Below are 55509 nucleotides of genomic sequence, written 5' to 3'. Positions count from 1 at the left end.
TCGTGACTCAACTCATCCATGGTGGCCGTGCCGCGCTTGGCCAGCGGATGCTGAGGGGCGCAAAACACCACCAGTTCGTCCTCGACCCAGCTTTGTACTTCGATGTCCGGGTGGCTGCAGTCGCCTTCGATTAGACCCAGATCAATTTCATAGTGGGCCACTTGTTGCACGATATTGGCAGTGTTCTGCACGTGCAGTTTCACCTGGCTTTCCGGATGGCGCTGCATGAAGCTGCCGATCAGCAGGGTGGCCAGGTAATTGCCGATGGTCAGGGTCGCGCCCACGGCCAGCGAGCCGAAACCGGACTTGCCGTTGAGCAGATCTTCGATTTCCTTGGCCTGGTCCAGCAGGGCGACAGCTTGCGGCAACAGTTGTTTGCCGAGCGCGTTGAGGCTCAGGCGTTTGCCGGCGCGGTCGAACAACTGGCAGCTGCACTGGCGCTCCAGCTCGGTGATCGAGGTGCTCGCCGCCGATTGCGAGAGGTTGAGCAGGCCCGCGGCACGGGATACGCTTTCCTGCTGGGCGACGGCGACGAATACTTGAAGTTGACGGAGAGTAAATCGCATATCGATATAACCGATAACCCTTATCTTAATAATCCATTTAACAGATATTGTCTCTGCCTTTAGAATGCGATGCAATTGCGCAGAGCTGGCTTTCTTTGCAGAGCACGCCGAACACGCGCAGACAAATCTCCAGGAGTCCCACGTACATGAGCAACATGAACCACGAGCGTGTCCTCAGTGTTCACCACTGGAACGACACTCTGTTCAGCTTCAAGTGCACCCGTGATCCGGGCCTGCGCTTCGAGAACGGTCAGTTCGTGATGATCGGCCTGCAACAGCCCAACGGCCGCCCGCTTATGCGCGCTTACTCGATTGCCAGCCCGAACTGGGAAGAGCATCTCGAGTTCTTCAGCATCAAGGTGCCTGATGGTCCGCTGACTTCGCAGTTGCAGCATCTGAAGGAAGGCGACGAGATCATCATCAGCAAGAAGCCTACCGGCACGCTGGTACTGGATGACTTGAAGCCTGGCAAACATTTGTACCTGCTCAGCACCGGTACCGGTCTGGCGCCGTTCATGAGTGTTATCCAGGACCCGGAAACCTACGAGCGTTTCGAGAAAGTGATCCTGTGCCACGGCGTGCGTTACGTCAACGAAGTCGCTTACCGCGAGTTCATCACCGAGCACCTGCCGCAGAACGAATTCTTCGGCGAAGCACTGCGTGACAAGTTGATCTACTACCCGACCGTGACCCGCGAGCCGTTCGAGAACGAAGGTCGCCTGACCGACCTGATGCGCAGCGGCAAGCTGTTCAGCGACATCGGCCTGCCACCGATCAACCCGCAGGACGACCGCGCCATGCTGTGCGGCAGCCCGAGCATGCTCGACGAGACCAGCGAAGTGCTGAACAGCTTCGGCCTGAAGGTTTCGCCGCGGATGCGCGAGCCGGGTGATTACCTGATCGAGCGAGCGTTCGTCGAGAAGTGACCGTAGGTCACTTGTAGGAGCGAGCCTGCTCGCGATGGAGGTCAACGATAACGCGGGAAGCTTGATACCCAGCGGCGTCCTCAGGTTTTTCGCGAGCAGGCTCGCTCCTACAGTAGATTTGCAGCGCATCTGAAAAGCCCGCATGACTTGGGAAGGTCATGCGGGCTTATTCGTTTCCGGCGTTCAGCCCTTTGCAGGAATGACTTCCAGGACGCGGATCAGCTCCGGTGTCGGATAGTGCCAGCGCACATCCAGATCCCAGAACTGCGCGCCGTATTCCCGCGCGGGTGCCGGCGTTTGATAGGCCGGGCGCGGATCTTGCGCCAGGCATTGCTCGATCAGCTCAACCAAAGGCTCTTCCAGGCGCTGAGCATGCTCGTGAGCCTGTTTCAGCGCTGTATCCGTCCACTGTATGGGGATCAGCTGCGGCGCGGCGCTGGCGATGCTGTTGGTGGCTGTGTCGATGATGTCGGCGTAGGGCACGTAGGGTTTGATATCGAGAATCGGCGTGCCATCCAGCAGATCGATGCCCGAGATCCACAAGCGGTTGGCTTCGACCTTGTCCAGTTTCACCACTGACTGCCCGATGCCATTGGGACGGTGGGTGGCGCGGGTAGCGAACACGCCCATGGATTTGTTGCCGCCGAGGCGAGGAGGGCGGACCTTCAAGCGAGGCTTTTCTTCCAGGGCCTGGTGGAACAGGAACAACAGCCATACATGGCTGACCTGCTCCAGGCCCTGTACAGCGTCCCCTTGATCGAACGGTGCCACCAGTTCCAGCACGCCACGGGCGGCCGGGGCCAGTTGCGGCTGGCGCGGAATGGCGAACTTCTCCTTGAAGCAGGAGCGCACGAAGCCGATGGGGGAAACGCTGTAGGTCATGGTTTGAGGTCGAGGTGGATTTAGATAGGGCATGATGCCGCAAAGATCAAAAGATCGCAGCCTGCGGCAGCTCCTACAGAGGAATTCGTTCGGCGTAGGAGCTGCCGCAGGCTGCGATCTTTTAAAGGCTGAATCCGCCATCCAGGGGAATGATATTCCCGGTCATGTAGACCCCGGCAGTACTCGCCAAACTGATCGCCAGCGCCGCTACCCCTTGATAGGGTAGCTCTCCAGCAGTGCGCCCCAGGTGGTGCTGGCATTGTTCACCAGAATGTCCAGATGAGTGATCTGCTCGCCCAGGCGCCCGCCTCGAGATAGGCCTTGGCGATCATTTTACCGGTGCCGCGGGTGCCACCGGTCATCAGAGCAGTGCGGCCTTGCAGGGAAAAGTAGGGATGCATGGCGAATCCTGAGAGCTGAGGTCTTTACACCCTGGTCGTCAGCCGCGGTCAGCGGAGCCACTATTTTTGCGCGGAATGAGCGGGCATAGCGCCATGCGGGAACTGCGATGTGGCGTTCCGACTAGCCAGCGAAGGATGAGGGAACACCGCGTTCATACAGTCAGTACGCGTTATCGTTTGCGACCTTCGCTGGCAAGCCAGCTCCTACAGGCGAACGCGCAGGGTCAGGCCCTTGAGGAAATTGCGCAGCAACTGGTCGCCGCACGGGCGATAGTTGGTGTGGCCGAACTTGCGGAACAACGCGCTCAGTTCAGGCTTGGACACCGGGAACTCGGCGGCCTTGAGGATCGCGTGCATGTCGTCCTCTTTCAGCTCGAACGCCACCCGCAGCTTTTTCAGGATGATGTTGTTGGTCACCGGCACTTCGATCGGCTGCGGCGGACGGCTTTCGTCCTTGCCACGCTTGAAGATCACCAGACCGTCGAGGAAATGCGCCATGACTTCGTCCGGGCAGCGTACGAAGCCTTCCTCGTCTTCTTCTTTTTTGTCGAGGTAGGTCAGCAGGTCCGGCAGGGTCACGTTCAGGCCGCCGAGCTTGATGATCTCGATGACTTTCTTGTCGCTGATGTCGAGCATGTAGCGCACGCTGCGCAGTACGTCGTTATGAATCATGTGTGCAGTCCTGATAATTCAGCTATGGGCGCCGCCGAAAACAGCAGCGCCGAAAGGTGTGGCGGCGCGGGGAGCCTTAGAACTTCTCTTTGCCGGACAAGTAGCGCCATTGCCCCACGGGCACTTTGCCGATGGACACGCCGCCGATGCGGATGCGGCGGATGGCGACGACTTTCAGGCCGACGGCCTGGCACAGCTGGGCGATGATGCCCGGTTGCGGGTTCTTCATGGCAAAGCGCAGGCGGTTTTCGTTCTGCCAGCTGGCCTTGACCGCCGGCAGCTCCTTGCCCTTGTGGGTCAGGCCGTGGTTCAAACGGTTGAGGCCGTGAGCCACCATCTCGCCTTCAACCTCGACCACATACTCTTGCTCGATCTTGCTGGAGTCAGCGGTGAGCTTGCGCAGGATTTTCCAGTCCTGGGTGAACACCAGCAGACCGCTGGCGTTGGCCTGCAGGTCGGTGCTGGCGGTCAGGCGCAGGAAGTGCCCTCGCAACGGTCGCTTGCCGTAGCGGTGTTCTTCGCTCAAGGTCTCGGCGCCGAGGGTGGCCATGGCGGTGTCTGCGTCCATGCCGGCGGGCACATTGAGCAGCAGGGTCACCGGTTCCGGCGCGGTGGCCTTGGCTTCTGGATCAAGCTCGACTTTCTGGGTGTCGACCTTGAATTGCGGCTCGTCGATGACCTCGCCGTCGACGGTGACCCAGCCGCCCTCGATGAACAGCTCAGCCTCCCGACGGGAGCAGCCGACGAGTTCGATGAGGCGTTTGGAGAGACGAATCGGGTCAGTCATGTCAGGGCCGTAACAAAAAGGGGGGAGGCATTGTACCTGCCTGGCGCCGGTTAATCCCGGTTCCATTTACACCGTAGAGCTTTTTGTAGGCGCTGGCTTGCCAGCGAGCAGTGTGTCTGTGAAAACAATGCTGGATGTGCCGACGTCTTCGCTGCGATGCGGCGACCCGACAAGCCAGCTCCTACAGTTGTTCCGTGTTGTGTCAGCCATGTTGGGAGTGTTGCTGATTTTGGCGCATACGCATGTGCAGCAATGGATACGGCTGGCCCATGCCATCGACTTCCGAGCGACCGATGACCTCGAAGCCCTGCTTGAAGTAAAAGCCCAGGGCTTGCGGGTTCTGTTCGTTGACGTCCAGTTCGTCGGCATTCAGGTGTTCCAGGGCATAGCGCAACAATTTCTTGCCCAGGCCCTGGCCGCGATGGTCGGGGTCGATGAAGAGCATTTCGATCTTGCCGGCCGCGACGCCGGCGAACCCGGTGATGCGTTGGTTCGAATCCTTGGTGCAGATCAGCATCACCGCGTCGAGGTAGCGGGTCAGCACCAGGTTTCTCAGCAGTTTGATGTAGCTGTCCGGCAGAAAGTCGTGGGTAGCGCGTACCGAGGCCTCCCAGACCCGGGTCAATTCTTCGTAGTCGCCGAGTTTCGGCGTGTGGATGACCGAATGCTGACGCATGCCTGTCTGCCCCTGATGCGTGAGTGATGTGAGTCCGTTCAATCTCAAACGATAGCCGTAAAAAAGCCCCGCATCTCGTCAAGAGAGCGGGGCTTTGCGTATTTTTTGCGTTTAGATCTGTTCAGCCCACAGGTCGTATTCGTCGGCGTCGGTCACTTTGCACCAGACCTTGTCGCCCGGCTTGAGGTTGCTGCCGTTGTCGATGAATACGTTACCATCGATTTCCGGAGCATCGAAGAAGCAGCGGCCGACCGCGCCTTGCTCGTCGACTTCATCGACCAGCACTTCGATTTCACGGCCGATGCGCATTTGCAGGCGCGCCGAGCTGATGGCCTGCTGGTGCGCCATGAAGCGCTCCCAGCGGTCCTGCTTGACGTCGTCCGGGACGACTTCCAGGTCCAGGTCATTGGCCGGTGCACCTTCTACCGGCGAGTACTGGAAGCAGCCGACGCGGTCGAGCTGGGCTTCAGTCAGCCAGTTCAGCAGGTACTGGAAGTCTTCTTCGGTTTCGCCCGGGAAGCCAACGATGAAGGTCGAACGGATGATCAGGTCCGGGCAGATTTCGCGCCAGTTCTTGATCCGTGCCAGGGTCTTGTCTTCGAAAGCCGGGCGTTTCATCGACTTCAGCACTTTCGGGCTGGCGTGCTGGAACGGGATGTCCAGGTACGGCAGGATCTTGCCGGCGGCCATCAGCGGGATCAGCTCGTCAACGTGCGGGTACGGGTAAACGTAGTGCAGGCGAACCCAGACGCCGAGGGTGCTCAGGGCTTCGCAGAGTTCGGTCATGCGGGTTTTCACCGGCGCGCCGTTCCAGAAACCGGTGCGGTATTTCACGTCGACGCCATAGGCGCTGGTGTCTTGCGAGATCACCAACAGCTCTTTGACACCGGACTTGACCAGGCGCTGGGCCTCGTCGAGCACGTCACCGACCGGACGGCTGACCAGTTTGCCGCGCATCGACGGGATGATGCAGAAGCTGCAGCTGTGGTTGCAGCCTTCGGAAATTTTCAGGTAGGCGTAGTGGCGCGGGGTCAGCTTGATGCCTTGCGGCGGCACCAGGTCGATCAGCGGGTTGTGGTCCTGGCGTGGCGGCACGACTTCGTGCACCGCGTTGACCACTTGCTCGTACTGCTGCGGACCGGTCACGGCCAGCACGCTCGGATGTACGTTGCGAATGTTGCCTTCTTCGACGCCCATGCAGCCGGTCACGATGACCTTGCCGTTTTCCTTGATGGCTTCGCCGATCACTTCCAGGGACTCGGCCTTGGCCGAATCGATGAAGCCGCAGGTGTTGACCACTACGACGTCGGCGTCCTGGTAGGTGGACACGACGTCATAGCCTTCCATGCGCAGCTGGGTAAGGATGCGCTCGGAGTCGACCAGTGCTTTGGGGCAACCCAGGGATACGAAGCCAACCTTTGGATTGGCCGGCGCAGGAGTGGTGGACATGTCTAACCTCGGTATTTTGTGACGCCGCTTGCCGGGCAGGGCAAAACCGACGGACGGGCGCTTGAACTGCGCCTCTGATCAAAAAGTGCGCAATTCTAGCGATGAGTCGTTCACTTGACCAGCTTTATGCAGGGAAATACGACGAGTGCTGCGCTATGCTTCGCGCCGTTACGCTTTACTGATTTTTTACAGTCAACAAAACGTCTGTAACGTGAAGTAAAACAGCGCATGCTGCACGACAAAGCATAGTGCTTCTTTCAAAGAAGCCCGAGTCTGGGTAGTAGGAGTGGTGGATGGGTCAGGCAAGTAGTCAGACTGCGGGCGCCGAGCATTCGGCGGTGAAGCCGATCGGGATGCTGGTCGCGGCAGTCGGGGTGGTTTATGGCGATATCGGCACCAGTCCGTTGTACACCCTCAAAGAAGTGTTTTCCGGAGGCTATGGCGTGCCGGTCAACCATGACGGGGTGCTGGGGATCCTGGCGCTGATCTTCTGGTCGCTGATCTGGGTTGTGTCGATCAAGTACATGATGTTCGTGCTGCGCGCCGACAACCAGGGCGAAGGCGGGATCATGGCCTTGACCGCACTGGCCCGGCGGGCGGCGGCGGGGCACGCGAAATTGCGCATGTTGCTGGTGGTCTGCGGGCTGATCGGCGCGGCGTTGTTTTATGGCGACAGCATGATTACCCCGGCGATCTCCGTGCTGTCGGCGATTGAAGGCCTGGGGCTGGCCTTCGAAGGCATCGACCATTGGGTCGTGCCGCTGTCGCTGGTAGTGCTGGTCGCGCTGTTTCTGATCCAGCGTCACGGCACGGCACGGATCGGCATTCTGTTCGGGCCGATCATGGTCGCCTGGTTTTTGGTGTTGGGCGCGTTGGGCGTCTACGGCATCCTTCAACACCCGGAAGTATTGCAGGCAATGAATCCGGTGTGGGGCGTGCGCTTCTTCATCGACCACCCGGGCATGGGCGTGACAATTCTCGGCGCTGTAGTACTGGCATTGACCGGTGCCGAAGCGCTGTACGCGGACATGGGCCACTTCGGTCGCAAGCCGATTGCCCGTGCGTGGTTCATCCTGGTGCTGCCGGCGCTGGTGCTGAACTACTTCGGTCAGGGCGCCTTACTGCTCGGCGACCCGGAAGCTGCCCGTAACCCGTTCTACCTGCTGGCACCGAGCTGGGCATTGATCCCGCTGGTCGGCCTGTCGACCCTGGCCACGGTGATTGCCTCGCAAGCGGTGATTTCCGGCGCGTTCTCCTTGACCCGTCAGGCGATCCAGCTCGGTTACATTCCGCGCATGCACATCCGGCACACCTCCAGCGCCGAACAGGGTCAGATCTACATCGGCGCGGTGAACTGGGCGCTGATGGTCGGTGTGGTGCTGCTGGTGCTGGGTTTCGAATCCTCCGGTGCCCTGGCCTCGGCCTACGGTGTGGCGGTGACCGGGACCATGCTGATGACCACCATCCTGGTGTCGGCCGTGATATTGCTGTTGTGGAAATGGCCACCGCTTCTCGCCGTTCCCGTGCTGCTCGGTTTCCTGCTGGTGGACGGCCTGTACTTTGCCGCCAACGTGCCGAAAATCGTCCAGGGCGGGGCTTTCCCGGTGATCGCCGGTATTGTGCTGTTTGTGTTGATGACTACCTGGAAGCGCGGCAAGCAGTTGTTGGTCGAGCGCATCGATGAGGGTGGATTGCCGCTGCCGATCTTCATCAGCAGCATTGCCGTACAACCGCCCCATCGAGTTCAGGGCACCGCCGTGTTCCTGACAGCGCGGGCGGATGCCGTGCCCCACGCGTTGTTGCACAACCTGCTGCATAACCAGGTGTTGCACGAGCAAGTGGTGTTGCTGACGGTGGTGTACGAAGACATCCCTCGGGTGCCACTACAACGGCGCTTCGAGGTCGATTCCTACGGCGAAGGTTTCTTCCGCGTAATCCTGCATTTCGGATTCATCGATGAGCCGGACGTACCGCAGGCGCTGAAACTGTGCCACCTCGATGAACTGAATTTCAGCCCGATGCGTACCACCTACTTCCTCAGCCGCGAGACGGTCATCGCCTCCAAGCTCGAAGGCATGGCCCGTTGGCGCGAAGGGTTGTTTGCGTTTATGTTGCAGAACGCCAACGGCAATTTGCGCTTCTTCAATCTGCCGCTGAACCGGGTGATTGAGCTGGGGACGCAGGTGGAGATGTAAGCGACCCACAAAAAGCCCCCGTTGCCATTGCGGCAGCGGGGGCTTTTTGATGGGGGAGTGCAAAGTCTTAAAGGTGTGATGACCCTTGTGGGAGCGAGCTTGCTCGCGATAGCGGTGCCACATTCAACAGAGATGTCGCCTGATCCACCGCTATCGCGAGCAAGCTCGCTCCCACAGGGGGTGTGTGGTGCCTGCTGGAATGAAAAAGCCCCCGCAACCGTAAGGCTGCGGGGGCTTTTTGCAGGCTGTCAGATCACTCTGTAGCAGCCGTTTCCTTCACCTGCCGCTTCTCGATCACATCCACCAGACGCTTGGCCAGCGCCGGGTAGTTCTCGTCGAAGTGATGGCCGCCAGGCAGCTTGATGGCTTCGCCCACCGCAGTCTTGTCGGTGCAGCCGCTTTCGTCGGTTTCCTCTTCACCGTAGATGCACACCACTTTGGCGGCTGGCAGCTTGGCCATTTCCGGGCCGGTGGCGGCTTCCTTGCCGGCGTTGCCGAGCCAGCCTTCGACTTCGATTTCGAAGCTGCCGGTACGGGCGAAGGCCAGGAGGATGATCGCGTCGACGCGTTGCTGCTCCGACTCGGCCAGACGATTGTAGATCGCTGGCAGGACATCGGCGCCGAACGAGTAACCGGTCAGGATGAAGCGCTTGGTGCCCCATTTCTGCCGGTAGTGTTGCATCAGTTCGGCCAGGTCCAGCGCACTTTGCTCCGGGCTCTTGTGCTGCCAGTAGTAGCGCAGGGTGTCGATACCGACCACCGGGTAGCCGATCTTGGCCATCTCGCCCGCCACGTCGCGGTCGAGATCGCGCCAGCCGCCGTCACCGGACAGGAACAGGGTCACGGTGTCCCTGGCCTGGCCTGCCGGCACTTCGACCACCGGGATCTGCAGGCCGCCAGCGGCCTTGTCACCACCGACGAGGATCTTGCGCAACTCGTTGTTCAGCACTTGTGGCAGGTTGATGTCGTAGTCGCTGATGCTGGTTTCGGCATTGACCTGGTCGCGCACGAAGCCGGCGCTGGTGTCGTCCGGGTTGTCGTTCCATGCCACCAGCCAGTGGCCGTGGGCCGCGCTTTTCGGTAGCAGGTGCGTACAGCCGGGCTTTTCCAGGGCCAGGTCCACCGAGACGGCCTGGGCCTTGTCGTTCTTCTGCTCGGACAACCAGCGCCAGGCCAGCACGGCGCCCGGGCCGATGCCGCTGACCAGGGTCGCCGGGCCTTTCAGTTCTCTCAGGCCCGATTGCAGGGCTCGGCTTTGCAGCAGGCAGTCCTTGGGCAGGATCACCTGGACAATCTGCGCCGCGCCACTGCGGCTGAGGGTCATCAATTGCTTGTCGCTGAGTTTCTGGTCTTCGTTGACAGCCACCAGTACCTGGGCGCGTGGCGTGGTACCGGGGATGACACGGGTCATCGCCGCACCATCGGCCGGGGTCAGCAATTCGAGGGTCGGTTCCGGTGCCGGGCGTTTCAGGTACCAGTAACCGCCACCGAGAACCAGGGCCACAATCACCAGTGTGCCCAATACATACCGCAAGGAGCGTTGAATCATCAGCGTTTCACCAATCCGGTCAAGCCACCCGCGATCAGGGCAGCAGTGTCGGCCAGCGCAACCAGCGGATCGAGTCCGGCGGGCACGGCCATATAACGGGGTTCCCAATCAGGCTGGAACTTGTCTTTGAAGCGGCGCAAGCCCTGGAAGTTGTACAGCTGCTCACCACGGCGGAATACCATCGAGCCCAGGCGCTGGGTCAATGGCGCGCCGCGACGGGGTTGCAACCCCGACAACGGCACCATGCCCAGGCTGAAACGCGCGTACCCATGGTTTTTATAATGTTGAATCAGGCCGACCATCATGAACTCCATGGTCAGCTTCGGGGCATCCGGGTGCGCGCGCATCAGGTCGAGGCTGGCCAGGTCATGGCCGTAGGTCTCGAGCAGGTTGGCGAACGCCACCGGGCGTCCTTCGAAGCGTATCACCGCGATGCGGAAATACTTGAGGTAGTCATCGCTGAAGCGGCCCAGCGAAAAGCCTTTCTCCCGGACGTTCTTGCCGGTCAGCCAGGCGTCGGAAATCACCTTGAGCTCATCCATCGGCGCGTGGCCCGGCTCATGGATTTCCAGGGACAGGCCGTCACGGGTGCCTCGGTTCCAGGTGTAGCGCAGGTCTTTCATCTCTTTGCCCTTGGCTTCGAGATCAAAACGCTTGAGGTCGACCCGGGCTTCTTCGCCGAGCTTGATCGCGGTCAGGCCGATGTCCATGTAGTACGGCAGGTTCTCTGCGCGCACTTGATAGAACACGGGACGGGCATGGTGGATGTCGCACAGATCGCGGAACTGCCAGATCATTTCCGCCCGTTGCTGGCCCGGGCCGATCGGGTCATACAACGCCACCAGGCTGCGGCCACGGCGGGCGTACATCAGGAACGCCTCGTCGTTGGGGTGAAACAGCAGCGCCTTGTCACCGGTCAGGGCCAGGCCGCCATCCGGTTGGGCCGATGCCATGAGGATCTTGCTGGCGCGCTCCAGTTCGTCGGGCGTCGGCAGGTGAATGACCGGACGCGCGGTGCGCAGCAGCCAGGTCAGCGACACCACCACCAGCAGCACTGCGGCACCGAGCAGCGAACGCAGGCCGCGGGGGGCATCGGCGTCGAGGGTGAACTGCCACCAGAGCTGGTGGCTGTACGGAACGTCCTGATAGGCGAACAGCAGCAACCAGATCGACGCACCGAGCACGCACAGGCTGGCCACCAGGTACAGCGGCGAGAACGGTACTTCGGTCAGGCGGCTGGGGCGATAGAACGAGCGGCGGAATACCCCGAGCAGGCTCGCCGTCAGCACCATCAGGCTGGCTTCCTCCCAGTCGAAGCCTTTGAGCAGTGAGAGCAGGGCGCCGACCAGCAACAGAATGGTGGTCAGCATCCACGCGGCCGAGAGCCGGCGACGCAGCCCCTGGGCCAGTAACAGGCAAAGAACGCCGACCAGGCTGGCGCCAAAGTGCGAAGCATCGACCAGTCGATGGGGGATCAGAAACCCGATGTGTTCCAGGCGGGTGTCGATTTCCGGGGTGGCACCGGAAAAGAGCAGGACAACACCGGACAGGAATACCAGCACCGCCAGTATCGGAGCCGCCAGGCCTGAGGCCGCGCGCAACGTCTGGCGTGTCTGGAACAGGCGCTGACCTTCGTTGATCAGCAACAGCAGGCAGGCCACCAGTAAGGGCAGGACCACGTAGATCAAGCGATAGAGCAGCAGGGCGGCCGCCAGTGGCGCAGCACCGAGGGTGTCGGAAAACGCCGCCAGCAAAATGGCTTCGAACACCCCGACACCGCCCGGCACATGGCTGAGCACGCCGGCGGCCAGCGCCAGCAGGTAAACCAAGAGGAAGGCACCAAAGGGCGGTGCTTCTGGCAGCAGCAGATAGAGCACGGTCGCGGCCGCCGCTACGTCCAGGGCAGTGATGACCAATTGCAGGAACGTCAGGCGACGCCCGGGCAGACGCAAGGTGCGGCGGCCGACCTTGACCAGCAGGTTGTCCGGGTAAGGCTGTTCCGGCAGCCGACGACGGTAGATACCAATGGCCAGCACCGAAAACAGTACGAGCACGGCGCTCGCCACCACGCCCAGCAACGTCTCGGAGAGACCCAGGGCGGTGGATGCCGCTGGCAGGTCGCTGAGCGTCGCCAGGGCGGCCAGCGGCGGCAGGGCGCAACCCAGCGAGAGGCTGGCGAACAGCGTCATGTGGGCGACTTCAGCCGCTCCCAGGCCATGACGGGCATAGAGGCGATAGCGAACCGAACCGCCCGACAGCATTGAAAGACCGATGGCGTTGCCGATGGCAAAGGCCGTGAAACCGCCTAGCGCCAACGTGCGCGGTGCCAGGCTCACCCCGGCATAGCGACTGGCCGACCATTCGTAGCCGAGCAGAATGATGAAACCCGCCACCGTTGCGGCCAGTGCGCCCATCAAGGCAGGTTTTGGAACTTCGAGGATCGAGTCGTGCAGCGCGTAAAGGTCGAGTTCGCTCAACAGATGGCGACAGGCAATCAGCGCGATCGCGAACAACAGCAGGGTGACCGCCAGACCAATGGGTTGACGGTATTTGCTCAATCGATCGAGCAGGCGCAGGCGCTCAGCCTTGATCGGTTGTGTCGCTGTGACAGTGTCTTGTGAATCAGACGAGTTGGCGCGCATCAATCACCTCTTGGATTGTGCGCGACAGGATGGGGGTATCCAGCCAAGTTACCAATCCCTGCAGAAAAAAATAATCACAAATATTAACGCCTATCACCGGGCAACGGGGACGGCGCGTCATCAGTCGTGAAGGCTTCAGCCTGCAATAGAGCATAGTCTGAACCCGGCGCATGGGTGCCCCCCAAACGGCTTGCTTCACAGTGACAGGTCATTGTTGCGAAAGGACTTTTTCAACAGATACAAAAAAGGCCACTCTTTCGAGTAGCCTTTTTTGATGTTTGGTTGCGGGAGCCGGATTTGAACCGACGACCTTCGGGTTATGAGCCCGACGAGCTACCAGACTGCTCCATCCCGCGTCTGTGTGGCGGCATTCTATAGAGATACGCCGGGGTGTCAACCGTTAATCCTGAATCAGGTCAAATAAACGTTGAATCGCGGCAAACGGTCGCGGCGATGGCCTAAGTTTCGGAATCAGAACGATTTCCGGTTTCGGTGTCATTGAGTATCCAGGCCTTGTTTCGGCGTTCGGCGCTACAAAACGAGCGCGCACAAAAAAGGCCACTCTTTCGAGTAGCCTTTTTTGATGTTTGGTTGCGGGAGCCGGATTTGAACCGACGACCTTCGGGTTATGAGCCCGACGAGCTACCAGACTGCTCCATCCCGCGTCTGTGTGGCTCATTCTATAGAGATGCGCTCGGGTGTCAACCTCCAATTCCGATAAAATCTCTTCCCGTTCAATCGGTTAGCGTTCAAAAGGGGAGGTCGATCGGTCTGTGAGGCAGGCAGGGCAAGGCCTGCGCGTCTATTGAAAGTAATTTTTCGATTGAGAAAATAAATTCACAATCGAATCTTCCTACGATTGGAAAAGAACATTCAGACTACTGGTGCTATATACAGGTGTCAGTGAGATACTGTTTGTCCGGCATGCCATGACGCCTTTTCTTTGCCATGAACACGGCTTTGCTATGACTCAACGCAAGATCATCCACGTCGATTGTGACTGCTTCTATGCAGCCATCGAAATGCGCGACGACCCACGCCTCGCCGGTAAACCACTGGCGGTAGGTGGGGCGGCGGACCGGCGCGGGGTGATCGCCACCTGCAATTATGAGGCGCGAGCGTACGGGGTGCGTTCGGCGATGTCCTCCGGGCATGCCTTGAAGCTGTGCCCGGACCTGACCATCGTCAAGCCACGCATGGACGCCTATAGAGAAGCGTCCAGGGAAATCCACACGATCTTTCGCGATTACACCGAGATCATCGAGCCGCTCTCGCTCGATGAGGCGTACCTCGATGTGTCGGACAGTGCGCATTTCGGTGGTAGCGCAACGCGCATCGCCCAGGACATCCGGCGCCGGGTCTCCAACCAGTTGCATATCACCGTGTCGGCGGGTGTGGCGCCGAACAAGTTTCTGGCCAAGATCGCCAGTGACTGGAAAAAGCCCAATGGCCTGTTCGTCATCACTCCGGACCAGGTCGAGGATTTTGTCAGTGGCTTGCCAGTGAGCAAATTGCACGGGGTCGGAAAAGTCACCGCCGACAAACTCGGCAAGCTGGGGATTACCGATTGCCTGCAATTGCGCGAGTGGGACAAGTTGGCGCTGGTGCGTGAATTCGGCAGCTTTGGCGAGCGACTTTGGAGCCTGGCCCGTGGGATCGATGACCGCGTGGTACATAACGACAGTCGCCGTCAGTCGATCAGTGTTGAAAATACCTACGACGTCGATCTGCCAGATCTGAAGAGTTGCCTGGATAAATTGCCCGAGCTGCTGGAGACCCTGGTTGGCCGCATGGCGCGAATTGACAGCAGCTATCGTCCGGGCAAGCCATTCGTCAAAGTGAAGTTCCACGACTTCACCCAGACTACATTGGAGCAGGCCGGGGCAGGGCGGGATCTGGGGAGTTATCAGTTGATGTTGACCCAGGCTTTCAATCGCGGCGGTAAACCGGTGCGGTTGTTGGGCGTCGGCGTGCGGCTGGAGGACTTGCGGGGCGGGTTCGAGCAGATGGAGTTGTTTGAGCGGTAAATTCTGAAACACAAAAGATCGCAGCCTGCGGCAGCTCCTAAAGAAGAACGCGATCTGTTGTAGGAGCTGCCGCAGGCTGCGATCTTTTTTGGGGTTTAGTTCAGCCCCGGATTCGCCACCAGTCGCTCGCCATTGCGGGCCAGCGACTTCAGGAACTCGCTCTGCAATTCTGGATCATTGCGCGTCAGTTCGATCAGGCTCTGTTCCAGCTCACTGGCTTCCTCTTCAAGACCCAGCTCCGACAGGCGTTTGACCCGGTGGACCCATTGGCTGACTTCGTCACCTTCGAGATCGTCATAAATCAACCCGTGGGCCTCATAGAGCTTGCTGCGCAAGTTGCTGCTGATGACCAGGGTGGAATCGTTGTGCACGTTGCCCTGGGCATCCTCAACACGGATCAGCAAGCGGCTCAGATGGTTGATGTCATGTTCGGCGAACGGGTTGTCCAGCAGATTCAGGCGTAACACGCCGTTTTTGTCGGTGGTCAGCTCGAAGGTTTCCTTGCCGGCCTTGACCTCGACCGGGCGCTCGCTCCAGGGCAGGCTTGAGTATTCCGTACGCTTGTCGCGCTGGACTTCATCAATGCCGGCCAGGTTCTGCTGCGCGCGACCGTGGGACTGCACGTTCATGAACGGGTTGAGCCCGGCGAAACCGTAGCTCAGCCAATCCTTGGTCATGCTGTCCGGCAGATTGCCGAGGGCGAACACATTGACCACGTTGGCACCGACACCCGCCACCACGGCCACCGCGCCCAGCGGGATTTCGTAAATCTCCCGCCAGGGTTGGTACGGCGTATAGCGGTCGTAGTGACGCGTGACTTCGTACTCGGTGACTTCGAAAGTCTTCTGCTCGTGAATTTTCACCCGCCGTTGCGGCAGCTCAAGCACCTTGGGCTCACCGACATCGATCTGCAGGCTGTGATCGAGCAATTTGCGCTCGACCCGTTCCTCTTGCTCGCTGCGTTGTGACATGTGGTTGGCACAGCCACTGACCAGCAGGGTGCCGCACAAGGCGGCACCACCGAGGCCTAAGGTGTTTCGCTTGAACATGACGCCTCTATATCTGGTATCAGCGGCGGATGCGAGCCTGAAGGAAGGACAGTACGTCGGCGACCGGCAGCGCTTGTGCGTCGGCCTCGGTACGGCTCTTGTATTCCAGGTTGCCTTCGGCCAGGCCGCGGTCGCTGACCACGATCCGGTGTGGAATGCCGATCAGCTCCATGTCCGCGAACTTGATGCCTGGGCTGGTTTTCTTGTCACGGTCGTCGAGCAGCACTTCAAAGCCGGCAGCGGTGAGTTCCGCGTACAGCTTGTCGGTGGCTTCACGAACCTGTTCGGTTTCGTAGCGCAGCGGTACCAGGGCAATCTGGAACGGCGCGAGAGTGTCGCTCCAGATGATCCCGTTTTCGTCGTTGTTCTGCTCGATGGCCGCCGCTACCACGCGGGACACGCCGATGCCGTAGCAGCCCATTTCCAGGGTGACCGGCTTGCCGTTTTCGCCCAGCACTTCGCACTTCATCGCTTTGCTGTACTTGTTGCCCAGCTGGAAGATGTGCCCGACTTCGATGCCGCGCTTGATTTCCAGGGTGCCTTTGCCGTCCGGGCTCGGGTCGCCGGCCACAACGTTGCGCAGGTCGGCAACGGTCGGAACAGGCAGGTCGCGCTCCCAGTTCACGCCGAAGTAGTGTTTGTCGTCGATGTTGGCGCCGATGCCGAAGTCGCTCATCAGTTCGACCGAACGGTCGATGATGATCGGCAGCTGCAGGTTCAACGGACCCAGGGAACCGGCACCGGCGCCAATGGCGTCGCGCAGTTCGCTTTCCGAGGCCATGACCAGCGGGCTGGCAACGCCTGGCTGGTTGGCCGCCTTGATTTCGTTCAGCTCATGGTCGCCACGGATGATCAGGGCAATCAGCTTGCCTTTCTCTTCAGCGTGCACCACGAGGGTCTTGATGGTTTTCTCGATCGGCAGGTTGAAGCCTTCGACCAGTTGCGCAATGGTCTTGGCATTCGGCGTGTCGACCAGACGCAGTTCTTCGCTCGGAGCGGCGCGCGAGGTTTCCCGTGGCACGGCCTCGGCTTTCTCGATGTTCGCCGCGTAGTCGGAACCGTTACTGAAGACGATGTCGTCTTCGCCCGATTCGGCCAGAACGTGGAACTCGTGGGAACCGGCGCCGCCGATGGAGCCGTTGTCGGCTTCAACAGGGCGGAACCTCAGGCCCAGACGGGTGAACACGTTGCAGTAAGCCTGGTGCATGCGGTCGTAGGTGACCTGCAGCGAAGGCTGGTCGGCGTGGAACGAGTAGGCGTCCTTCATGATGAATTCGCGGCCACGCATCAAGCCGAAGCGTGGGCGGATTTCGTCACGGAATTTGGTCTGGATCTGGTACAGGTTGATTGGCAACTGCTTGTAGCTGCTCAATTCGTTGCGCATCAGATCGGTGATGACTTCTTCGTGGGTGGGACCTGCGCAGAAGTCGCGACCGTGGCGATCCTTGAAGCGCAGCAATTCAGGGCCGTACTCTTCCCAGCGCCCGGATTCCTGCCACAGCTCAGCCGGTTGCGTGCTCGGCATCAACACTTCGAGAGAGCCGGCGGCGTTCATTTCTTCGCGAACGACGGCTTCGACCTTGCGCATTACCCGCAAGCCCATCGGCAGCCAGGTGTACAGGCCCGAGGCGAGTTTGCGGATCATGCCGGCGCGCAGCATCAGCTGGTGGCTGATCACGACCGCGTCGGAAGGCGTTTCTTTTTGTGTGGCGAGCAAAAATTGACTGGTGCGCATGGTTGGCCGTTATCGATTGCTGATGACGAGAAATGACGGAGCATTGTACGGGCGAGATCCGCTGGCGTACAGGCGTGCGGTCGGTGGTGTGGCAGGAGGGCGTGATTCACACGGCCCTCCGCGATTCTTCCTGCGTAATGAGCCTACGATTCTTCGGCGACCGGGGTCTGCACCGGTTCCGGTGTCGGTGTCGGACCTGCGCGGCGGTTCTCCTGGAACCAGTGCAAGGCGATCAACAGCAGGGTCGGGACGCCCAGCAGGGCGGTGATCAGGAAGAAGTTGTGGTAACCGAATTTTTCCACCATGACCCCGGAGTAGCCACCGATCAGGCGCGGCAGCAACAGCATGATCGAGCTGAGCAGGGCGTATTGGGTGGCGGAGAACTTGAGGTTGGTCAGGCTCGACAGGTAGGCGACGAACGCCGAAGTCGCCAGGCCTGAACTGAAGTTGTCCAGGGAGATGGTCAGCACCAGCATGTTGAGGTTGGGGCCCATGTCGGCGAGCATCAGGAACAGGATGTTGGTCGCCGCGGATGCGACGCCACCGATGAACAGGATCGGCAGGATGCCGAAACGCACGATCAATAGGCCGCCCATGCCGGCACCCACCAGGGTCATGATCAGGCCGAAGATTTTGCTGACGCTGGCGATCTGGTCCTTGGTGAAGCCCTGGTCGATGTAGAACACGTTGGCCATCACGCCCATGACCGTATCGGACATCCGATAGGTGGCGATCAAGCCGAGTAGCAGCAGCGCCTGCCAGCGGTATCGCAGGATGAAGTCGTTGACTGGCGTGAGCACCGGTGCCAGGCCGCGACGGCCCATGGCCGAGAGGCACAGGGCAGTGAGCGTGATATAGAGGATGGCCCGCAGGAGCGCGCGGTCTTCGAGCAGCAGGTCGAGCACGCTCACGCCTTCGAACAGTACGCTGGCGAAATCGGTGTAGTAGAGCTGGGTGAACATGGCCGGTACGGACACCAGCAATATGATCAGCACGAACACCGAGGCCAGTTGATGCACGAAGCTGTAGCGTCCGGCCTGCAGTTGCGTGCGCAACGGCACGGGTGGTTCGCGCATGAATATGGAAGTCAGCAGAGCCGGGACCATCAGTGCCCCGAACAGAATGTAAGTGCCGGCCCAGGCCGAATGCTTGTAGTTGAAGCCGGTGGAGCCAAAGCCTTCGGCGAAGTACAGCGCGCCTGCAGTCGCCAGCAGCGCAGCGACCCGGTAGCCGGACATGTAGCTGGCGGCCAGGGCGGCCTGACGATTGTCTTCGGCGATTTCCAGGCGATAGGCGTCTACCGCAATATCCTGCGTCGCTGATGCGAAAGCGACGACCACGGCAATGGCTATCAGCCAGGACAAATGCTTTTGCGGATCGCAGAAACCCATCCCGATCAGGCCAAGGATGACCAGTGCCTGGGACAGCACGAGCCAGGATCGTCGTCGACCGAGTTTGCCAAGCAATGGCAGTCGCCATTGGTCGAGCAACGGTGACCAGACCCACTTGAAGGCATACGCCAGGCCAATCAGGCTTGCATAGCCAATGGTTTCACGCGCCACGCCAGCCTCACGCAGCCAGACTGAAAGCGTCGAAAACACCAGCATGTAGGGCAGGCCGGCGGCGAAACCAAGCAGCAACAGCACGAGTGTCGAAGGGCTGGCATAAGCGGCGAGCGCGGCGCGCCAGGTTTTACGGGGCATGGGCTGGAGTCTGCCTCAAGAAATACGGAAACAAAGCGCGCACTCTAACCGCTGTGCTCTACCGGACGCCAGCCATGGCGCTGAATATCAACACGATTATTCAGGACACTGATGCCCTCCATGCGTAATCGTGCGCGCTGCTCATCGCCCGAAGGGCTGCCGACCGGCAGGCTGATACGCCCGTTTGCACCCAGAACGCGATGCCAGGGTAATTTGCTGTCGCTCGGCAATTGGCTGAGGGTGCGGCCGACCCAGCGGGCGGCGCGACCCAGTCCTGCAAGCTCGGCCAATTGACCGTAGCTGATGACTTTGCCCTCGGGAACTTGCGCCAGTGTCAGATACAGCGCCGTGCGTCGGATTTGCGCTGCACTCTCGGGTTCATCGGTTGGATCGGTCACGTCCGTCAGTCCTGAAGAAGTTTGCTTTACCGTCTTTAGAGTAATTCCTGTACGGATAGTTGAGAAATGGACTCAACAGAAATAGTCGGGTCAGTCCTTGTCAGGACATCATTCCTACGGATAATGCCGACTTTACTCGCAAGTCCGAGTCCGTATTTTGCTTATGTTGTCCAGATCCCTGCTATGTCTCGCCGTCCTTGGTGCTTCTTCTCCTTTGTTAGCCGATACCGTGTGGTTGAAGAACGGTGACAAGCTGAGCGGCAAGATCACGCTGTTCGATGGCGGCAAGCTGCTGATCCAGACCGAGTACGCGGGAGCGGTGATGATCGACTGGAAACAGGTCAAGACCCTGGACAGCGATCAGGAGTTGCTGGTCAAGCAGGATGCCTACAGTGGCGAGAAAGCGAAGTCGCTGAAAGCGGCGGACGCCGGCAAGGTGACGCTGGCCAATGGCGACGCACCGAAGACGGTCGAATTGGCGAGCATTCAGCAGATTCTCAAGCCAAAACCGGTGGTTGAGGATCTGGTGTGGAAAGGCAACGTCGATATCGCGCTGGATTACCAGCGGGCGGAAAACGACACCGATGACTACGACATCGATTTCAAGACCAGTGCGCGACACGGTCGCTGGCGGCACACCGCCGAAGGTGAATACAACCGTGAGTTCCAGGACGACGTGGTGACCACGGACAACTGGCGGGCCGAGTACTCCATCGACCGATTCCTGACCGACCAATGGTTCTGGCAGGGGCGCCTGGTGTACAAGCGCGACAAGGTCGAAGACCTTTCCCGTCAGCGCACCGTCGGTACCGGTCCCGGCTATCAGTTCTGGGATGACGAGCTTGGGGCGTTCTCCCTGGGCTCGCTGGTCAACCGCACGGACTATGAGTTCTCCGATGGCAGCAAGGTCAATTTCTACGCCCTGGCCATGAAATGGGACTACAACCGCTACCTGATCGGCAAACGCGTCGAGTTCTTCACCAATGGTGAGGTCGGCAAGCCGCTGTCGGATGTGGCCGACTACGCACTCGATGCCGAGATGGGGTTGCGCTACAAGGTGACTGACTGGGCTTCGCTGAACCTGAAGGCGGAGCGGGACATCATCAGCGGCACCGACGATGCGGATCTGGACAAGACACGCTACACCGCAGGATTTGGCGTGACCTGGTAAGACGCTAAAAGATCGCAGCCTGCGGCAGCTCCTACAGGGGAGCTATGTTCACCCTGTAGGAGCTGCCGCAGGCTGCGATCTTTTTACCTGTGAAAAACACACAGGCACAAAAAAGCCCCGCTGTTGAGGGCGGGGCTTTTTACTAAAGCAAGTACAAGTTAGATAACTTGAACTTCTTCAGCTTGCATGCCTTTCTGACCGCGGGTAGCGATGAAAGAAACCTGTTGGCCTTCTTTCAGGCTTTTGAAGCCGTCGGACTGGATAGCTTTGAAGTGAACGAACAGGTCGTCACCGGATTGTGGAGTGATGAAGCCGAAGCCTTTTTCATCGTTGAACCACTTAACGGTACCGGTTTGGCGATTAGACATGGTGTAACTCCTTGAACAAAGATAACTGCGACTCAGGAAGAACCCTGGCCGAGACTGAGTGCAAAGAGCAGGAAAAATTCTTGTAGATGGTTGGATCGAAATTCAACATATCGTGTAGAGATTCTCAGTGACACAAGCAGCACAGTGACGCCACCTTAACCCTTTTTCCTGAACGTGCCAATGCTTCTTGCGAAGGTTTCTCTGATTTAAGGATCGGCGGTGTGACGGTTCGTCGCCAGCGCAGGCAATTCCTGCCTGTTCGGCGAGAATTGCACCGCGGACTTTGAACCCGGCGGCGCGCCCGGTAAGATGCCGGACAGAATTTTTCGACCTCGCTATTCAGGACACCCGCCATGAGCATCAAATCGGACAAGTGGATTCGCCGCATGGCGCAGGAACACGGCATGATCGAGCCTTTCGTCGAGCGCCAGATGCGCGGCAGCGACGATAGCCGTGTGATCTCCTATGGCGTGTCGAGCTACGGCTACGATGTGCGTTGCACCAATCATTTCAAGGTGTTCACCAACATCAATTCGGCCATCGTCGACCCGAAGAACTTCGATGCCGGCAGCTTCGTCGACATCCACAGCGACGTGTGCATCATTCCGCCGAACTCGTTCGCCCTGGCCAGCACCGTCGAATACTTCCGCATTCCGCGCAATGTATTGACCATTTGCCTGGGTAAAAGCACCTACGCGCGCTGCGGCATCATCGTCAACGTCACGCCGCTCGAGCCTGAGTGGGAAGGTCACGTGACCCTGGAGTTCTCCAACACCACCAATCTGCCGGCGAAAATCTACGCGAACGAAGGCGTGGCGCAGATGCTGTTCCTTGAGTCTGACGAAGAATGTGAAGTGTCCTACAAGGACCGTGGCGGCAAGTATCAGGGCCAGCGTGGCGTGACCCTGCCTCGCACCTGAGTCAGCCGTCTGACAAATGTCGGGAATTCCTGAGCGGGCGTACACTCTATGGGGTGTACTGTTCCGACCCGCGCAAGGCGGGTCGGGCCATCGCTCAGGAGTGCCGAATGAAGATCGATCCGCGAATCAGTGCCGAACTGGCAAGGCTTGAACCCAATCAGGTGGGTGTTCTGGCCTGGTCGTTGTTGGCTCATCCGCCCGTCAGCATGGCAGGGGGGATCCCCGGCCAGCCTGATCCTGATACCCCGAATGAACAGCCTAACGAGCCGGGCGAACCGACCCTGCCGGATGAGCCACCGCCTGCGCCTGTTGCCTGATTACCCGGACACTACCAATCAAATGTAGGCGCGAGCCTGCTCCGGGCGGCGTTCCGACGATGGCGGTGTAACAGTCAACAATGAAGCTGATTGAACCACCGCCATCGCGAGCAGGCTCGCTCCTACAGGAATGTCTGTAGCCGTTACTTAAGGTTGCCGCTGAGGAACTGCTTCAACCGCTCGCTTTTCGGAGTGCCCAGTACGTCTTCCGGCGCGCCTTCTTCCTCAACCAGGCCCTTGTGCAGAAACAGCACCTGGCTCGACACTTTGCGGGCGAAGCTCATTTCGTGGGTCACCATGATCATGGTCCGGCCTTCTTCGGCCAGGCCCTGGATCACCTTCAGCACTTCACCCACCAGTTCCGGGTCCAGCGCCGAGGTCGGTTCGTCGAACAGCATGACTTCCGGCTCCATGGCCAGTGCGCGGGCAATCGCTACCCGCTGTTGCTGACCGCCGGACAGGAATGCCGGGTATTGGTCCGCCACACGGGAGGCCAGCCCCACCTTGTCGAGGTAGCGCCGGGCGCGGTCCTCGGCTTCTTTCCTGTCACACCCCAGCACCCGGCGCGGGGCCATGGTGATGTTTTCCAGCACCGTCATGTGGCTCCACAGGTTGAAGTGCTGGAACACCATGGCCAGGCGGGTGCGAATCCGCTGCAGTTCATCGGCATCGGCCACGTGCATGCCGTGACGATCCTTGATCATGCGGATGTTCTGCCCGTCGAGGCTCATGGCGCCGTCGTTGGGTTGTTCCAGAAAGTTGATGCAGCGCAGAAAGGTACTTTTACCCGAGCCGCTGGCGCCGATCAGGCTGATGACGTCGCCGGTCCTGGCCTTGAGCGAAACACCTTTGAGGACTTCATGGTCGCCATAGCTTTTATGCAGGCCTTCGATGGTCAATTTGTACATGGGGCGTGCATCCTCAAGGCGAAAGTAGATAGCCGCTGCGATAGGCTTCGGTGCCCGCGACGTGGGCGATCACCATGCCGGCAGTGGCCATGCGACGCAGCGAACGGGCGTACATCAGCCCGGCGGCGGAGCAGTGAACGGGAGTGACGCGATCGTTGACCGGATCAATGATCTCGGCGATCAGTTGCCCGGCTTCCAGGTACTGGCCGGGCCGCGCGGTGAACACCAGCAGGCCGCCGACGGGCGTGGCCACCGGTTCTACACCGGCCAGCGGTGTCGCCGGATAGGGCAGGTCGGGCAGGGGCGCGGGTTCGCCGGCGATCGCGCCGAAATGGATCAGGTAATCGATCAGTGCCTGGCAATCGAGGCTCGCCAGCGGGTGATTGACGTCGCCCTGGCCGCGCAGTTCGACGGTCACCGAAAAACTGCCCGGCGCAATGTCGAAGTGCTCGCCGAAGCGCTCCTTCAACTGCCACCAGAGCAGGGTGAAGCATTCGTCGAACGACTGACCGCCGGAATCGGTTGCCAGCAGGCTGGCTTCGGCGCCGATATAACGGGCCAGCGGCTCGACCAGTGGCCAGGCATCCGGCGTGGTGTAGAGGTGAGCGACCGCTTCGAAATCGCAATGCAGATCGAGCACCATGTCGGCGTCGCAGGCCAGCCGTTGCAGGGTCAGGCGCTGGGATTGCAATTGGGTGCTGGCGGTCTGCCGGGCCAGCGCATCGCACAGGCTGCTGCGGATCAGTTGCAGGTTGTGCTGCGGATCGTCACTGAGCTTGCCCTCTATCGCGTTGCCGACTTCCTCACTGAGGTCGACGAACCAGCGGTTGAAGTTCTGGCCGCTTTCCAGCTCGTAGCGGCCCAGCGGCACATCCATCAGCACCTGTTCCAGGCCCACCGGGTTGGCGATGGGCACCAGCACGATTTCGCTGCGCAGGCGACCGGCGGCTTCGAGCTCCGCCAGGCGTTGCTTGAGGTGCCAGGCCACCAGCATGCCGGGCATTTCGTCGGCGTGCAGGGAGGCCTGGATGTAGATCTTGCCGTTGGCCGGTTGTGGGCCGAAGTGAAAACTGTGGATCTGTCGCGCGGTGCCCGGCAGCGGGGCCAGCAGGTCATGTTTCTGGTGGCGCATCTGTTGTTTCCTGAAGCAGGTTGAGTGCTAGTGGGTCGGCCCGAGGAAGGCCAGCCATCGGCGTTCGGCAAGGCGGAACAGGCCGACCAGCGCAAAAGTGACGGTCAGGTAGATCAGCGCGGCGATGCCGAACGACTGGAAGGTCAGGAAGGTCGCCGAGTTGGCGTCCCGTGCGACTTTCAGGATGTCCGGGATAGTCGCGGTGAAGGCCACGGTGGTCGAGTGCAGCATCAGAATCACTTCGTTGCTGTAGTAAGGCAACGAGCGACGCAAGGCCGACGGCATGATCACGTAGGCATACAGCCTCCAGCCAGTCAGTCCGTAAGCCTTGGCGGCCTCGACTTCGCCGTGGTTCATGCTGCGAATGGCTCCGGCGAAGATCTCCGTGGTGTAGGCGCAGGTGTTCAGGGCGAAGGCCAGGATGGTGCAGTTCATCGCATCGCGGAAGAAGCTGTCGAGCAGCGGCTGCGCGCGTACGGCGGCCAGGCTGTAGATCCCGGTGTAGCAGATCAGCAGCTGGATATAGAGCGGCGTTCCGCGAAACAGGTAGGTGTAGAACTGCACCGGCCAGCGAATGTAGAGGCGCGGTGAAACCCGGGCGATAGACAGCGGAATCGAGACGATGAAACCGAAGAATATCGATGCGCTGAGCAACCACATGGTCATGGCCAGACCGGTGATGTTGTTGCCGTCGCTGTAAAGGAAGGGTTTCCAGTATTCCTGCAGGAGTTCGATCATCGTACGGCCTCCCGGGTACCGGCGGAGTAACGACGTTCGAGCCAGCGCAGAATGAAGTTGGACGCGCTGGTGATCACCAGATAGATCAGCGCGGCAAGTACCAGGAAGTAAAACAGCTGATAGCTGCTTTTGCCGGCGTCCTGGGCAGCCTTGACCAGATCGGCGAGGCCGATGATCGACACCAGGGCGGTGGCCTTGAGCATCACCATCCAGTTGTTACCGATACCCGGCAGGGCATAACGCATCATCTGTGGGAACACCACGATCCAGAAACGCTGGCCGCGCTTGAGGCCATAAGCGGTGGCCGCTTCGACCTGACCCCGTGGGACGGCGAGAATCGCGCCACGGAAGGTTTCGGTGAAATACGCACCGTAGATGAAGCCCAGGGTGATTACCCCGGCGCTGAACGGGTTGATCTCGATGTATTCCCATTCCATGTAATCGGTAAGCGAGGTCAGCCAGGTTTGCAGGCTGTAGAAAATCAGCAGCATCAGGACCAGGTCCGGAACGCCGCGAATGAGTGTGGTGTAGAGCTGGGCAGGCACGCGCATCAGTTTGACTTTGGACAACTTGGCACTGGCGCCGAGCAGTCCGAGCAACACGGCTACCAACAACGACAACGCCGACAATTTGATCGTCATCCAGGTGCCTTGCATCAGCAGCGGACCGAAGCCCTTGAGGCTGAAGGCAGAGAGCCCCAGATTTTCCAGTAGGTTTTCGAACATAAATCAGCAACCTGATCGGATGAAAAAAGCGCCCATCGAGAGATGGGCGCCGGGCATTATTTGCCGCTATACAGATTCAGATCGCCAAAGTGTTTCTTCTGAATGGTGGCGTAGGTGCCATCATCGTGTAACGCTTTGATACCTTTATCCAAAAGTGCTTTCAGCTCGGTGTTACCTTTCTTAATACCGACCGCTGTTTTGGCGGGTAGCAAAGCGTTGTCGACCGGCTTGCTGACATCGTAGTCGGCACCCTGTGGCGACTTCAGAAAGCCCAGTTTGGCTTGCAGCATGTCCTGAATCCCTGCATCGAGACGACCGGAAGTCAAGTCGGCGTAGACCTGATCCTGGTTGGCGTAGGCTTGGGTTTTCACGCCGGCCTTGTCCAGAACGGCTTTGGCATAGGCTTCCTGAATGGTGCCTTGTTCGTAGCCGACGGTCTTGCCCTTGAGCGAGGCGACGTCTTCAGTCACGCCAGAACCTTTCTTGGACACGTAGGCGGTTGGGCCGGAAAACAGTTCGCTGGAGAAGTCGATGACTTTTTCACGGGCTTCGGTAACGGTCATCGACGAGATCACACCGTCGAATTTATTGGCTTTTAGGCCGGGAATCATGCCGTCGAAGTCACTTTCGACCCACTTGCACTTGACCTTCAGTTCGGCGCAGATCGCGTTCCCCAGATCGATGTCGAAGCCAACCAGGCTGCCGTCGGCCGCTTTCGACTCGAACGGTGCGTAGGAAGGGTCAACGCCGAAGCGCAGTTCTTTGTACTCCTTCGCCATGGCGGAGCCAGCAGCCATGCACAACGCCAGTGCAGAAAGGGTCACCAATGCTTTTTTCATTATTCAATCCCTAAAAACCAATATGAGCGCTTGTGGCGCAGAATTATTGTTACTGGAAAGCGTCAGACCTGTTGAAAGTAGCAATTTCCGAACCAGAGTGCCGAACAAGCGTTTTAAAAGGTGTCTGGAAATAGCCGGAGACAGATTTATGCACGAAAACGGGCGCAGGGAAATGGCCGCACCCGTTCGACTCAAAAAGAAAAAATTTTGAGGATAAAAAGAAGGCTCAGCCGAGCAGATTTTGCAGGGTCGCCAAACTGTCGGCTTCGTCGACCGACTTGTCCTTGCGCCAGCGCAACCGCAACGGCGATTCAACATTCAACCTCTATTTTAAATGTTGAATCGCTATCGTCGGAACGCCGCCCGGAGCCGGCTCGCTCCCACAGGTAAAGGGCGCGGTTACTTTCCTGGTGTCAGCGTCATCCGAGTCTTGCCATAGGCGTTGTCGAAGTTCTGCGGCTGTATCGGCAGGCTCATGTACTGGCCCTTGAGCCACGGTTCGATGCTGTTGAGGTAGTTCGGGCTGGCCGGGTTTCCGGATTGGCCGGTGCCGTTTTGCGCCATCAGCGGCTCGGACTGGCCGAAGTCGACGATAAAGCGCATGGCTGGCGCCAGCGTAGTGTTGAAGTCCTGGCCCCAGGCGAAGGCAGCGGTGTTGAGCGTGGTGTGATCGCCACCGGCCGGCAGCGGTCCGCGTACGGTCTGGCCGCTGGTGTTCTTCCATTCATAGCGGTGCAGTTTGCCCCACTGCCAAGCCTTGTGATCACTGCCCAATTGGCTGTCGCCTGCGCTGATCGCTGCGGCGAGGCTGCGAGCGAGGATCACCGGTTTGTCTTCTTTCTGCGCGGTGCGCACGTCATCCCAGAATGGGCTGTCCTCACGCCCGAGCAAGTGATCGGCTTGGGCCGCGTAGGACAACTTGCCATCGGCGACAAAGGCCTTCCATGCCGGGCTGCTTTCAGGGCCCAGTTCATCGAGGAAGATCTGCCGGGCGCTTTCCTGCAGGAACAGTTCGTAGATTGCCGCATCGGTGGAGGTCGGGCTGAGCTTGCCGTCGAACGCCAACAGGCGGCTGTAGGCCTCGTGTGCCTTGGCGCGATCTGCCGCCGGCAAGGCGTCGATGGCTTGTTTGAGCGGCTGGGTCATACCTGGCGCTTCAAACATTTTCTTCAGCTTGGCAGCGAAGGTAGTGGTCTGGTCGTATTGCATGGCGATCAGGCTGCGGCTGTCGTGTTTGCCTGCGCCGGCCAGTTCGGCCAGGCGCTCGCCGCGCTCCGGAGCGGCCCAGGAATTGGACAATTGCATGCCGTAGCCATGGGGAATGACCCGCTGGTTGGCGGTGCCGAGCCAGCCTTGTGCCGGGTCCTGGTCGTACGGGTGCAACATCGGGTCGGCGTAGCCGTCCCAATCGTAACGACCTTCCCAGCCCGGTGAGGGCAGCAGACCTTCGCCTTCGCGACGGTTCGGGTAACGACCGGTGACTTGCCAGCCGATGTGGCTCGCGTCGGCAAACACCAGGTTCAGCGCGATGGCGCGGATTTCGCGGCTGGCATCAGAGGCTTTCTCGACGCTCTGGGCGCGGGACAGGTCGAAGAACGCGTCCAGGGTCTTGTCGTCGGTGAAGCTCGGCGTCTGCAAGGCCAGGCCGAAACCATTGGCCAGAGTGCTGCCCTGAGCGCTGTTGAGCAGCGGTCCATGGCGGGTTTCGTACACCGCTTCGCGAATCGGCCGCTGGCCTTTGACGAAATAGGTTTCGTTGCGCACGATCGCCGGCTGCCACTTCCCGGCATTTTCGTAGGTGAGCCCGTTGCCCTGGCGTTTGATCTTCTCCAGGAACAGGTCCTGGTTGTCGCCCATCACGGACGTCATGCTCCATGCCACCTTGCCGTTGAAACCACCGAGCACCATTGGCAGGCCCGCGATGGTCACGCCGGACGCCTGATACTTCGGCGCGCGAATCTGCACGTAACTGAACAACGAAGGCACGCCCAGCGGGCCGTGACTGTCACTGGCCAACAGGCTCTTGCCGCTGCGGCTGCGTTGCGGGGCGATAGCCCAGTTGTTCGACGAGGTGGCGCCGAGCAGGTTCAGGTCCGACAGTTGCCCGGTGGCCTTGCTGAGTTCGGCCAGCCCCGGCACTTGCCCGTTGAGTTTGATGCCTTGCAGTTTTTCGCTTTCGGCGACCGGCAGTTTTTCGTCGGGAGCCGACGGCGTCAACCACGCCAGTTTGTCGGTGGTGACAGTCTGGGCCAGTACCAGCGAGGAAATTTCTTCCGGCAGGTTGGTCGACTGGCTGAAGTTCAACAGGCAGAAAATCAGCGCCGAATCTTCCGGCTGCCAGTATTCAGGCTGGTACCCGGAGGCCGCGAGGTCCGCCGGCAGTTTGTCGCGGTAGCGGAACAGGTAGGCGTTGACGCCGCGCGCATAGACTTCGAAGAAGCGCTTGAGGCGCGGCGAAGAGGCCTTGTACAACTCGCCGGCACTTTTCTTCAGGTTGACCGCCCGCATGTAACGGTCGGCATCCAGCAGCTGCGCACCGTGCATCTCGGCCAAACGGCCCTGGGCCAGCAGGCGCAGGGTGACCATCTGCGTGATGCGGTCGCTGGCATGCACGTAACCGAGGGTGAACAGCGCGTCGTGGAAGCTGTTGCTTTCGATCAGCGGCATGCCCATGGCATTGCGGCGCACCGAAACGTTTTGCGCCAGGCCCTTGAGCGGCTGTACGCCGGAGGTCGGCGGGAGGGTGTCCTGGGCGTTGAAGTTCTGACAACCGGTCAGGCTCAAGGCACCGGCCACTGCTGCGGCAACGCCGAACCGGGGTAGAAAATGAGTAAGGGCTGGCGAGGCCATGGCAAAGCTCCTGCGGGGGTAGAGGCGGCGGCGCGCAATAAAGGCGCTACGTTAGTGAGCAGGAGGTGGCCGTGCAAGCGGGGTACAAGGTTATTTCAGGATTTGTCTGATAAACCGAAAAAATCACGGCCTTGCCAGTCGCAATGGGTGATGTTGAAGTGCGACACGGTCAACAATCCTGGAGAAAAGTCGGCATGGAGCTCAAGGCAAACGCGGCACTGATCATCATCGATCAACAGAAAGGCATCCTGCATCCCAGACTCGGCCGCAGGAATAATCCTCAGGCTGAAGAGCGCATGCTGGAATTGCTCGGTCATTGGCGGCGCACCGTTCGGCCGGTGATCCATGTGCAGCACCTGTCCTGCTCGGAGGACTCAGTGTTCTGGCCGCAGCAGTCGGGGGTGGAGTTTCAGGAACGGTTTCAGCCCATGGCCGGTGAACGCTTGATCCAGAAGCAGGTGCCGGATGCGTTTTGTTCGACGGGGTTGGAGGCGCAGTTGCGCGAGGCGGGGATCGGGCAATTGATCATCGTCGGTGTCGCGACCCACAACTCGGTGGAATCCACGGCGCGTACCGCAGGCAACCTGGGGTTTGATACCTGGGTGGCCGAGGATGCGTGCTTTACCTTCGACAAGGCTGATTTTTTCGGCCATGCCCATAGCGCCGAAGAGGTGCATGCGATGTCGCTGGGGAATTTGCACGGTGAGTATGCAACGGTGGTCAGTACTGCCGACCTATTAAAGGCTGACTGAAAAACCTGTAGGAGCAGCCGGTCGACGCTCGATTGCTCGCGATGGTGTTTCAGCTACACAGATGTCGACTGACACACCATCGCGAGCAAGCTCGCTCCTACAAGGGAACTGCATTCACAGCACAGGTCTGCTCGCGAAGGCGATTCAACAGGCGAAGCAAGCCTTCGCCCGAAGCATCAAGCGCCGTGGCACTTCTTGAATTTCTTGCCGTTTCCGCATGGGCACGGATCGTTGCGGCCGACGTCCTTCAGGGCATTGCGCACCGGTTCCTGGTGAGCGTGGCCGCAGTTCGGACCGTGGACATGGCCGTGGTCGTGATCATGGTGGTGATGGTCATGATCGTGGTTGCAGTCAGGGCCGTGGACGTGGGGTTGCTGGGTCATCGGTGTTGCTCCGGAATTAAATCGGCGGCGATTATCACGCCATTGCGCGCCAGGTGCACGTAGTGGGCGATGAATATACCGGTTTCCAGTTCACCTTCCAGACGATAGGGAATGGGTTGATCGGATTTTTTCAGCAGTTTGACCAGATCACGGACCTTGGACCACAGGTTGGTGCGGATCGGCACCTTGAAGTAAGCGCTGTGTCTGGGGCCGATGGTGAACCAGTGTTCGTACTCGCCATCGGCCAGCAGTATGTCACCCAAGTGAACGCGGTACTCCAGACTGCGCACCGTCAGGTCACTGTCATTGGGGTTGTCGATGCGAAAGTGCAGGAGGAATTTCTGTTCCAGCAGTTTGGCGCTGACCACCTCGATCTTCACCAGATGGACCTCGGGGTCCGGCAAGTCGTCGCCGAACCACGATGCACAGCCGCCGAGCCCGAGTGTCAGGAACAACGTGAGCAGATAGAGTGCGCCGCGGCGGATGATCATCGTGGTGTTTCTCCCTTGAGCCTCAGTCCAGACCCAAAAGATCGCAGCCTTCGGCAGCTCCTGCGGGGTGGACAGACATTCCATGTCCTAACTGCTGAAATACCCTGCGCAACACTTCTTGAACTTCTGCCCACTCGCGCACGGGCAGGTGTCATTGCGTCCGGGCTTGAGCTGCACGGTAGGGTCGATGAAGTACCAGCGCCCGGTGTTTTGCACAAATGACGAACGCTCGTGGTGGCTGTGCTCGCCACTACTGTCGTGCCAGCGTGCAGTGAAGGTCACGAAGGCGTGTTCAGGCTGGCCGCCCAGCACTTCGGAGCTTTCCACCTCAAGGCCCAGCCACGTGCTTTGCGCGCTCCAGTCGCTGATCGATTGACGGTCCAGGCCGGCCTGCTGGGCGGGCAGGGTGGTGGTCACCAGATAGTCGACCAACCCCAGCACGTAGGCGCTATAGCGCGAGCGCATCAAGGCTTCGGCGCACGGCGCCGGGTGCCCGGCATGGTAGTGACCGCAGCAGGCGTCGAGCAGGGTGCCGCTGCCGCAAGGGCAAATGGATGTACTCATTGCATTACCACCAGTATTTCCCGAAGTTTTCCGGATTGGCCCAGAAGCGCGAATTGAGCCAGTCAGGGACTTGTTTGTATTCAAGCAGATCGTAGGTGAACAGGGTCAAGACCTGTTCGTCCCGTTGAAAGCGTTCGCTGGCTTGCAGGGCCAGGGAGAAAAAGTCGGTTTCCTGCCAGCCACACGCTGGCAGATCCGCCAACACGGCGATGCGGCTGGCGTTGAGGTTGCGAATGCCGCCCAAAAGATTCAGGCCGTTGCGCTTGGGCAAATGCTCCAGGCAATCGACCACCAGGGCCAAGTCGAATCGGCGGGCCGCCAACTCGTCGGGCAACGGCCCGGGGGCAGCGAAAGCGACGCTGCTGTCCGGGTGAGCGAGCTTGAAAGCCTCCAGCGCCGGGAACTCGCTGGCGCCGATCAATAACAGGCGCGCGGGGGCATATCGGTCAAGTAAAGCGGCCAGTGCCTGCTGCGGCGTGCGCGAAGAAATACCTGCAATCATCGAAGATCCTCAATCAGATCTGCCAAGACTAGCCTGACCGAACGTTCGGGCCTAGAGCGGCCTGGCGACAAAAGCGTCAACCTGTCGTTAATACACGAATAAACCGCATGGCCTATTGCTGGCGGAGATTAAAACTCGGGTCTTTACTACCTGAATCGGTTCCAAGCCGATCCCTCAGGAGAAAACTAGATGAGCATAGTTCGGACAGCATTACCCTTGGTTCTGCTAACCAGTGTCTTGACTGGTTGCGCAGGTTTGCAGAAAACCGACTGGCCGACCTGTGCGGCGGTCGGTGGTGTCGTGGGTGCGGGCCTCGGTGCGACCGAAAGCTCGGCATGGGCAGGGTATGGTGCTCTGCTCGTCGGCGGTACGGCAGCGGCTTATTGCTGGGTGCACGGTGATGGCGACGAAGACGGCGATGGTGTGCTGGATAGTCGCGACAAGTGCCCAGGCACGCCTAAAGGCGTTCGGGTCGATGCCAACGGTTGCCCACCACCAGCACCTGTGGTCGAAGAGGCGGTTGTGGTCAAGGAAGAAACCATCGTCATCCGCGATGTTCACTTCCAGTTTAATAAGGCCACGCTTACCGCGTCCGACAAACAGGTACTCGACAAGATTGCCGCTCGCCTGAAAGCCGAAGCCCCTACTGCTCAACTGACCGTAACCGGCCATACCGACAGCGTGGGCAGCGATTCCTACAACCAGAAACTGTCGGATAAACGCGCCCACTCGGTGGTTGAATACCTCATCGAACAAGGCGTACCTCGCAGCAACTTCGTGTCGGTTGTCGGTGCCGGTGAGAGTCAGCCAGTTGCGGACAACAAAACCGCTGACGGTCGTGCACAGAACCGTCGTACGGAAATCAAAATCCAGCGTTAAGCCCCCTCGCATCCGCGCCTTGTGCAGTCGCGGATGCGGGTCTTTACTCCTGTGTAACCGGTATTGGCCGGTGACACAGGAGCTTTCAACATGATCGTTCTCACAAGGACCGTCTTGCCGGTTGTGCTACTTGGCAGCCTGTTGAACGGTTGCGCGACCCACAGCGATGGCTCTGCCCCCCTCAATCAACGAACCTGGCCAATCTGCAGCCTGATCGGCGGCCTGGTCGGTGGTGGTCTGGGCGCAATCGAGAGTGGCGGTTGGGCAGCGGGTGGGGCGGCGCTGGGTATCTTGTCCGGCGGCTTGATCTGTTATGCCCAGGATGGCGACGAAGACGGCGACGGCGTTTTCGACCGACGCGACCGTTGCGCTGATACTCCCGCCAATACCCCGGTCGACCATCGCGGTTGCCCGGCGCCGCAGTATCCGGCCAGCGTCAAATCCGAGCCTGCGCAATCCGAAGTCATCACCCTGAGCGATGCCGGCGACGTGCTGTTTGCCTCCAGTCAATCCGGCCTTACCCCGACGGCCAAGAGTCAGCTGGACGCGCTGATGAGCAAGTTCGAGGATGCCGATGTGGTCAGCATCAAGGTGGTCGGCCATACCGACAGCGTCGGTTCGGATGCCTATAACCAGGCCTTGTCGGAGCGGCGTGCCAGCAGCGTGGCGGAATACCTGTTGAGCCAGGGTGTGGCGCCGAACAAAGTCACCAGCGAAGGCAAGGGCGAGAGTCAACCGATTGCCGACAATGAAACAGAAGCAGGCCGTGCGAAAAACCGTCGCGTGGACCTGCATGTAAATCGCTGAGCCATGAGATAGAGCAGTCGGGCGACAGGTGTGAGCGCTGTGACGGCCGTTCGGCGGCCTACATGAAGATTTTTCCGTTGCCCTCTGGCTTATCCCGCGTGGAAGCCGTTACTGTGCGTGCAAACAATAATTTACATCGGGGGCGCGTATGAAAGTCTTATGGGGGCTGGGGCGGTTACTGACCTTGCTGTTCTGGTCGGTAGTGCTGCTCAATCTGCTCACACCGTTTGTCTTTCCGCTGCACCCGTTGGTCAACCTGGCCGGCGGCCTGTTGGGCTTCATCCATCTTCTGGAAGCGTTGCTGTGCTATCGCAGCCTTCGAGGTCGCGCTCATCCCTGGCTTGACCGCCTGAAGATCGTCATTTTCGGCGTATTCCACCTGCAAACCATTCCAGCCCCCACCGCTTCGAAGGCTTCCCATGCGTAAACTCTGTCTGCTCGCCGCACTCATCAGTCCATTGGCCAGCGCACAGGTGGTGAGTGTCGAACCCAACTCGCTGATGCGCTTGCCCAACACCGCCAGTACTCTGCAACTGGAACGCCTGGAAGTGGCCGATTACGGCACCTTGCTGATTCCCTCGAACGTGACCGAAGTCACCGTGGGTGAATTGCATCTGGGGCGTGAAGCGCGCATTGCCATCGTGCCGGGGGAACAGGCGCTGGCGCTGAAGGTCCGTCGCGCTGATTTGTCCGAAGGCAGCCAGATCACCGCCCGTGGCGCCCCCGGGACTTACCAGAAGGCGGCTCGATCCGGGCGCAATCTTGATTTGCAGATCAAGGCACTGAACGCACCGCAATTGATCGTTGATGCTCGTGGTGGTGCGGGCGCGCCGGGGTTCGTTGGTCTTGACGGGGCCAATGGCCAGGCACCGGGCTGCACCTGGGGCCAGGCCGGTCGCGGTGCTGATGGCAGCGATGGCAGTAACGGCCAGCCAGGGGCGCCGGGGGCACTGGTTAAACTGGCAGTACCGCATGAATTCCCGGCAGACCGGATCAAGGTTCAGGTGGCCGGCGGTGCCGGTGGCCTGGCCGGCCCGGGCGGCAAACCGGGCGCGGGTGGCAAGGCCAAGGGCTGCCTGATTTACAAGGCCGATGGCGGCAAGAGCGGTAAACCTGGCACCGACGGGCAGCCGGGGCCTGAAGGCGCGGCGGGTTCGGTGACGGTGCAGCGGTTGTAAGCAATCGCCGAAATGTGTGTCGTCTAGTCGATTGTCTTCGCGGGCAAGTCGGATCGCCGCACCACCGCTCCTACATGGATCACGGAACCCTGTGGGAGCGGCGGTGCGGCGATCCGACTTGCCCGCGAAGCTTTTAAAGCGTCGGCCGAGCCGCTGCAATCGCCACCACCGCCAAACCCACCAACAGATTGATCCCCACCAACTGGCGAATCCGCCCCAGCACACCGGCACCCGCGGGCCAGTCCTGCCCGGTCACGGCGGTGCGCAGTTCCGGCAGCATCAGCGCCTGAATGCGGATAAACAGCGCGGTCATCACCACATACAAACCCATCATCACCTGCACATAGCGCGGTGCGGTTTCAAAACCATTGAAGTGCAAATTCAGCATGCCCACGCCGCTGACCGGCAGCAGAATCACTGCCACCCAGACCCAACGAAAGAAACCCTGAAACACTTCTACCCACAGTTTCAGCCGGGCAGGGCCTTCCAGCGCCTTCATCGCTGCGGGGCGCAGGACCATCCAGGCGAAAAACATGCCGCCGACCCAGACCAGGGCCGCCAGTACATGCAGGCTATAAATGAGGCTAAAAGGTGTCATTGGGTTACTCCGTTCTGCGCGGTATTCATTAGCGGGGTATGATAGCGACCGAACCGAACCACTGAAAATTTATCCAGCGTTTTTTGCGCCCGACAATCCATGATCAGCACCGAACTCAAAACCACGATCCAGGGCGCCTACTCGCGTTTTCTCGAAGCCAAGAGCCTCAAGCCGCGTTATGGCCAACGCCTGATGATCGCCGAAGTCGCCAAGGTCCTGGGTGACATCGACACCGACGACGAAGGCCGGCGCAGTGGCGACCCCGCGATAGTCGCGGTGGAAGCCGGCACCGGTACCGGCAAGACCGTGGCCTACAGCCTGGCGGCGATTCCCACGGCGAAGGCCGCCGGCAAACGCCTGGTGATCGCCACGGCCACCGTGGCCCTGCAAGAGCAGATCGTCTACAAGGACTTGCCCGACCTGATGCGCAACAGCGGGCTGAACTTCAGCTTCGCCCTGGCCAAGGGACGCGGGCGCTACATGTGCCTGTCCAAGCTCGACATGTTGCTCCAGGAGGGCCACGCGCAGACCGCCACGGCACAGTTGTTCGAAGAAGAAGGATTCAAGATCGAGGTCGATGAGGCCAGCCAGAAGCTGTTCACCAGCATGATCGAGAAGCTTGCCGGCAATAAGTGGGACGGCGACCGCGACAGTTGGTCCACCGCCCTGGAAGACGCCGACTGGGCACGCCTGACCACCGACCACAGCCAGTGCACCAACCGTCATTGCCCGAACTTCGGCCAGTGCGCCTTCTACAAGGCCCGCGAAGGCATGGGCAAGGTCGACGTGATCGTCACCAACCACGACATGGTCCTGGCCGACCTGGCCCTGGGCGGCGGCGCCGTGCTGCCGGACCCGCGCGATACCATCTACGTGTTCGACGAAGGCCATCACCTGCCGGACAAGGCCATCGGCCACTTCGCCCATTACACGCGCCTGCGCTCCACCGCCGACTGGCTGGAAACCACCGCCAAGAACCTCACCAAACTGCTGGCCCAACACCCGCTGCCGGGGGACCTGGGCAAGTTGATCGAGCAGGTGCCGGAGCTGGCGCGGGAGATCAAGACCCAGCAGCAGTTCATGTTCACCGCGTGCGAGCAGATTGCCGATTTCAAACCCGGCGAAGACGTTGAAGGCCGCGAGCGCCCGCGTCACCGATTCGTCGGCGGTGTGATTCCCGAGCACATGCGCGAGATGGGCATTGAACTGAAGAAAGGCTTCGCGCGGCTGACGGACTTGTTCACCCGCCTGACCGACCTGCTCAAGGAAGGCATGGATGGCGAGGTCAACATCGGCATCGCCAGCAACCAGGCCGAAGAGTGGTATCCGCTGTTCGGCAGCCTGCTGTCGCGTTCTTCCGGCAACTGGGAGTTGTGGACTGCCTTCACCGTCGAAGATCCGGAAGACAACCCGCCCATGGCCCGCTGGCTGACCCTGGCCGAGAGCGGTTCACTGTTCGACATCGAGGTCAACGCAAGTCCCATCCTCGCGGCGGAAATGCTTCGTCGCAACCTGTGGAACGTGGCGTATGGCTGTCTGGTGACTTCGGCGACCTTGACCGCCCTCGGCACCTTCGACCGCTTCCGCATGCGCGCCGGCCTGCCGAAAAAGGCCGTGACGGCGGTGGTGCCAAGTCCGTTCCATCACGCCGACGCCGGTGTGTTGCGGGTACCGAACCTGAACGCCGACCCCCGTGATGCAGCGGCGCATACCGCCGCGATCATTCGTGATCTGCCTGAATTGGTCGAAGGCTCGCGGGGCACGCTGGTGCTGTTTTCCTCGCGTAAACAGATGCAGGACGTGTTCGATGGCCTGGATCGCGACTGGCGCAAGCAAGTGTTCATCCAGGGCAACCTGTCGAAACAGGAAACCCTTAACAAGCACAAGGCGCGAGTCGATGGCGGGGATTCCAGCGTGTTGTTCGGCCTGGCGAGCTTCGCCGAAGGGGTCGACTTGCCCGGTGCCTATTGCGAGCACGTGGTGATCGCCAAGATTCCTTTCTCTGTGCCCGATGATCCGGTCGAGGCCGCACTGGCCGAGTGGATCGAAGCCCGGGGCGGCAATCCGTTCATGGAAATCTCCGTGCCGGACGCCTCGCTGAAGCTGGTCCAGGCCTGCGGTCGCTTGCTGCGCACCGAAGAAGACCGCGGCACGATCACCTTGCTCGACCGGCGCCTGGTGACCCAACGTTATGGCAAAGCCATCCTCAACGCGTTGCCGCCGTTCCGTCGAGAAATTTCCTGAAACACTGGTGGGTAGTTTTGCCCACCGCGTTGTCTATCTCTCTGCCATCGCTTTTCCACTGGCCCATTGAAGGTCGTTAGGGAGATTTTCGTTCTCATGATTTGCCGTTCGTTGCCTGCTGTTTTTGCCCTGCTGTTCGCAACACCGCTGTTGGCCGCTCCCGCCAGCCCGCAGACTTTGTTCAACTTTGTGCGCCCCGCCGACGTGGTCCAGGTGGCGACTCAGGACGCCAGCCTGCCGCAATCCAACGCCGAGCAAACCCCCGAGGGCGAAGTGCTGCGCCGGGTGACGTTCAACCCGGTCGCCCGGCCGACGTTGCGCCTGACCCCGCAAACCGGCGCCTGGGACTGGTCGCAGTCGGGCGTCATGAGCCTGCGGATCCAGAGCGCGATGAGCTGGGCCCTGACCCTGTACGTGACCATCCAGAGCAACGACGGCAAGACACTGGTCAGCCGCGTCGATCTGCCGGCAGGGCCTGCGCAAACCCTGTTGGTGCCTTTGCAAGCGACATCACCGCTGAACCAGGGCATGAAGTCTGGCCCGCCGATGCCGATGACTGTCGAGGGGCAGCGAGTGTTGCTGGCCAGCAGCGCCGGTGAACTGGATCGCAGCCAGGTGGTGTCGGTGAGTTTGTCGATGGACCAGCCGAAAGCCGCACAAAGCATCTTGCTGGAACGCTTTGGTGTGCAGGACGGCGAGTCAGTCACCCAAGCTGTATATGGCGGGTTGGTGGATGCTTACGGCCAGTCGACCCGAGACAAATGGCCGGAAAAAATCAGCAGCGACGAACAATTGAAAAGCGCCGCAAGCAAGGACCAGCAGCAACTGAAAACCTGGCTGGCCGAGCGTGAAAAGTCGTCCCTGGACAAGTTCGGTGGTCTAACCAAAGGCCCGTCCTTCAAGGCCAGCGGCTTTTTCCGCACCGAGAAACGCGACGGACGCTGGTATCTGGTGACGCCGGAAGGCCATCCGTTTTATTCGCTAGGGGTTAACACCGTCGCTGCAGACGTCAACCAGACTTACGTTGCCGGTCGCGAGTGGATGTTCGAATCCCTGCCCAAGGCGGACGAGGCCCTGGCCAGTCATTTCGGCGAAGGCGACAACCGTGGCGGCAACGGTGCCGATCAGGGCCGCGGCTACAATGCCGGGCGCTGGTACGACTTCTACGGCGCCAATCTGCAGCGTCTGTATGGCGATCCGTGCGTGAAGGGTAGCGATACCAAGGCCGGTGTCGCCGAAGCGGCCAAGACCGAAGCGACAGAAGCGAAAGCCGCTGAGCAAAAACCTGTCGAACCGTGCAAGGCGCTATTCGACGAGCAACGTTGGGCCAGTCACACCCTTGATCGTTTGCAGGCCTGGGGCTTCAACACCATCGGTAACTGGAGTGCGCCGGTACTGGGCAACGCTGATCGCGTGCCGTACACCTTGCCGCTATCGATCGTCGGCGACTACGCCAGCATCAGCACCGGTACCGACTGGTGGGGCGGCATGCCCGACCCGTTCGACCCGCGTTTCGCCATGGCCACCGAACGTGCCGTGGCCATCGCCGCCCGCGATCATCATGACGATCCGTGGCTGATTGGTTACTACGCTGACAACGAACTGGCCTGGGCCGGTCCCGGCGATGACCCGAAAGCCCAATATGCCTTGGCCTACGGCACTTTGAAAATGACCACCGACGTGCCGGCCAAGCGCGCGTTCCTCAAGCAACTGCGCGACAAGTACCGTAACCAGGCTGGTTTGTCGAAAGCCTGGGGCATTGATCTGCCGGCCTGGGAGCTGATGGAAGATCCGGGGTTCGTGCCGCCACTGCCAAGCGCCGAGCACCCGGAAATCGAAGCCGACTTCAAATACTTCCAGAAGGTCTTTGCCGACACTTACTTCAAGACCATCTCCGACTCGCTCAAGTGGCACGCGCCGAACCAATTGCTGCTCGGCGGCCGTTTCGCGATCAGCACGCCGGAAGCGGTGGAGTCCTGCGCCCAGTACTGCGACGTGTTGAGTTTCAACATGTACACCTTGCAACCCCAGGACGGTTACGACTTCGCCAAACTGCTCAGTCTCGACAAACCGGTGCTGATCACCGAGTTCAATTTCGGCTCGGCTGATCGTGGCCCGTTCTGGGGCGGCGTCACGCCGTTGGCGAAGGAGGAGGACCGCGGTGCGGCTTATGCCAACTTCCTCAAGCAGGCCTTGAGCGAGCCGTCGATTGTTGGCGTGCATTGGTTTCAGTACCTCGATCAACCGGTCACCGGGCGTCTGCTTGACGGTGAAAACGGTCACTTCGGGTTGGTGGGCATTACTGATCTGCCGTTCCAGGGTTTTGTCGATAGCGTGCGCAAGAGCAACCTGGCGACGGTCGAGCAATTGGGCAAAGAGGCCGAGAAGGCTACGGCCGCCGCCGACAAAGCCAGCCACGACGCCGAGGGCGGCCGCAAGGCCGAGGCCGGCAAGGGGCCGGGGAAGGGCGCTGGTGGGCATTCCGGCAAAGGTCATTAAATTCTGAGGCAGCCAAGATCGCAGCCTTCGGCAGCTCCTACAGGGGAAGTGTAAACACCTTGTAGGAGCTGCCGCAGGCTGCGATCTTTTGATTTTCATCTTGATCTTGAATTGACCGCCTAGCCCGCCCCTGTTCCAAAAACCCTCAAGGGCTGGAACAATGCGGCCCAATTTACAGAACGTTTTCCGGGGAGTTGCGGGTGCAGATTCAGGGTCATTACGAGCTTAAGTTCGAAGCGGTGCGAGAGGCGTTCGCTGCGCTGTTCGACGATCCCCAGGAGCGTGGCGCAGCGTTGTGCGTTCAGATTGGTGGCGAAACCGTCCTCGATCTGTGGGCCGGCACTGCCGACAAGGACGGGGCCGAGGCCTGGCACAGCGACACCATCGCCAACCTGTTCTCCTGCACCAAGACTTTTACCGCTGTCACCGCGCTGCAACTGGTGGCCGAAGGCAAGCTGCAACTGGATGCCCCGGTCGCGCGCTACTGGCCTGAGTTCGCCGCCGCCGGCAAAGAGTCCGTCACCCTGCGACAATTGCTCTGCCATCAGGCCGGCCTTCCGGCATTGCGCGAGTTACTGGCCCCCGAAGCCCTTTACGACTGGCAAACCATGGTCGACGCCCTGGCCGCCGAAACGCCATGGTGGACGCCGGGCGAAGGCCACGGTTACGCGGCGATCACCTATGGCTGGCTGGTCGGTGAATTGCTGCGCCGTGCCGACGGTCGTGGACCGGGGGAATCCATCGTCGCGCGGGTCGCCAAGCCGTTGGGCCTGGACTTCCATGTCGGCCTGGCCGACGAAGAGTTCCATCGCGTGGCCCACATTGCGCGGGGCAAGGGCAATGTCGGCGATGCGGCCGCCCAGCGCCTGCTGCAAGTGACCATGCGTGAGCCAACGGCCATGACGACCCGGGCGTTCACCAACCCGCCGTCGATCATGACCAGCACCAACAAACCCGAGTGGCGACGCATGCAGCAGCCGGCCGCCAATGGCCATGGCAATGCCCGCAGCCTGGCCGGCTTCTATGCAGGCCTGCTCGATGGCCGCTTGCTGGAAAGCGAGATGCTCGATGAACTGACCCGCGAGCACAGCCTCGGCGAGGACAAGACTTTACTGACCCAGACCCGTTTTGGCCTGGGCTGCATGCTCGATCAACCGGACGTTGCCAATGCCACCTTCGGCCTTGGCCCGCGTGCGTTTGGTCATCCGGGTGCCGGCGGTTCCATCGGTTTTGCCGACCCGGAGCACGATGTGGCTTTCGGATTTGTGACAAATACCCTGGGGCCGTACGTCTTGATGGACCCGCGCGCCCAAAAGCTGGTGCGGGTTCTGGCCACTTGTCTGTAAAAACGACTATCGGGTGTCAGGGCTGGAACCCGATAGCCATTCCAGTTTCAAACCGTCTGCTTCTACCGGCCAATCTGGCCTGATTTTTTTGACTTCATTTTTGTGGATATCCAATGTCATCCAATAAAACCCTCGCCTTGGCCCTGTGCTTTGCTATTACCGGTTGCGCACAGACTCCACAGAAAGATGCGACGGCGCCTGTCGCCAAGACTGAAAGCGGCAGCCACTGGTACTGGCCGTTCGGCTCCGACGACAGCACCGGCAAGCCCGTGGCCAAGCCGGAGGTGAAACCTGCAGTCAAGCCCGTTGCGGTGGCCAAGGCCGAAACCGATAGCGGCAGCAAGTGGTGGTGGCCGTTCGGCGGCAGCAAGCAGAGCGCCGCCAAAGCTGTGCCGATGCCAGATCCAAAAGTCACCCAGGCCTGGCTTGACGACTACGAACCGCGTCTGCGCGAGGCGGTCAAGGGCAGCAACATGCAACTCGAGCGCCGCGAAAACGTGCTGGTGGTGACGACGCCGGTCGAAGGCTCGTTCAACCCTGATCGTCCGGCCATGCTGCTGCCGGTCACACTCGGTCCGTTTACCCGCATTGCCAAAATCCTTGAAGCCGATCCACAGACCGCGGTCCTGATTCTCGGCCACAGCGATACGTCCGGTGCGGCGTCTGCCAACGTCAAGCTGAGCCAGGAACGTGCCCAGGCCGTCGCGGCGATTTTCCGTCTCAGTGGTTTGCAGCGTGATCGCCTGATGCTGCGTGGCCTGGGCGGTGATGCGCCGCGCGCCGCCAACGACAGCGCGGAAGGGCGTGCGTTGAACCGCCGCGTGGAGCTGCTGGTGACCCCGCAAAACACCATGGTCGCACTGCTGAGCAAGTACAACATGCCGGCGCCGGCCCCTGTGACCAAGGTCACTGCCGCTGACGTCAAGCCGGTCGCCAAGCCTGTGACACCGGCCCCGGCTGCGAAAAAAGCGACCGTCCCGACCACGAAAAAAGCGCCAGCGAAAAAAGCACCGGCCAAGAAATCACCTGCGAAAACCGCAACGCCGGCGAAAAAGACCACGCCAGCCAAAGCCTCCGCGGCTGACAAGAAAGGCGCCGCCACCGATACTGCAAAGCAGTGATTCGTTAACCAAAAGGAATGCGCCATGACCCAGGGCCTGGCTGATATGCGTCGTGACTACACCCGTGATGGCCTGACCGAGGCACAAGCCCCGGCCGAGCCGTTTGCGCTGTTCCACCAGTGGTTCGCCGACGCGGTGAAAACCGAGCAGGCGCCGGTGGAAGCCAACGCCATGACCCTGGCCACCGTCGACCAGGACGGTCGACCGCACTGTCGCATTCTGTTGCTCAAGGGCCTGGACGAACAGGGCTTCACCTTTTTTACCAACTACGACAGCGCCAAGGGCCAGCACCTGGCCGCGAATCCGTTCGCGGCCATGACGTTTTTCTGGCCGGCGCTGGAGCGCCAGGTGCGCATCGAAGGGCGGGTGGTGAAGGTCACGCCTGAGGAGTCCGACGCCTATTATCAGGTCCGTCCGCTGGGCAGTCGCCTGGGGGCCTGGGCATCGCCGCAGAGCCGTGTGATCGCCGATCGTGGCGAGCTCGAAACGCTGCTCAAGGACACCGAGCACCGTTTCAGCGACACCCAGCCGCATTGCCCTGAACACTGGGGCGGTTATCGCCTGCTGCCGGAGCGCATTGAATTCTGGCAGGGCCGCCCAAGCCGCCTGCATGACCGCCTCAATTACCGCCAGCAGGGCTCCGGCTGGATTCTTGAACGTCTGGCCCCCTGAGCAGTTTACCTACCGGGATAGCCTGCCGCAGCGGCCTCTAGCCACTTCGGCAGGTCTCGACGCTTGATCTTCTGCACCTGAGCGCTCGCCAACTGTTCGAGCATGAAGGCTTTTTTCTGCTCGTCCTTGCCCGCCAGCGCTAGCGCCAGGTCGCGGTCCATCCAGCGTTTGATCCGTACGTACAACCACCCGTGGAAGTACAGACCAGCGACGGTAGTAACGAAAATGATAAAGTAGTCCATGAAAATCCTTGGCCAGTGGGGCAGTTTTCCGATTTTGCCGCTACTGTGTGAGTTCGTGGAGGCGCCTTAACGGAGCCTGAATCAAACCAATTTTACCCGGGCGGTGCCGTGACAGGCGTCAAGCTGCGGAGTTTAATGAATATCTGTTTCTTTGGAGTTGATGCTATGCGTAAGTCTGTTCTGCTGGTTGCTTCCTTTTCCACGATGGCGATGTTGCTCACTGGTTGCCAATCGAACCTGACCGGTGACTCCTACTCCCGTGACGAGGCGCGTCGTGTGCAGACCGTTCGCATGGGCACCATCGAAGCATTGCGTCCGGTGAAAATCGAAGGCACCAAAACCCCGATCGGCGGCGCTGCAGGCGCAGTGGTCGGCGGCGTTGGCGGTAGCTCCATCGGTGGTGGCAAAGGCAGCGTCGTTGCTGCCGTCATCGGTGCTGTGGCCGGCGGTCTGCTCGGTTCGGCCGCTGAAGAAGGCCTGACCCGCACCCAGGGCGTGGAAATCACCGTGCGCGAAGACGATGGCAGCATGCGCGCCTACGTTCAGGAAGTTCAGCCGAACGAGGTGTTCCGTGTTGGCGAGCGTGTGCGCATCGCCAGTGTGAATGGCACCAGCCGCGTTTCGCACTAAGCGCAAACACCGGATAAACAAAAAACCCGATCAGGTGACTGATCGGGTTTTTTGTTTTTGGCTGAGGTGAGTCTTGATTGGCGCCAGGCGTTATCGCGGTTTATCAGTATGCCAGGCTGGAGTTCTTGCGGCTCGCCATCGCCGTCACCCCATAACCGATCAGCGCGGCCAGAATCGAACCGGTCAGGATCCCCATGCGATCCATCCCGGCGAAATCACTCACGCCCGGCTCAAAGGCCAGCGAGCCGACAAACAGGCTCATGGTGAAGCCGATGCCGCAGAGAATCGCCACGCCCAATATCTGGCCCCAATTGGCGCCTTGGGGCAGAGCGGCGATACCGGTTTTCACGGCCAGCCAGGTCAGGCCGAAGACACCGACGGTCTTGCCCAGCAACAGCCCGATGGCGATGCCCATGGGGACGTGGTGAGTGAAGCTTTCGACGGTGACACCGCTCAGGGACAGGCCGGCATTGGCAAACGCGAACAGCGGCAGAATGCCGTAGGCGACCCACGGGTGCAGGGCGTGTTCCAGGGTCAGCAATGGCGAGGGCTCGGCATTTTTTGTGCTCAGCGGAATGCAGAAAGCCAGGGTTACACCGGCCAGGGTGGCGTGGACACCGCTCTTGAGCACGCAGACCCAGAGAATCAAGCCAATGATCATGTAGGGCCCGAGCTTGACCACGCCGAGCCGGTTCATCCCGATCAGCGCGGCAATACAGGCCGCGGCCAGCGCCAGGGACAGGGTCGACAGCGCACCGGAATAGAAGATCGCAATGATGATGATCGCGCCGAGGTCGTCGATGATCGCCAGGGTCATCAGGAACAGTTTCAGCGAGACCGGAACGCGTTTGCCCAGCAGCGCCAACACGCCAAGGGCGAAGGCGATGTCGGTAGCGGTCGGGATTGCCCAGCCGTTGAGGGCCGGTGGCGTGTCGCGATTGAGGTACCAGTAGATCAGCGCCGGCACTACCATGCCACCAATCGCCGCCGCGCCAGGCAGGACGATTTGCGACGGTTTGGACAACTGGCCGTCGAGGACTTCGCGCTTCACTTCCAGGCCAATCAGCAGGAAAAACAGCGCCATCAGGCCGTCGTTGATCCACAGCAGCAACGGCTTGGCGATTTTAAGCGCGCCGATCTGTGCCACCACGGGGGTGTCCAGCAGGCCGTTGTACAGCCACGACAGCGGCGAGTTGTTGATGATTAGAGCCAGAACGGCAGCGGCGATCAGTAACAGACCGCTGGCAGCTTCCAACTGAAAGAAACGCGTGAAAGTGCTACGCAGAGGCAAGGTCGCTCTCCATCCGTGAATTCAAAAGGTGTTACACCCTAACAAGTACTGTTAGTTGTTAAAACAAAAGTTATATTCTTTTTTGTTATATGCCGTTACAGAGTGAACCGCCAGTACCGAGCAGAGCCTAGCAGTTGCCGGGCGTATTGGACCTCAGCTGTACCTGTGCTGGATGTAGGTTTTTTCCTAAGCTTGTTGGATGAGCCTCGATAAAAGGCCGACTCCTGCCCGATTCAACGAGAAAACCATCATGAGCGACAACCGACAGTGGTCCCGCGAAGCGATCCGGATCATCGAAGCCGATTTCCAGCGCAGCGCCGACACCCACTTGATCCCCTTGCCGCTGCCGGGTTTTCCAGGCATCGAGTTGTACTTCAAGGATGAATCCAGCCACCCCACGGGCAGTCTCAAGCACCGACTGGCCCGTTCGCTGTTCCTGTACGCGCTGTGTAATGGCTGGCTCAAGCCAGGAGCGCCGGTCATTGAGGCTTCCAGCGGTTCCACGGCGATTTCCGAAGCGTATTTCGCGCGCATGCTGGGCTTGCCGTTCATTGCGGTGATGCCGGCGACTACCTCGAAAGAAAAGATCGCGCAAATCGCCTTCTATGGCGGCCAAAGCCACCTGGTGGACGATCCGACCCAGATCTACGCCGAGTCTGAACGACTGGCCCGCGAACACGACGGGCACTTCATTGACCAGTTCACCTACGCCGAGCGCGCCACCGACTGGCGGGCGAACAACAACATTGCCGAGTCGATCTTTCATCAGATGCGTTTCGAGCAGCATCCCGAGCCGAGCTGGCTGATTTCCAGTCCCGGTACCGGGGGCACCACGGCCACCCTGGGCCGATACGTGCGTTATCGCCAGTATTGCACCCGCGTGCTGTGTGCCGATGCCGAGCGTTCGGTGTTCTTCGATTACTACCAGACCGGCGATGCCAGCCTGCGACTGGACCACGGCTCGCGGATCGAAGGTATCGGCCGGCCGCGTGTGGAGGCGTCGTTTCTGCCCAAGGTGATCGACGCGATGGTCAAGGTGCCGGATGCCTTGTCACTGGCGGCCATGCACTACCTGGCGGAGCGTTTGGGACGCCATGTGGGCGGGTCGAGCGGGACCAACCTGATCGGCGCGCTGATGGCCGCTCAGCACATGAAGGCGCAGGGGGAGACGGGGTCGATGGTGGCGATTCTGTGTGACAGCGGCGAGCGCTACGCCACAACCTATTACGATCAGGATTGGCTCAAGGCTCAGGGGTATGAGTTGAGCGGGTTGATTGCTGCGGTGGCGGCGACAGTGGAGCGGGGTGAGCCGCTGCCGGCGTCGGTACTGCGCGCCAATATCTGAGATCTTTCAGACACTGAGTACCAATGTGGGAGCGAGCTTGCTCGCGATGGCGGATTAACATTCAACTCTTGTGCTGACTGATTGGCCGCTATCGCGAGCAAGCTCGCTCCCACAGGGTTTTGCATTGTTTCCGGGATCGGGTATCAGGCTTCCAGGCCGAGAATATCCCGAGCCACAGCCTCGGCAATGCGAATCCCGTCAACACCCGCCGACAGAATCCCGCCCGCATAACCGGCACCCTCACCGGCCGGGAACAAGCCTTTCACGTTCAGGCTCTGCATCGATTCGTTGCGGGTAATACGCAGCGGTGAGGATGTGCGGGTCTCGATCCCGGTCAGCACCGCGTCGTGCAGCGAATAACCACGAATCTGCTTCTCGAACGCCGGCAGGGCTTCGCGAATCGCTTCGATGGCGAACGCCGGCAGTGCCAACGCCAGGTCACCCAGGGCTACGCCCGGCTTGTAGGACGGCTCGACGCTGCCCAGTTCGGTGGATGGTTTTCCCGCGATAAAATCGCCGACCAGTTGCGCCGGGGCTTCGTAGTTGCTGCCGCCCAGCACAAAGGCGTGGGATTCCAGGCGCTCCTGCAGCTCGATACCGGCCAGCGGGCCGCCCGGGTAATCGACTTCCGGGGTGATGCCAACGACGATACCGGAGTTGGCATTGCGCTCGTTACGCGAGTACTGGCTCATGCCGTTGGTGACCACGCGGTTCGGCTCGGAAGTCGCTGCCACCACAGTGCCGCCCGGGCACATGCAGAAGCTGTAGACCGAGCGGCCGTTCTTGGCGTGGTGCACCAGTTTGTAGTCGGCGGCGCCCAGTTTCGGGTGGCCGGCGTACTTGCCCAGGCGCGCACGGTCGATCAGAGACTGCGGGTGTTCGATGCGGAAACCCACCGAGAACGGCTTGGCTTCCATGAACACACCACGGCCGTGGAGCATGCGGAAAGTGTCGCGGGCGCTGTGGCCAAGGGCCAGGATCACGTGTTTCGAATGAATCTGTTCGCCGCCATTGAGTTCGACGCCGACCAGTTGTCCGTCTTCGATCAGCACGTCGGTGACACGCTGCTGGAAGCGCACTTCACCGCCCAGGGCGCGAATCTGCTCCCGCATGTTTTCCACCACGCCGGTCAGACGGAACGTACCGATGTGCGGCTTGCTGACGTAGAGGATTTCTTCCGGGGCACCGGCCTTGACGAATTCGTGCAGGACTTTACGACCGAGGAATTTCGGGTCCTTGATCTGGCTGTAGAGCTTGCCGTCGGAGAATGTCCCTGCGCCGCCTTCACCGAACTGCACGTTGGATTCCGGGTTGAGCACGCTTTTGCGCCACAGGCCCCAAGTGTCCTTGGTGCGCTGGCGTACTTCGGTGCCGCGTTCGAGGATGATCGGCTTGAAGCCCATTTGCGCCAGCAGCAGCCCGGCGAAAATCCCGCACGGGCCGAAGCCGACGACGATCGGCCGCGCGCTCAGGTCGGCCGGTGCCTGGCCTACCGCTTTGTAGCTGACATCAGGCGCCACGTTGACGTTACGGTCATCGGCAAACTTGTGCAGGACCAAAGCCTCATCGCGAACTTCAAGGTCGATGGTGTAGATGAAGCACAGCTCGGAGGACTTTTTTCGCGCATCGTAGCTGCGCTTGAACAAGGTGAAATCGAGCAGGTCATCGCTGGCAAGCCCTAAGCGCTGCACGATGGCAGGGCGCAGGTCTTCTTCGGGATGGTCGATCGGCAACTTGAGTTCGGTGATTCGTAACATGGCAGGATCCGGTTCGCGGGGCGCACAACTGCGCCAGGGCGTTTGAAGCCCGCGATTATAAGCCCCAAAGGCAATGCCCAGTGAGGCAAAAACCGCCTCTCGTCGAATCAGTCGTCGCGCGAGCCGCCGAAATACCCGCATCCACGCTGGACCTGGCCGTCAACGCGCAGCTCGGCACTCATGTGCTGGATGCTGCCGGTGCTGCTGTCGACGCAACGTTGCGGCGCAACCCACAGTTCGATGTGTTGGTTATTGGCTTCGGTGCTGAGGTTGAAACGGCCATCGCCCAGTTGCTCTTCCACGTAGGGCACGGCGAGGGGAGGCTGGCCGGCGCGGTCAATGACCATGCCTTTGCCGCTGACCTTGACGTTCCATTCCGGCGTATGGCCGGCGGCGCGCAGGATCAGCAGTTTGAAGTTCGGATCGTCGCACGCGGTGCCTGAGCGCTCGACACGGTACAACTGCTCCAGATCGACCTGGCCGTCACCACCGCTGCCGGCCACAACCCGCCCACGCACGTCGGCAAACAGTTTGCCCTGCTTGTCCGCCAGGTTTGCCGCCTGCTGCAGGACGCTGGTACCACCCGTGTCGTTGACCACATAGCGGTTTGCCTGGTTGCACGGCTGGAACAGCAGCTTGCCGTCCGCCGCGGTCAGCTGGCCTTGCATGCGTGTCTGGCCGACGTGGGAGTCGCTCTGCCGTTCACCCTCGAACAACTGGCAAGCGGCGAACAGCGGAAGCAGGGCAACGAGGACTAGGGAACGGGCAACACGCATCTTGGGGTCTCCTGACAAGTGTCGCCACGTTACTCAGGCTGACCGTTCATCACAACCCGTTATTGCCTCCACTATGTACAGGCACTGTCACAACCTGTGTGCTTCGGTCTTCAGATGTGAAAGGTCTGACCGGTCTGCAACCCTTCCACGCTCTTGGCGTAGGCCAATGCAACATCCGCTGCAGGAACCGGCTTGAAGCCAYGGAAGTACGGCGCGTATTTGCCCATGGCTTCCACCAGCACGTTCGGACTGATCGAATTCACCCGCAGACCGCGCGGCAGTTCGATGGCGGCGGCGCGGACGAAGCTGTCCAACGCTCCGTTGACCAAGGCTGCCGACGCGCCGCTGTAAATCGGATCGTGACTGAGCACGCCAGTGGTGAAGGTGAACGATGCGCCGTCATTGGCGAACTCGCGGCCGATCAACAGCAGGTTGACCTGGCCCATGAGTTTATCTTTCAGGCCCAGGGTAAAGCTCTCCTCGGTCATCTCATTGAGCGGTGCGAAGGTCACGTTGCCGGCGGCACACACCAGTGCATCGAATTTGCCGGTCTGCTCGAACAGTTTGCGAATCGAGGTGCTGTCGCTGATGTCCACCTGAAAATCGCCGCTGTTACGGCCAATCCGGATGATTTCATGGCGTTGCGACAGTTCCTTGTCGACTGCCGAACCGATGGTGCCGTTTGCGCCGATCAAAAGAATTTTCATGGGGGCTGATCCTCGTATGGGTTGAACGCGGTATCAGTTTAGGGTGGTTTTTTCCGTAGATAAGCGCACTAATAGGCAACCTTTGGTTTTCAAATGGAAACAATCCATGAGCGAGATGGATGACCTGGCCGCGTTCGCCGTATTGATCGAAGCGGGAAGTTTCACCCTGGCGGCGCAGCAGCTCGGTTGCAGCAAAGGCCAGCTGTCCAAGCGCATCAGCCAGCTAGAAGCGCAGTTTTCCGTGGTGCTGTTGCAACGTACCACCCGCCGCTTGAGCCTGACCGCCGCCGGTGCTGCGTTGTTGCCCCAGGCACAGGCGCTGGTGGTGCAAGTCGAGCGGGCGCGTCAGGCCCTGGCGCGTCTGAAGGACGACATGGCCGGTCCGGTGCGGATGACGGTGCCGGTGTCGCTCGGGGAAACCTTCTTCGATGGGTTGTTGCTGGAGTTCTCCGCCAAATACCCTCAGGTGCAGATTGAGCTGGAGCTCAACAACAGCTACCGCGAACTGTCCCGCGACGGCTTCGATCTGGCGATTCGTTCTGACGTGGCGATTGACCAGCGACTGGTGGCGCGTCCGTTGCTGGCGTGGCAAGAACTGACCTGTGCCAGTCCGGCTTATCTGGAACAATACGGTGAGCCGCAAACGCCCCAGGCGCTGGCCGAACATCGCTGCCTGCTCAACAGCCATTACAGCGGCCGCGAAGAATGGCTGTATCACCAGCAGCATGAATTGTTGCGGGTGCGGGTGTCGGGGCCGTTCGCCAGCAACCACTACAACCTGTTGAAGAAAGCCGCACTGGTCGGTGCCGGTATTGCGCGCCTGCCGTCCTACTGTTTGCCAACGGAGCTGGCGGACGGGCGTTTGCGATGGCTGCTGCGCGATTATCAGACCCGCAGCATGCCGATGTATCTGGTGCATCCGTATCAGGGCGGTTTGCCCAAGCGCACGCAGGTACTGGCGGATTATTTGATCGGGTGGTTCAAGCGCAGTGGGGAGGTGCTGGATCGGTTGTAATGACCCCCAGTAGGAGCGAGCTTGCTCGCGAAGAACGTATAGACACCACGTTCATCCAGCCAGCCACCGTCATCGTTAACGTCCATCGCGAGCTCGCTCCTACAAGGGGTCTCATGGCGGGCATAAAAAAACGGCCCGAAGGCCGTTTTCTGTTTACCGCAATGGCTCAACCGCCGAGGTACGCTTCGCGCACTTTCGGGTCGGTCAGCAGTGCTTCGCCGGTGCCTTGCATCACCACCCGGCCGTTCTCCAGCACGTAGGCGCGGTCAGCGATTTTCAGCGCCTGGTTGGCGTTCTGCTCGACCAGGAACACCGTCACACCGTCCTTGCGCAGCTGTTCGATGATGTCGAAGATCTGCTGGATGATGATCGGTGCCAGGCCCAGGGAAGGCTCGTCGAGCAGCAACAGCTTGGGCTTGCTCATCAGCGCACGGCCGATGGCGAGCATTTGCTGTTCGCCACCGGACATGGTGCCGCCACGCTGGGCGAAGCGTTCTTTCAGGCGTGGGAAAAGTCCGAGGACCTTGTCCATCTGTTCCTGATAATCGCCCTTGTCGGTGAAGAAACCACCCATGGAGAGGTTTTCTTCCACGGTCAGGCGGGAAAACACCCGACGACCTTCCGGTACCACGGCGATGCTCTTGCGCATGATCTGCGAGGAGTCCTGACCGACCAGTTCCTCACCCATGTAGCGGATGCTGCCGCTGTGGGCCTGCGGCGAACCGCAGAGCGTCATCAGCAGGGTCGACTTGCCGGCACCGTTGGCGCCGATCAGGGTCACGATCTCGCCCTGACGGACTTCGACGTTGACGCTGTGCAGGGCCTGGATCTTGCCGTAGAAGGTGGAAACGTTTTCGAACTGCAGCATTTACGCTTCCCCCAGGTAGGCTTTGATCACTTCAGGATTGTCGCGGATCTGTTCCGGCGTGCCGTTGGCCAGGGGGGTGCCCTGGTTGATCACGACGATGTGGTCGGAAATGCTCATGACCAGTTTCATGTCGTGTTCGATCAGCAGCACGGTGACGTTGTGCTCCTCACGCAGCACACTGATCAGCGCCTTGAGGTCTTCGGTTTCCTTTGGGTTCAGGCCGGCGGCCGGTTCGTCGAGCATGAGGATCCGCGGACGGGTCATCATGCAGCGGGCGATTTCCAGGCGACGTTGCTGACCGTAGGCCAGGGTGCCGGCCGGACGGTTGGCGAACTCCTTGAGGTGAACCTTTTCCAGCCAGTACTCGGCGTACTCCATGGCCTCGCGTTCGCTTCTGCGAAATGACGGAGTCTTGAACAGGCCGGACAGGAAGTTGGTGTTCAAGTGACGGTGCTGGGCGATCAAGAGGTTCTCGACCGCGGTCATGTCCTTGAACAGCCGCACGTTCTGGAAAGTACGCACCACGCCCTTGAGGGCGATCTTGTGGCCGGGCAGGCCCTCGATGGCCTCGCCGTCCAGCAGGATGCTGCCGCCGCTCGGCTTGTAGAAGCCGGTCAGGCAGTTGAACACGGTGGTCTTGCCGGCGCCGTTGGGGCCGATCAGTGCCACGACCTGCTTTTCCTTCACGCTCAGGGCTACGCCGTTGACCGCCAGCAAACCGCCGAAGCGCATGCTCAGATTTTCTACTTTAAGGATCTCGCGGCTCATTTACGCAGCTCCATGTGAGGACGTTGCATGGGCAGCAGACCTTGAGGACGCCAGATCATCATCAGCACCATCAAGGCACCGAACATCAACATGCGGTATTCGCTGAAGTCACGCATCAGCTCGGGCAACAGAATCATTACGACGGCCGCGAGGACCACGCCCAATTGCGAGCCCATGCCGCCCAGCACCACGATGGCGAGGATGGTGGCCGATTCGATGAAGGTAAATGACTCCGGCGTCACCAGACCCTGACGTGCAGCGAAGAAGCTACCGGCAAATCCGGCGAAGCAGGCGCCCAGGGTGAAGGCCGACAGCTTGATCACGGTCGGGTTCAGGCCCAAGGCACGGCAGGCGATTTCGTCTTCACGCAAGGCTTCCCAGGCACGGCCGATCGGCATACGCAGCAGACGGTTGATCACGAACAGCGCGAACAGCGCCAGCAACAGCGCCACCAGGTAGAGGAATACCACCTTGCTGACCGGGTTGTAAGTCAGGCCGAAGTACTCGTGGAAGGTCTGCATGCCTTCGGCGGCCGTTCTATCGAAGCTCAGACCGAACAGCGACGGTTTGGGGATGTTGCTGATGCCGTTCGGTCCGCCCGTGAGGTCTGTCAGGTTACGCAGGAACAGACGGATGATCTCACCGAAGCCCAGGGTCACGATCGCCAGATAGTCACCGCGCAGACGCAGCACCGGGAAGCCCAGCAGGAAGCCGAACGTCGCAGACATCAGTCCGGCGATGGGCAGGCAGATCCAGAAGCTCAGGCCGTAGTAGTGCGACAGCAGCGCATAGCTGTAGGCGCCCACCGCGTAGAAACCGACGTAGCCCAGGTCGAGCAACCCCGCCAGACCGACCACGATGTTCAGGCCCAGACCGAGCAGTACATAGATCAGAATCAGCGTGGCGATATCCACCGCACCGCGCGAGCCGAAGAACGGCCACACCAGAGCGACCACGATCAACCCCATGATGATCCAGCGTTGGGTGCTGGGCAGGGTCATGAAGTGGCTGACCTTCGGCGAAACCAGCGAGCCTTTCGGCGCTGACTTCATCATGGTGCTCCACTGCTTGTCGAACAGCACCCGCAGGAACATCAGCACCGAGCTGGCGGTGATGATGAACAGCGTGGAGGTACTGGCACCCAGTACTTCGAGGTTGATGCCGGCGATGGACAGTTTCAGGCCGAGTACTGGATAGGCCACGGCCCAGACCAGCAGGGCGCTGAACAGCGCTTGTTTAAGATTCCTAGTCATACTTTCTCAATCTCCGGACGCCCCAACAGGCCGGTTGGCCGGAATAACAACACCAGAACCAGAAGGCCGAAAGCCACTACGTCCTTGTACTGGTCACCGAATATATCGGCGCCGAATGCTTCGGCCACCCCCAGCACCAGACCACCGAGCATGGCGCCCGGAATGCTGCCGATGCCACCCAGTACCGCCGCGGTAAAGGCCTTGAGGCCCACCAGGAATCCGGCGTTCGGGTTGATCACGCCATACTGCATGCTGAGCAATACAGCCGCCACGGCCGCCAGGGCGGCACCGATAACGAAGGTCAGGGCGATGATGTTGTTGGTGTTGATGCCCAGCAGGTTGGCCATCTTGATGTCTTCGGCACAGGCCCGGCAGGCACGTCCCAAGCGTGAACGCGAGATGAACTGGGTGAGGCAGAGCATCACCACCAGGGTCACCACGAACACCAGGATCTGCATGTAGGAAATCAGCACTTCCTGTGCTCCGCCCGGACCGAAACTGAAGCTGCCCGGAATCAGGTTGGGGATCGATTTGTCCTTGGAGTCCTGCGAGAGCAGTACGGAGTTTTGCAGGAAGATCGACATGCCGATGGCCGAGATCAGCGGGATCAGGCGGTTACTGCCCCGCAGGGGGCGGTAGGCGATCCGTTCGATGCTGTAGCCGTAGGCACTGGTTACAACGATGGTCGCCAGGAATGCGGCGGTCATCAACAGTGGCAGAGAATGGATACCCAGCATGGCCAGTCCGGCAAGGACGATGAAGGCCACGTAGGAGCCGATCATGTAGACCTCGCCATGGGCGAAGTTGATCATTCCAATAATGCCGTAAACCATTGTGTAGCCAATGGCAATCAGGGCATATGTGCTGCCAATGGTCAGACCATTAACCAGCTGTTGGAAGAAGTGATAGATCTCAGGCATTACAACGCTCCTAAAAACCTGATACGCATTTCACTGGTGGAGTCATGTTCCGGCCCGGGCTGTGTGGTCTGTAGCCACCTTCGCACGAGCGTTTGCCAGCGAACCGCTGGTGACGGTTTTAAGATTTTCAGGTAAGTCAGCTCCCGGATCGCGGGACTCTGACCTATTAACCTCGTAAAACAAAGCCCACGGCTTGCGCAGTGGGCTCTATTACTTATGGAGCCAGTTTACTGAGGCGAAACTTCAGTCTTTGGTTTACCGAAATGCCACTGATAA

The 55509-nt window shown here is 60.3% G+C and carries 53 protein-coding genes, 2 tRNA genes and 1 pseudogene (2 of these 56 cut by a window edge); 19 read left to right on the top strand and 37 right to left on the bottom strand.

Going from position 1 to position 55509, the window contains the following annotated elements; genetic code table 11:
• Window positions 1–566: the 5' portion of a LysR family transcriptional regulator gene (locus AC1DXW_RS05125; RefSeq protein WP_046041182.1), read on the bottom strand. It extends 361 nt beyond the left edge of the window; the window shows 566 of its 927 coding nt (coding positions 1–566); its start codon is at window positions 564–566; its stop codon lies beyond the left edge, outside the window.
• A 146-nt stretch (window positions 567–712) separates the two neighbouring features.
• Here AC1DXW_RS05125 and fpr point away from each other — a divergent pair, with 146 nt between their 5' ends.
• Window positions 713–1492, top strand: a complete 780-nt coding sequence (fpr, locus tag AC1DXW_RS05120; RefSeq protein ID WP_003443014.1) for a ferredoxin-NADP reductase — start codon at window positions 713–715, stop codon at window positions 1490–1492.
• Between the two features lie 183 nt (window positions 1493–1675).
• Here fpr and tsaA read toward each other — a convergent pair whose 3' ends face one another.
• The 6 genes and pseudogenes from tsaA to rimO all read right to left on the bottom strand — a co-directional run bounded on the left by tsaA (window position 1676) and on the right by rimO (window position 6359).
• Window positions 1676–2374 carry a tRNA (N6-threonylcarbamoyladenosine(37)-N6)-methyltransferase TrmO gene (gene tsaA / locus AC1DXW_RS05115; protein WP_477752995.1) on the bottom strand — a complete coding sequence of 233 codons (699 nt, stop codon included), beginning with the start codon at window positions 2372–2374 and terminating at the stop codon, window positions 1676–1678.
• A 210-nt stretch (window positions 2375–2584) separates the two neighbouring features.
• A pseudogene (locus AC1DXW_RS05110) lies at window positions 2585–2775 on the bottom strand (3-oxoacyl-ACP reductase); the annotation flags it as partial.
• 204 nt (window positions 2776–2979) lie between these two features.
• Window positions 2980–3447 carry a YehS family protein gene (locus AC1DXW_RS05105; protein ID WP_477752994.1) on the bottom strand — a complete coding sequence of 156 codons (468 nt, stop codon included), beginning with the start codon at window positions 3445–3447 and terminating at the stop codon, window positions 2980–2982.
• Between the two features lie 76 nt (window positions 3448–3523).
• Complete coding sequence (locus tag AC1DXW_RS05100; RefSeq protein WP_477752993.1) at window positions 3524–4234, bottom strand: rRNA pseudouridine synthase; 711 nt, start codon at window positions 4232–4234, stop codon at window positions 3524–3526.
• A 202-nt stretch (window positions 4235–4436) separates the two neighbouring features.
• Window positions 4437–4910 carry a GNAT family N-acetyltransferase gene (locus AC1DXW_RS05095; RefSeq protein WP_477752992.1) on the bottom strand — a complete coding sequence of 158 codons (474 nt, stop codon included), beginning with the start codon at window positions 4908–4910 and terminating at the stop codon, window positions 4437–4439.
• 111 nt (window positions 4911–5021) lie between these two features.
• Window positions 5022–6359 (bottom strand): 30S ribosomal protein S12 methylthiotransferase RimO, encoded by a 1338-nt coding sequence (rimO, locus tag AC1DXW_RS05090; protein ID WP_008052161.1) that lies wholly within the window; start codon window positions 6357–6359, stop codon window positions 5022–5024.
• 293 nt (window positions 6360–6652) lie between these two features.
• Between rimO and AC1DXW_RS05085 the strand changes: the two genes are divergently transcribed.
• Window positions 6653–8554 (top strand): potassium transporter Kup, encoded by a 1902-nt coding sequence (locus tag AC1DXW_RS05085; protein ID WP_477759811.1) that lies wholly within the window; start codon window positions 6653–6655, stop codon window positions 8552–8554.
• A 253-nt stretch (window positions 8555–8807) separates the two neighbouring features.
• On the opposite strand, the gene AC1DXW_RS05080 is transcribed toward AC1DXW_RS05085, so the two are convergent.
• From AC1DXW_RS05080 to AC1DXW_RS05065, 4 genes are all read right to left on the bottom strand, one after another.
• Entirely contained in the window at window positions 8808–10103 is a 1296-nt protein-coding gene (locus AC1DXW_RS05080; RefSeq protein ID WP_477752990.1) for a virulence factor family protein, read from the bottom strand.
• On the bottom strand, window positions 10103–12745 hold the full coding sequence (mprF, locus tag AC1DXW_RS05075; protein ID WP_477759810.1) for a bifunctional lysylphosphatidylglycerol flippase/synthetase MprF: 2643 nt from the start codon (window positions 12743–12745) through the stop codon (window positions 10103–10105). The genes AC1DXW_RS05080 and mprF overlap by 1 nt, the downstream gene beginning before the upstream one ends.
• 279 nt (window positions 12746–13024) lie before the next feature.
• Window positions 13025–13101, bottom strand: a tRNA-Met gene (locus AC1DXW_RS05070).
• Between the two features lie 232 nt (window positions 13102–13333).
• Window positions 13334–13410: transfer RNA gene (locus AC1DXW_RS05065), tRNA-Met, on the bottom strand.
• A gap of 300 nt (window positions 13411–13710) precedes the next feature.
• Here AC1DXW_RS05065 and dinB point away from each other — a divergent pair.
• Window positions 13711–14772 (top strand): DNA polymerase IV, encoded by a 1062-nt coding sequence (dinB, locus tag AC1DXW_RS05060; RefSeq protein WP_477752988.1) that lies wholly within the window; start codon window positions 13711–13713, stop codon window positions 14770–14772.
• Window positions 14773–14867: 95 nt separating this feature from the next.
• Here dinB and AC1DXW_RS05055 read toward each other — a convergent pair whose 3' ends face one another.
• The 4 genes from AC1DXW_RS05055 to AC1DXW_RS05040 all read right to left on the bottom strand — a co-directional run bounded on the left by AC1DXW_RS05055 (window position 14868) and on the right by AC1DXW_RS05040 (window position 19657).
• The gene (locus tag AC1DXW_RS05055; RefSeq protein WP_477752987.1) at window positions 14868–15821 is read right to left on the bottom strand and encodes a hypothetical protein; all 954 of its coding nucleotides are present in this window, start codon (window positions 15819–15821) and stop codon (window positions 14868–14870) included.
• A gap of 19 nt (window positions 15822–15840) precedes the next feature.
• Window positions 15841–17556 (bottom strand): proline--tRNA ligase, encoded by a 1716-nt coding sequence (locus AC1DXW_RS05050; RefSeq protein WP_477752986.1) that lies wholly within the window; start codon window positions 17554–17556, stop codon window positions 15841–15843.
• Between the two features lie 143 nt (window positions 17557–17699).
• Window positions 17700–19259 carry an AmpG family muropeptide MFS transporter gene (locus AC1DXW_RS05045; protein WP_477759809.1) on the bottom strand — a complete coding sequence of 520 codons (1560 nt, stop codon included), beginning with the start codon at window positions 19257–19259 and terminating at the stop codon, window positions 17700–17702.
• A gap of 44 nt (window positions 19260–19303) precedes the next feature.
• Complete coding sequence (locus tag AC1DXW_RS05040) at window positions 19304–19657, bottom strand: MGMT family protein (protein ID WP_477752984.1); 354 nt, start codon at window positions 19655–19657, stop codon at window positions 19304–19306.
• A gap of 163 nt (window positions 19658–19820) precedes the next feature.
• Between AC1DXW_RS05040 and AC1DXW_RS05035 the strand changes: the two genes are divergently transcribed.
• Window positions 19821–20828: a DUF481 domain-containing protein gene (locus AC1DXW_RS05035; RefSeq protein WP_477752983.1), complete on the top strand. Its 1008-nt coding sequence runs from the start codon at window positions 19821–19823 to the stop codon at window positions 20826–20828.
• Between the two features lie 158 nt (window positions 20829–20986).
• On the opposite strand, the gene AC1DXW_RS05030 is transcribed toward AC1DXW_RS05035, so the two are convergent.
• Entirely contained in the window at window positions 20987–21196 is a 210-nt protein-coding gene (locus AC1DXW_RS05030) for a cold-shock protein (RefSeq protein ID WP_002554837.1), read from the bottom strand.
• A 353-nt stretch (window positions 21197–21549) separates the two neighbouring features.
• Between AC1DXW_RS05030 and dcd the strand changes: the two genes are divergently transcribed.
• Window positions 21550–22116, top strand: a complete 567-nt coding sequence (dcd, locus tag AC1DXW_RS05025; RefSeq protein WP_007940589.1) for a dCTP deaminase — start codon at window positions 21550–21552, stop codon at window positions 22114–22116.
• 107 nt (window positions 22117–22223) lie between these two features.
• A complete protein-coding gene (locus AC1DXW_RS05020; RefSeq protein WP_033047523.1) occupies window positions 22224–22433 on the top strand; it encodes a hypothetical protein in 210 nt (69 codons plus the stop codon).
• A 143-nt stretch (window positions 22434–22576) separates the two neighbouring features.
• On the opposite strand, the gene AC1DXW_RS05015 is transcribed toward AC1DXW_RS05020, so the two are convergent.
• From AC1DXW_RS05015 to AC1DXW_RS04990, 6 genes are all read right to left on the bottom strand, one after another.
• Complete coding sequence (locus AC1DXW_RS05015; protein WP_477759808.1) at window positions 22577–23341, bottom strand: ABC transporter ATP-binding protein; 765 nt, start codon at window positions 23339–23341, stop codon at window positions 22577–22579.
• A gap of 13 nt (window positions 23342–23354) precedes the next feature.
• Window positions 23355–24473, bottom strand: a complete 1119-nt coding sequence (locus AC1DXW_RS05010; RefSeq protein ID WP_477752981.1) for a succinylglutamate desuccinylase/aspartoacylase family protein — start codon at window positions 24471–24473, stop codon at window positions 23355–23357.
• Window positions 24474–24500: 27 nt separating this feature from the next.
• A complete protein-coding gene (locus AC1DXW_RS05005) occupies window positions 24501–25211 on the bottom strand; it encodes an ABC transporter permease (protein ID WP_477752980.1) in 711 nt (236 codons plus the stop codon).
• Entirely contained in the window at window positions 25208–25936 is a 729-nt protein-coding gene (locus AC1DXW_RS05000) for an ABC transporter permease (protein ID WP_477759807.1), read from the bottom strand. The genes AC1DXW_RS05005 and AC1DXW_RS05000 overlap by 4 nt, the downstream gene beginning before the upstream one ends.
• Window positions 25937–25992: 56 nt before the next feature.
• Window positions 25993–26775, bottom strand: a complete 783-nt coding sequence (locus AC1DXW_RS04995) for a transporter substrate-binding domain-containing protein (protein WP_477752978.1) — start codon at window positions 26773–26775, stop codon at window positions 25993–25995.
• 399 nt (window positions 26776–27174) lie between these two features.
• Complete coding sequence (locus tag AC1DXW_RS04990) at window positions 27175–29625, bottom strand: penicillin acylase family protein (protein WP_477752977.1); 2451 nt, start codon at window positions 29623–29625, stop codon at window positions 27175–27177.
• 194 nt (window positions 29626–29819) lie between these two features.
• On the opposite strand from AC1DXW_RS04990, the gene AC1DXW_RS04985 reads away from it, so the two are divergent.
• Window positions 29820–30377 (top strand): cysteine hydrolase family protein, encoded by a 558-nt coding sequence (locus AC1DXW_RS04985; RefSeq protein WP_477752976.1) that lies wholly within the window; start codon window positions 29820–29822, stop codon window positions 30375–30377.
• Between the two features lie 176 nt (window positions 30378–30553).
• Here the strand turns inward: AC1DXW_RS04985 and AC1DXW_RS04980 are convergent, their stop codons facing one another.
• The 4 genes from AC1DXW_RS04980 to AC1DXW_RS04965 form a co-directional block, all read right to left on the bottom strand.
• Entirely contained in the window at window positions 30554–30760 is a 207-nt protein-coding gene (locus tag AC1DXW_RS04980; RefSeq protein WP_007955014.1) for an SEC-C metal-binding domain-containing protein, read from the bottom strand.
• A complete protein-coding gene (locus tag AC1DXW_RS04975) occupies window positions 30757–31251 on the bottom strand; it encodes an LEA/WHy family protein (RefSeq protein ID WP_477753008.1) in 495 nt (164 codons plus the stop codon). Before AC1DXW_RS04975 ends, AC1DXW_RS04980 begins: the two co-directional genes overlap by 4 nt.
• An 87-nt stretch (window positions 31252–31338) precedes the next feature.
• On the bottom strand, window positions 31339–31815 hold the full coding sequence (locus tag AC1DXW_RS04970; protein ID WP_477752975.1) for a YchJ family protein: 477 nt from the start codon (window positions 31813–31815) through the stop codon (window positions 31339–31341).
• Window positions 31816–31819: 4 nt separating this feature from the next.
• A complete protein-coding gene (locus AC1DXW_RS04965) occupies window positions 31820–32317 on the bottom strand; it encodes a DUF6231 family protein (protein ID WP_477759806.1) in 498 nt (165 codons plus the stop codon).
• Window positions 32318–32506: 189 nt separating this feature from the next.
• Here AC1DXW_RS04965 and AC1DXW_RS04960 point away from each other — a divergent pair, with 189 nt between their 5' ends.
• The 4 genes from AC1DXW_RS04960 to AC1DXW_RS04945 all read left to right on the top strand — a co-directional run bounded on the left by AC1DXW_RS04960 (window position 32507) and on the right by AC1DXW_RS04945 (window position 35181).
• Window positions 32507–33196: a PA1041 family peptidoglycan-binding anchor lipoprotein gene (locus AC1DXW_RS04960; protein ID WP_477752973.1), complete on the top strand. Its 690-nt coding sequence runs from the start codon at window positions 32507–32509 to the stop codon at window positions 33194–33196.
• Between the two features lie 90 nt (window positions 33197–33286).
• Window positions 33287–34003 (top strand): PA1041 family peptidoglycan-binding anchor lipoprotein, encoded by a 717-nt coding sequence (locus AC1DXW_RS04955; RefSeq protein ID WP_477752972.1) that lies wholly within the window; start codon window positions 33287–33289, stop codon window positions 34001–34003.
• A gap of 148 nt (window positions 34004–34151) precedes the next feature.
• Complete coding sequence (locus tag AC1DXW_RS04950; protein ID WP_477752971.1) at window positions 34152–34430, top strand: DUF1145 domain-containing protein; 279 nt, start codon at window positions 34152–34154, stop codon at window positions 34428–34430.
• Window positions 34423–35181, top strand: coding sequence for a collagen-like protein (locus AC1DXW_RS04945; RefSeq protein ID WP_477752970.1), 759 nt, complete (start codon window positions 34423–34425; stop codon window positions 35179–35181). The genes AC1DXW_RS04950 and AC1DXW_RS04945 overlap by 8 nt, the downstream gene beginning before the upstream one ends.
• Before the next feature lie 133 nt (window positions 35182–35314).
• Here AC1DXW_RS04945 and AC1DXW_RS04940 read toward each other — a convergent pair whose 3' ends face one another.
• Window positions 35315–35779: a CopD family protein gene (locus AC1DXW_RS04940; RefSeq protein ID WP_477752969.1), complete on the bottom strand. Its 465-nt coding sequence runs from the start codon at window positions 35777–35779 to the stop codon at window positions 35315–35317.
• Between the two features lie 99 nt (window positions 35780–35878).
• On the opposite strand from AC1DXW_RS04940, the gene dinG reads away from it, so the two are divergent.
• From dinG to pdxH, 5 genes are all read left to right on the top strand, one after another.
• A complete protein-coding gene (gene dinG / locus AC1DXW_RS04935; RefSeq protein WP_223458942.1) occupies window positions 35879–38023 on the top strand; it encodes an ATP-dependent DNA helicase DinG in 2145 nt (714 codons plus the stop codon).
• A gap of 96 nt (window positions 38024–38119) precedes the next feature.
• On the top strand, window positions 38120–40522 hold the full coding sequence (locus AC1DXW_RS04930; RefSeq protein WP_477752968.1) for a beta-galactosidase: 2403 nt from the start codon (window positions 38120–38122) through the stop codon (window positions 40520–40522).
• 200 nt (window positions 40523–40722) lie between these two features.
• On the top strand, window positions 40723–41868 hold the full coding sequence (locus tag AC1DXW_RS04925) for a serine hydrolase domain-containing protein (RefSeq protein WP_477752967.1): 1146 nt from the start codon (window positions 40723–40725) through the stop codon (window positions 41866–41868).
• Between the two features lie 113 nt (window positions 41869–41981).
• A complete protein-coding gene (locus AC1DXW_RS04920) occupies window positions 41982–42989 on the top strand; it encodes an OmpA family protein (RefSeq protein WP_477752966.1) in 1008 nt (335 codons plus the stop codon).
• A 24-nt stretch (window positions 42990–43013) separates the two neighbouring features.
• Complete coding sequence (gene pdxH / locus AC1DXW_RS04915) at window positions 43014–43661, top strand: pyridoxamine 5'-phosphate oxidase (RefSeq protein WP_477752965.1); 648 nt, start codon at window positions 43014–43016, stop codon at window positions 43659–43661.
• A 5-nt stretch (window positions 43662–43666) separates the two neighbouring features.
• On the opposite strand, the gene AC1DXW_RS04910 is transcribed toward pdxH, so the two are convergent.
• The gene (locus tag AC1DXW_RS04910) at window positions 43667–43903 is read right to left on the bottom strand and encodes a hypothetical protein (protein ID WP_477752964.1); all 237 of its coding nucleotides are present in this window, start codon (window positions 43901–43903) and stop codon (window positions 43667–43669) included.
• Window positions 43904–44068: 165 nt separating this feature from the next.
• Here AC1DXW_RS04910 and AC1DXW_RS04905 point away from each other — a divergent pair, with 165 nt between their 5' ends.
• Window positions 44069–44533 (top strand): outer membrane lipoprotein, encoded by a 465-nt coding sequence (locus AC1DXW_RS04905; protein WP_111281476.1) that lies wholly within the window; start codon window positions 44069–44071, stop codon window positions 44531–44533.
• A 103-nt stretch (window positions 44534–44636) separates the two neighbouring features.
• Here the strand turns inward: AC1DXW_RS04905 and nhaA are convergent, their stop codons facing one another.
• Entirely contained in the window at window positions 44637–45824 is a 1188-nt protein-coding gene (gene nhaA / locus AC1DXW_RS04900; protein ID WP_477752963.1) for a Na+/H+ antiporter NhaA, read from the bottom strand.
• 247 nt (window positions 45825–46071) lie between these two features.
• Here nhaA and AC1DXW_RS04895 point away from each other — a divergent pair, with 247 nt between their 5' ends.
• A complete protein-coding gene (locus AC1DXW_RS04895; RefSeq protein ID WP_477753007.1) occupies window positions 46072–47169 on the top strand; it encodes a PLP-dependent cysteine synthase family protein in 1098 nt (365 codons plus the stop codon).
• Window positions 47170–47312: 143 nt separating this feature from the next.
• Here AC1DXW_RS04895 and AC1DXW_RS04890 read toward each other — a convergent pair whose 3' ends face one another.
• From AC1DXW_RS04890 to AC1DXW_RS04880, 3 genes are all read right to left on the bottom strand, one after another.
• Complete coding sequence (locus AC1DXW_RS04890) at window positions 47313–48926, bottom strand: NAD(P)/FAD-dependent oxidoreductase (RefSeq protein ID WP_477752962.1); 1614 nt, start codon at window positions 48924–48926, stop codon at window positions 47313–47315.
• Window positions 48927–49033: 107 nt separating this feature from the next.
• On the bottom strand, window positions 49034–49702 hold the full coding sequence (locus AC1DXW_RS04885; RefSeq protein ID WP_477752961.1) for a COG3650 family protein: 669 nt from the start codon (window positions 49700–49702) through the stop codon (window positions 49034–49036).
• Between the two features lie 110 nt (window positions 49703–49812).
• Window positions 49813–50409, bottom strand: coding sequence for a short chain dehydrogenase (locus AC1DXW_RS04880; RefSeq protein WP_477759805.1), 597 nt, complete (start codon window positions 50407–50409; stop codon window positions 49813–49815).
• A gap of 106 nt (window positions 50410–50515) precedes the next feature.
• Between AC1DXW_RS04880 and AC1DXW_RS04875 the strand changes: the two genes are divergently transcribed.
• Window positions 50516–51424 carry a LysR family transcriptional regulator gene (locus AC1DXW_RS04875; RefSeq protein ID WP_046041267.1) on the top strand — a complete coding sequence of 303 codons (909 nt, stop codon included), beginning with the start codon at window positions 50516–50518 and terminating at the stop codon, window positions 51422–51424.
• A gap of 166 nt (window positions 51425–51590) precedes the next feature.
• Here AC1DXW_RS04875 and AC1DXW_RS04870 read toward each other — a convergent pair whose 3' ends face one another.
• From AC1DXW_RS04870 to AC1DXW_RS04850, 5 genes are all read right to left on the bottom strand, one after another.
• A complete protein-coding gene (locus AC1DXW_RS04870; RefSeq protein WP_046043979.1) occupies window positions 51591–52292 on the bottom strand; it encodes an ABC transporter ATP-binding protein in 702 nt (233 codons plus the stop codon).
• Entirely contained in the window at window positions 52293–53060 is a 768-nt protein-coding gene (gene livG / locus AC1DXW_RS04865; protein ID WP_116262161.1) for a high-affinity branched-chain amino acid ABC transporter ATP-binding protein LivG, read from the bottom strand.
• Window positions 53057–54313, bottom strand: coding sequence for a high-affinity branched-chain amino acid ABC transporter permease LivM (locus tag AC1DXW_RS04860; protein ID WP_310056572.1), 1257 nt, complete (start codon window positions 54311–54313; stop codon window positions 53057–53059). Before AC1DXW_RS04860 ends, livG begins: the two co-directional genes overlap by 4 nt.
• Window positions 54310–55233: a high-affinity branched-chain amino acid ABC transporter permease LivH gene (gene livH / locus AC1DXW_RS04855; protein WP_046043982.1), complete on the bottom strand. Its 924-nt coding sequence runs from the start codon at window positions 55231–55233 to the stop codon at window positions 54310–54312. Before livH ends, AC1DXW_RS04860 begins: the two co-directional genes overlap by 4 nt.
• Window positions 55234–55460: 227 nt before the next feature.
• Window positions 55461–55509, bottom strand: the end of a protein-coding gene (locus tag AC1DXW_RS04850) for a branched-chain amino acid ABC transporter substrate-binding protein (RefSeq protein WP_477755256.1). 1079 nt of this gene lie beyond the right edge of the window; only the last 49 of its 1128 coding nucleotides appear in the window; its start codon lies off the right edge, out of view; it ends in the stop codon at window positions 55461–55463.

The sequence above is a fragment of the Pseudomonas sp. P4_C4 genome, assembly GCF_056402055.1.
The sequence above is the reverse complement of the archived record's forward strand: the minus strand, read 5'-3'. Positions and strand labels throughout refer to the sequence as shown.

Bases quoted from the DNA above. Each gene is read 5' to 3' on its own strand.
- fpr (WP_003443014.1), top strand. From the start codon at position 713: ATGAGCAACATGAACCACGAGCGTGTCCTCAGTGTTCACCACTGGAAC.
- tsaA (WP_477752995.1), bottom strand. From the start codon at position 2,374: ATGACCTACAGCGTTTCCCCCATCGGCTTCGTGCGCTCCTGCTTCAAG.
- AC1DXW_RS05105 (WP_477752994.1), bottom strand. From the start codon at position 3,447: ATGATTCATAACGACGTACTGCGCAGCGTGCGCTACATGCTCGACATC.
- AC1DXW_RS05100 (WP_477752993.1), bottom strand. From the start codon at position 4,234: ATGACTGACCCGATTCGTCTCTCCAAACGCCTCATCGAACTCGTCGGC.
- AC1DXW_RS05095 (WP_477752992.1), bottom strand. From the start codon at position 4,910: ATGCGTCAGCATTCGGTCATCCACACGCCGAAACTCGGCGACTACGAA.
- rimO (WP_008052161.1), bottom strand. From the start codon at position 6,359: ATGTCCACCACTCCTGCGCCGGCCAATCCAAAGGTTGGCTTCGTATCC.
- AC1DXW_RS05085 (WP_477759811.1), top strand. From the start codon at position 6,653: ATGGGTCAGGCAAGTAGTCAGACTGCGGGCGCCGAGCATTCGGCGGTG.
- AC1DXW_RS05080 (WP_477752990.1), bottom strand. From the start codon at position 10,103: ATGATTCAACGCTCCTTGCGGTATGTATTGGGCACACTGGTGATTGTG.
- mprF (WP_477759810.1), bottom strand. From the start codon at position 12,745: ATGCGCGCCAACTCGTCTGATTCACAAGACACTGTCACAGCGACACAA.
- dinB (WP_477752988.1), top strand. From the start codon at position 13,711: ATGACTCAACGCAAGATCATCCACGTCGATTGTGACTGCTTCTATGCA.
- AC1DXW_RS05055 (WP_477752987.1), bottom strand. From the start codon at position 15,821: ATGTTCAAGCGAAACACCTTAGGCCTCGGTGGTGCCGCCTTGTGCGGC.
- AC1DXW_RS05050 (WP_477752986.1), bottom strand. From the start codon at position 17,556: ATGCGCACCAGTCAATTTTTGCTCGCCACACAAAAAGAAACGCCTTCC.
- AC1DXW_RS05045 (WP_477759809.1), bottom strand. From the start codon at position 19,259: ATGCCCCGTAAAACCTGGCGCGCCGCGCTCGCCGCTTATGCCAGCCCT.
- AC1DXW_RS05035 (WP_477752983.1), top strand. From the start codon at position 19,821: ATGTTGTCCAGATCCCTGCTATGTCTCGCCGTCCTTGGTGCTTCTTCT.
- AC1DXW_RS05030 (WP_002554837.1), bottom strand. From the start codon at position 21,196: ATGTCTAATCGCCAAACCGGTACCGTTAAGTGGTTCAACGATGAAAAA.
- dcd (WP_007940589.1), top strand. From the start codon at position 21,550: ATGAGCATCAAATCGGACAAGTGGATTCGCCGCATGGCGCAGGAACAC.
- AC1DXW_RS05020 (WP_033047523.1), top strand. From the start codon at position 22,224: ATGAAGATCGATCCGCGAATCAGTGCCGAACTGGCAAGGCTTGAACCC.
- AC1DXW_RS05015 (WP_477759808.1), bottom strand. From the start codon at position 23,341: ATGTACAAATTGACCATCGAAGGCCTGCATAAAAGCTATGGCGACCAT.
- AC1DXW_RS05010 (WP_477752981.1), bottom strand. From the start codon at position 24,473: ATGCGCCACCAGAAACATGACCTGCTGGCCCCGCTGCCGGGCACCGCG.
- AC1DXW_RS05005 (WP_477752980.1), bottom strand. From the start codon at position 25,211: ATGATCGAACTCCTGCAGGAATACTGGAAACCCTTCCTTTACAGCGAC.
- AC1DXW_RS05000 (WP_477759807.1), bottom strand. From the start codon at position 25,936: ATGTTCGAAAACCTACTGGAAAATCTGGGGCTCTCTGCCTTCAGCCTC.
- AC1DXW_RS04995 (WP_477752978.1), bottom strand. From the start codon at position 26,775: ATGAAAAAAGCATTGGTGACCCTTTCTGCACTGGCGTTGTGCATGGCT.
- AC1DXW_RS04990 (WP_477752977.1), bottom strand. From the start codon at position 29,625: ATGGCCTCGCCAGCCCTTACTCATTTTCTACCCCGGTTCGGCGTTGCC.
- AC1DXW_RS04985 (WP_477752976.1), top strand. From the start codon at position 29,820: ATGGAGCTCAAGGCAAACGCGGCACTGATCATCATCGATCAACAGAAA.
- AC1DXW_RS04980 (WP_007955014.1), bottom strand. From the start codon at position 30,760: ATGACCCAGCAACCCCACGTCCACGGCCCTGACTGCAACCACGATCAT.
- AC1DXW_RS04975 (WP_477753008.1), bottom strand. From the start codon at position 31,251: ATGATCATCCGCCGCGGCGCACTCTATCTGCTCACGTTGTTCCTGACA.
- AC1DXW_RS04970 (WP_477752975.1), bottom strand. From the start codon at position 31,815: ATGAGTACATCCATTTGCCCTTGCGGCAGCGGCACCCTGCTCGACGCC.
- AC1DXW_RS04965 (WP_477759806.1), bottom strand. From the start codon at position 32,317: ATGATTGCAGGTATTTCTTCGCGCACGCCGCAGCAGGCACTGGCCGCT.
- AC1DXW_RS04960 (WP_477752973.1), top strand. From the start codon at position 32,507: ATGAGCATAGTTCGGACAGCATTACCCTTGGTTCTGCTAACCAGTGTC.
- AC1DXW_RS04955 (WP_477752972.1), top strand. From the start codon at position 33,287: ATGATCGTTCTCACAAGGACCGTCTTGCCGGTTGTGCTACTTGGCAGC.
- AC1DXW_RS04950 (WP_477752971.1), top strand. From the start codon at position 34,152: ATGAAAGTCTTATGGGGGCTGGGGCGGTTACTGACCTTGCTGTTCTGG.
- AC1DXW_RS04945 (WP_477752970.1), top strand. From the start codon at position 34,423: ATGCGTAAACTCTGTCTGCTCGCCGCACTCATCAGTCCATTGGCCAGC.
- AC1DXW_RS04940 (WP_477752969.1), bottom strand. From the start codon at position 35,779: ATGACACCTTTTAGCCTCATTTATAGCCTGCATGTACTGGCGGCCCTG.
- dinG (WP_223458942.1), top strand. From the start codon at position 35,879: ATGATCAGCACCGAACTCAAAACCACGATCCAGGGCGCCTACTCGCGT.
- AC1DXW_RS04930 (WP_477752968.1), top strand. From the start codon at position 38,120: ATGATTTGCCGTTCGTTGCCTGCTGTTTTTGCCCTGCTGTTCGCAACA.
- AC1DXW_RS04920 (WP_477752966.1), top strand. From the start codon at position 41,982: ATGTCATCCAATAAAACCCTCGCCTTGGCCCTGTGCTTTGCTATTACC.
- pdxH (WP_477752965.1), top strand. From the start codon at position 43,014: ATGACCCAGGGCCTGGCTGATATGCGTCGTGACTACACCCGTGATGGC.
- AC1DXW_RS04910 (WP_477752964.1), bottom strand. From the start codon at position 43,903: ATGGACTACTTTATCATTTTCGTTACTACCGTCGCTGGTCTGTACTTC.
- AC1DXW_RS04905 (WP_111281476.1), top strand. From the start codon at position 44,069: ATGCGTAAGTCTGTTCTGCTGGTTGCTTCCTTTTCCACGATGGCGATG.
- AC1DXW_RS04890 (WP_477752962.1), bottom strand. From the start codon at position 48,926: ATGTTACGAATCACCGAACTCAAGTTGCCGATCGACCATCCCGAAGAA.
- AC1DXW_RS04885 (WP_477752961.1), bottom strand. From the start codon at position 49,702: ATGCGTGTTGCCCGTTCCCTAGTCCTCGTTGCCCTGCTTCCGCTGTTC.
- AC1DXW_RS04875 (WP_046041267.1), top strand. From the start codon at position 50,516: ATGAGCGAGATGGATGACCTGGCCGCGTTCGCCGTATTGATCGAAGCG.
- AC1DXW_RS04870 (WP_046043979.1), bottom strand. From the start codon at position 52,292: ATGCTGCAGTTCGAAAACGTTTCCACCTTCTACGGCAAGATCCAGGCC.
- livG (WP_116262161.1), bottom strand. From the start codon at position 53,060: ATGAGCCGCGAGATCCTTAAAGTAGAAAATCTGAGCATGCGCTTCGGC.
- AC1DXW_RS04860 (WP_310056572.1), bottom strand. From the start codon at position 54,313: ATGACTAGGAATCTTAAACAAGCGCTGTTCAGCGCCCTGCTGGTCTGG.
- livH (WP_046043982.1), bottom strand. From the start codon at position 55,233: ATGCCTGAGATCTATCACTTCTTCCAACAGCTGGTTAATGGTCTGACC.